The 57671-nt window shown below is 33.1% G+C and carries 66 protein-coding genes and 2 pseudogenes (1 of these 68 running past the window's edge); 35 read left to right on the top strand and 33 right to left on the bottom strand.

Annotation, left to right across the window (positions count from 1 at the left end; all coding sequences use genetic code 11):
* From msrP to flgK, 13 genes are all read left to right on the top strand, one after another.
* Positions 1-191 carry the end of a protein-methionine-sulfoxide reductase catalytic subunit MsrP gene (gene msrP / locus LS72_RS01680; protein WP_052087246.1) on the top strand. Its footprint begins 808 nt before the window's first position, so 191 of the gene's 999 nt are visible here — the last part of the coding sequence; its start codon lies off the left edge, out of view; it ends in the stop codon at positions 189-191.
* A gap of 8 nt (positions 192-199) precedes the next feature.
* A complete protein-coding gene (locus LS72_RS01675; RefSeq protein ID WP_034553290.1) occupies positions 200-739 on the top strand; it encodes a cytochrome b family protein in 540 nt (179 codons plus the stop codon).
* 62 nt (positions 740-801) lie between these two features.
* Complete coding sequence (gene secG / locus LS72_RS01670) at positions 802-1125, top strand: preprotein translocase subunit SecG (RefSeq protein ID WP_034553288.1); 324 nt, start codon at positions 802-804, stop codon at positions 1123-1125.
* A 19-nt stretch (positions 1126-1144) separates the two neighbouring features.
* On the top strand, positions 1145-1705 hold the full coding sequence (gene frr / locus LS72_RS01665; RefSeq protein ID WP_034553285.1) for a ribosome recycling factor: 561 nt from the start codon (positions 1145-1147) through the stop codon (positions 1703-1705).
* Between the two features lie 233 nt (positions 1706-1938).
* Positions 1939-2382 carry an FkbM family methyltransferase gene (locus tag LS72_RS01660; RefSeq protein ID WP_052087385.1) on the top strand — a complete coding sequence of 148 codons (444 nt, stop codon included), beginning with the start codon at positions 1939-1941 and terminating at the stop codon, positions 2380-2382.
* A gap of 302 nt (positions 2383-2684) precedes the next feature.
* The gene (pyrE, locus tag LS72_RS01655; RefSeq protein WP_034555306.1) at positions 2685-3296 is read left to right on the top strand and encodes an orotate phosphoribosyltransferase; all 612 of its coding nucleotides are present in this window, start codon (positions 2685-2687) and stop codon (positions 3294-3296) included.
* Positions 3297-3788 (top strand): RDD family protein, encoded by a 492-nt coding sequence (locus tag LS72_RS01650; RefSeq protein WP_034555305.1) that lies wholly within the window; start codon positions 3297-3299, stop codon positions 3786-3788. It abuts the gene before it with no gap.
* 58 nt (positions 3789-3846) lie between these two features.
* Positions 3847-4530, top strand: a complete 684-nt coding sequence (locus LS72_RS01645; protein WP_108911039.1) for a F0F1 ATP synthase subunit A — start codon at positions 3847-3849, stop codon at positions 4528-4530.
* Positions 4514-5080: a thiamine phosphate synthase gene (locus tag LS72_RS01640; protein WP_034553419.1), complete on the top strand. Its 567-nt coding sequence runs from the start codon at positions 4514-4516 to the stop codon at positions 5078-5080. The genes LS72_RS01645 and LS72_RS01640 overlap by 17 nt, the downstream gene beginning before the upstream one ends.
* Before the next feature lie 49 nt (positions 5081-5129).
* A complete protein-coding gene (locus LS72_RS01635; protein WP_034553418.1) occupies positions 5130-5324 on the top strand; it encodes a hypothetical protein in 195 nt (64 codons plus the stop codon).
* Positions 5325-5384: 60 nt separating this feature from the next.
* Positions 5385-5627, top strand: coding sequence for a flagellar biosynthesis anti-sigma factor FlgM (locus LS72_RS01630; protein WP_034553417.1), 243 nt, complete (start codon positions 5385-5387; stop codon positions 5625-5627).
* Between the two features lie 26 nt (positions 5628-5653).
* Complete coding sequence (locus LS72_RS01625) at positions 5654-6109, top strand: hypothetical protein (protein ID WP_194145525.1); 456 nt, start codon at positions 5654-5656, stop codon at positions 6107-6109.
* Between the two features lie 15 nt (positions 6110-6124).
* Positions 6125-7957, top strand: coding sequence for a flagellar hook-associated protein FlgK (flgK, locus tag LS72_RS01620; RefSeq protein WP_034553415.1), 1833 nt, complete (start codon positions 6125-6127; stop codon positions 7955-7957).
* Here the strand turns inward: flgK and LS72_RS01615 are convergent.
* The 4 genes from LS72_RS01615 to LS72_RS01600 all read right to left on the bottom strand — a co-directional run bounded on the left by LS72_RS01615 (position 7947) and on the right by LS72_RS01600 (position 11262).
* Positions 7947-8708, bottom strand: coding sequence for a TIGR02757 family protein (locus LS72_RS01615; protein ID WP_052087255.1), 762 nt, complete (start codon positions 8706-8708; stop codon positions 7947-7949). The two genes, flgK and LS72_RS01615, sit on opposite strands and share 11 nt — an antisense overlap.
* 2 nt (positions 8709-8710) lie before the next feature.
* Positions 8711-9388, bottom strand: coding sequence for a DUF1934 domain-containing protein (locus tag LS72_RS01610; RefSeq protein ID WP_034553414.1), 678 nt, complete (start codon positions 9386-9388; stop codon positions 8711-8713).
* A gap of 49 nt (positions 9389-9437) precedes the next feature.
* The gene (locus LS72_RS01605) at positions 9438-10631 is read right to left on the bottom strand and encodes a potassium/proton antiporter (protein ID WP_034553413.1); all 1194 of its coding nucleotides are present in this window, start codon (positions 10629-10631) and stop codon (positions 9438-9440) included.
* A 196-nt stretch (positions 10632-10827) separates the two neighbouring features.
* Positions 10828-11262 carry a DUF302 domain-containing protein gene (locus LS72_RS01600; protein WP_034553412.1) on the bottom strand — a complete coding sequence of 145 codons (435 nt, stop codon included), beginning with the start codon at positions 11260-11262 and terminating at the stop codon, positions 10828-10830.
* Between the two features lie 243 nt (positions 11263-11505).
* On the opposite strand from LS72_RS01600, the gene LS72_RS01595 reads away from it, so the two are divergent.
* Complete coding sequence (locus tag LS72_RS01595; RefSeq protein ID WP_034553411.1) at positions 11506-11847, top strand: ArsR/SmtB family transcription factor; 342 nt, start codon at positions 11506-11508, stop codon at positions 11845-11847.
* 24 nt (positions 11848-11871) lie between these two features.
* The gene (locus LS72_RS01590) at positions 11872-13806 is read left to right on the top strand and encodes a heavy metal translocating P-type ATPase (protein ID WP_052087254.1); all 1935 of its coding nucleotides are present in this window, start codon (positions 11872-11874) and stop codon (positions 13804-13806) included.
* 91 nt (positions 13807-13897) lie between these two features.
* Here LS72_RS01590 and LS72_RS01585 read toward each other — a convergent pair whose 3' ends face one another.
* Positions 13898-14089, bottom strand: coding sequence for a hypothetical protein (locus tag LS72_RS01585; protein WP_034553410.1), 192 nt, complete (start codon positions 14087-14089; stop codon positions 13898-13900).
* A gap of 62 nt (positions 14090-14151) precedes the next feature.
* On the opposite strand from LS72_RS01585, the gene LS72_RS10705 reads away from it, so the two are divergent.
* Complete coding sequence (locus LS72_RS10705; protein WP_194145524.1) at positions 14152-14310, top strand: hypothetical protein; 159 nt, start codon at positions 14152-14154, stop codon at positions 14308-14310.
* On the opposite strand, the gene LS72_RS11500 is transcribed toward LS72_RS10705, so the two are convergent.
* The 3 genes from LS72_RS11500 to LS72_RS01575 all read right to left on the bottom strand — a co-directional run bounded on the left by LS72_RS11500 (position 14297) and on the right by LS72_RS01575 (position 16268).
* Positions 14297-14425, bottom strand: a complete 129-nt coding sequence (locus LS72_RS11500) for a hypothetical protein (protein WP_269149266.1) — start codon at positions 14423-14425, stop codon at positions 14297-14299. The genes LS72_RS10705 and LS72_RS11500 overlap by 14 nt on opposite strands.
* 361 nt (positions 14426-14786) lie before the next feature.
* Positions 14787-15923 (bottom strand): hypothetical protein, encoded by a 1137-nt coding sequence (locus LS72_RS01580; protein ID WP_034553408.1) that lies wholly within the window; start codon positions 15921-15923, stop codon positions 14787-14789.
* A gap of 39 nt (positions 15924-15962) precedes the next feature.
* The gene (locus LS72_RS01575; RefSeq protein ID WP_052087253.1) at positions 15963-16268 is read right to left on the bottom strand and encodes a hypothetical protein; all 306 of its coding nucleotides are present in this window, start codon (positions 16266-16268) and stop codon (positions 15963-15965) included.
* 542 nt (positions 16269-16810) lie between these two features.
* Between LS72_RS01575 and LS72_RS01570 the strand changes: the two genes are divergently transcribed.
* Positions 16811-17329 (top strand): methylated-DNA--[protein]-cysteine S-methyltransferase, encoded by a 519-nt coding sequence (locus tag LS72_RS01570; protein ID WP_034553405.1) that lies wholly within the window; start codon positions 16811-16813, stop codon positions 17327-17329.
* A 329-nt stretch (positions 17330-17658) separates the two neighbouring features.
* Here the strand turns inward: LS72_RS01570 and LS72_RS11295 are convergent, their stop codons facing one another.
* The 3 genes from LS72_RS11295 to LS72_RS11285 all read right to left on the bottom strand — a co-directional run bounded on the left by LS72_RS11295 (position 17659) and on the right by LS72_RS11285 (position 18332).
* On the bottom strand, positions 17659-17859 hold the full coding sequence (locus LS72_RS11295; protein ID WP_238700666.1) for a DUF268 domain-containing protein: 201 nt from the start codon (positions 17857-17859) through the stop codon (positions 17659-17661).
* A 68-nt stretch (positions 17860-17927) separates the two neighbouring features.
* Complete coding sequence (locus LS72_RS11290) at positions 17928-18065, bottom strand: hypothetical protein (RefSeq protein WP_238700665.1); 138 nt, start codon at positions 18063-18065, stop codon at positions 17928-17930.
* Positions 18066-18098: 33 nt separating this feature from the next.
* On the bottom strand, positions 18099-18332 hold the full coding sequence (locus LS72_RS11285) for a hypothetical protein (protein WP_238700664.1): 234 nt from the start codon (positions 18330-18332) through the stop codon (positions 18099-18101).
* Between the two features lie 287 nt (positions 18333-18619).
* Between LS72_RS11285 and LS72_RS10700 the strand changes: the two genes are divergently transcribed.
* The gene (locus LS72_RS10700) at positions 18620-18796 is read left to right on the top strand and encodes a hypothetical protein (protein ID WP_194145523.1); all 177 of its coding nucleotides are present in this window, start codon (positions 18620-18622) and stop codon (positions 18794-18796) included.
* Between the two features lie 98 nt (positions 18797-18894).
* Here LS72_RS10700 and LS72_RS01560 read toward each other — a convergent pair whose 3' ends face one another.
* Together LS72_RS01560 and LS72_RS01555 are read right to left on the bottom strand one after the other, a co-directional pair.
* On the bottom strand, positions 18895-19923 hold the full coding sequence (locus LS72_RS01560; RefSeq protein WP_052087252.1) for an AAA family ATPase: 1029 nt from the start codon (positions 19921-19923) through the stop codon (positions 18895-18897).
* Positions 19923-20963, bottom strand: coding sequence for an aliphatic amidase (locus LS72_RS01555; protein ID WP_034553403.1), 1041 nt, complete (start codon positions 20961-20963; stop codon positions 19923-19925). Before LS72_RS01555 ends, LS72_RS01560 begins: the two co-directional genes overlap by 1 nt.
* A gap of 213 nt (positions 20964-21176) precedes the next feature.
* Between LS72_RS01555 and LS72_RS01550 the strand changes: the two genes are divergently transcribed.
* From LS72_RS01550 to LS72_RS01535, 4 genes are all read left to right on the top strand, one after another.
* Complete coding sequence (locus tag LS72_RS01550) at positions 21177-21404, top strand: DUF1524 domain-containing protein (protein WP_138154919.1); 228 nt, start codon at positions 21177-21179, stop codon at positions 21402-21404.
* Positions 21401-21562: a GmrSD restriction endonuclease domain-containing protein gene (locus tag LS72_RS11665; RefSeq protein WP_084590136.1), complete on the top strand. Its 162-nt coding sequence runs from the start codon at positions 21401-21403 to the stop codon at positions 21560-21562. Before LS72_RS01550 ends, LS72_RS11665 begins: the two co-directional genes overlap by 4 nt.
* Positions 21563-22021: 459 nt before the next feature.
* Positions 22022-23533 carry a peptide MFS transporter gene (locus tag LS72_RS01540; RefSeq protein WP_034553401.1) on the top strand — a complete coding sequence of 504 codons (1512 nt, stop codon included), beginning with the start codon at positions 22022-22024 and terminating at the stop codon, positions 23531-23533.
* A 213-nt stretch (positions 23534-23746) separates the two neighbouring features.
* Positions 23747-24220 (top strand): hypothetical protein, encoded by a 474-nt coding sequence (locus LS72_RS01535; RefSeq protein WP_238700663.1) that lies wholly within the window; start codon positions 23747-23749, stop codon positions 24218-24220.
* A gap of 566 nt (positions 24221-24786) precedes the next feature.
* Here the strand turns inward: LS72_RS01535 and LS72_RS11660 are convergent.
* From LS72_RS11660 to LS72_RS11270, 4 genes are all read right to left on the bottom strand, one after another.
* Positions 24787-25005 carry an alpha/beta hydrolase gene (locus LS72_RS11660; protein ID WP_238700662.1) on the bottom strand — a complete coding sequence of 73 codons (219 nt, stop codon included), beginning with the start codon at positions 25003-25005 and terminating at the stop codon, positions 24787-24789.
* A 101-nt stretch (positions 25006-25106) separates the two neighbouring features.
* A complete protein-coding gene (locus tag LS72_RS11655) occupies positions 25107-25502 on the bottom strand; it encodes an alpha/beta hydrolase (RefSeq protein ID WP_238700661.1) in 396 nt (131 codons plus the stop codon).
* Between the two features lie 429 nt (positions 25503-25931).
* The gene (locus LS72_RS01525) at positions 25932-26849 is read right to left on the bottom strand and encodes an MFS transporter (RefSeq protein ID WP_331250508.1); all 918 of its coding nucleotides are present in this window, start codon (positions 26847-26849) and stop codon (positions 25932-25934) included.
* Positions 26734-27087 carry an MFS transporter gene (locus LS72_RS11270; RefSeq protein ID WP_238700659.1) on the bottom strand — a complete coding sequence of 118 codons (354 nt, stop codon included), beginning with the start codon at positions 27085-27087 and terminating at the stop codon, positions 26734-26736. The genes LS72_RS01525 and LS72_RS11270 overlap by 116 nt, the downstream gene beginning before the upstream one ends.
* A 300-nt stretch (positions 27088-27387) precedes the next feature.
* Here LS72_RS11270 and LS72_RS01520 point away from each other — a divergent pair, with 300 nt between their 5' ends.
* The 4 genes from LS72_RS01520 to LS72_RS01505 are packed head-to-tail and all read left to right on the top strand — an operon-like array spanning position 27388 to position 33505.
* Entirely contained in the window at positions 27388-30240 is a 2853-nt protein-coding gene (locus LS72_RS01520; RefSeq protein WP_034552879.1) for a DEAD/DEAH box helicase, read from the top strand.
* 2 nt (positions 30241-30242) lie between these two features.
* The gene (locus LS72_RS01515) at positions 30243-32135 is read left to right on the top strand and encodes a DNA-methyltransferase (protein WP_034552875.1); all 1893 of its coding nucleotides are present in this window, start codon (positions 30243-30245) and stop codon (positions 32133-32135) included.
* 43 nt (positions 32136-32178) lie between these two features.
* Positions 32179-32700 (top strand): SLATT domain-containing protein, encoded by a 522-nt coding sequence (locus tag LS72_RS01510; RefSeq protein WP_034552872.1) that lies wholly within the window; start codon positions 32179-32181, stop codon positions 32698-32700.
* Positions 32687-33505: an SMODS domain-containing nucleotidyltransferase gene (locus LS72_RS01505; RefSeq protein WP_034552869.1), complete on the top strand. Its 819-nt coding sequence runs from the start codon at positions 32687-32689 to the stop codon at positions 33503-33505. The genes LS72_RS01510 and LS72_RS01505 overlap by 14 nt, the downstream gene beginning before the upstream one ends.
* 78 nt (positions 33506-33583) lie before the next feature.
* Here the strand turns inward: LS72_RS01505 and LS72_RS01500 are convergent, their stop codons facing one another.
* From LS72_RS01500 to LS72_RS01460, 9 genes and pseudogenes are all read right to left on the bottom strand, one after another.
* Positions 33584-33835: a hypothetical protein gene (locus tag LS72_RS01500; protein ID WP_034552866.1), complete on the bottom strand. Its 252-nt coding sequence runs from the start codon at positions 33833-33835 to the stop codon at positions 33584-33586.
* Positions 33807-34157, bottom strand: coding sequence for an MATE family efflux transporter (locus LS72_RS01495; RefSeq protein WP_034552863.1), 351 nt, complete (start codon positions 34155-34157; stop codon positions 33807-33809). Before LS72_RS01495 ends, LS72_RS01500 begins: the two co-directional genes overlap by 29 nt.
* Positions 34158-34531: 374 nt before the next feature.
* Positions 34532-34702 (bottom strand): annotated as a pseudogene (locus tag LS72_RS01490) (R.Pab1 family restriction endonuclease); the annotation flags it as partial.
* A gap of 40 nt (positions 34703-34742) precedes the next feature.
* Positions 34743-35333: an HNH endonuclease gene (locus LS72_RS01485; RefSeq protein WP_034552860.1), complete on the bottom strand. Its 591-nt coding sequence runs from the start codon at positions 35331-35333 to the stop codon at positions 34743-34745.
* 99 nt (positions 35334-35432) lie between these two features.
* Positions 35433-36536, bottom strand: a complete 1104-nt coding sequence (locus tag LS72_RS01480) for an HNH endonuclease signature motif containing protein (RefSeq protein ID WP_034552857.1) — start codon at positions 36534-36536, stop codon at positions 35433-35435.
* 42 nt (positions 36537-36578) lie between these two features.
* Entirely contained in the window at positions 36579-37391 is an 813-nt protein-coding gene (locus LS72_RS01475; protein WP_081947907.1) for a DNA-methyltransferase, read from the bottom strand.
* A 78-nt stretch (positions 37392-37469) separates the two neighbouring features.
* Positions 37470-37712, bottom strand: a complete 243-nt coding sequence (locus LS72_RS01470) for a hypothetical protein (protein WP_034552855.1) — start codon at positions 37710-37712, stop codon at positions 37470-37472.
* Between the two features lie 50 nt (positions 37713-37762).
* Entirely contained in the window at positions 37763-38920 is a 1158-nt protein-coding gene (locus LS72_RS01465) for an N-6 DNA methylase (protein ID WP_052087227.1), read from the bottom strand.
* 22 nt (positions 38921-38942) lie between these two features.
* Positions 38943-39131, bottom strand: a complete 189-nt coding sequence (locus LS72_RS01460; RefSeq protein ID WP_138154917.1) for a hypothetical protein — start codon at positions 39129-39131, stop codon at positions 38943-38945.
* Between the two features lie 168 nt (positions 39132-39299).
* Here LS72_RS01460 and LS72_RS01455 point away from each other — a divergent pair, with 168 nt between their 5' ends.
* From LS72_RS01455 to LS72_RS01445, 5 genes and pseudogenes are all read left to right on the top strand, one after another.
* Positions 39300-39731, top strand: coding sequence for a hypothetical protein (locus tag LS72_RS01455; RefSeq protein WP_034552853.1), 432 nt, complete (start codon positions 39300-39302; stop codon positions 39729-39731).
* 111 nt (positions 39732-39842) lie between these two features.
* A pseudogene (locus tag LS72_RS11495) lies at positions 39843-40010 on the top strand (methylated-DNA--[protein]-cysteine S-methyltransferase); the annotation flags it as partial.
* On the top strand, positions 39996-40172 hold the full coding sequence (locus tag LS72_RS11490) for an MGMT family protein (RefSeq protein ID WP_269149268.1): 177 nt from the start codon (positions 39996-39998) through the stop codon (positions 40170-40172). The pseudogene LS72_RS11495 and the gene LS72_RS11490, both read left to right, overlap by 15 nt.
* Before the next feature lie 486 nt (positions 40173-40658).
* Positions 40659-40829, top strand: a complete 171-nt coding sequence (locus tag LS72_RS10695; RefSeq protein WP_194145522.1) for a hypothetical protein — start codon at positions 40659-40661, stop codon at positions 40827-40829.
* The gene (locus tag LS72_RS01445) at positions 40801-41052 is read left to right on the top strand and encodes a hypothetical protein (RefSeq protein WP_052087224.1); all 252 of its coding nucleotides are present in this window, start codon (positions 40801-40803) and stop codon (positions 41050-41052) included. Before LS72_RS10695 ends, LS72_RS01445 begins: the two co-directional genes overlap by 29 nt.
* A gap of 53 nt (positions 41053-41105) precedes the next feature.
* Here LS72_RS01445 and LS72_RS01440 read toward each other — a convergent pair whose 3' ends face one another.
* From LS72_RS01440 to LS72_RS01425, 4 genes are all read right to left on the bottom strand, one after another.
* A complete protein-coding gene (locus LS72_RS01440; protein ID WP_034552850.1) occupies positions 41106-42215 on the bottom strand; it encodes a vWA domain-containing protein in 1110 nt (369 codons plus the stop codon).
* Positions 42216-42316: 101 nt separating this feature from the next.
* Complete coding sequence (locus LS72_RS01435) at positions 42317-42661, bottom strand: ArsR/SmtB family transcription factor (protein WP_238700657.1); 345 nt, start codon at positions 42659-42661, stop codon at positions 42317-42319.
* Positions 42662-42695: 34 nt separating this feature from the next.
* On the bottom strand, positions 42696-43688 hold the full coding sequence (locus LS72_RS01430; protein ID WP_034552848.1) for a permease: 993 nt from the start codon (positions 43686-43688) through the stop codon (positions 42696-42698).
* Positions 43689-44065: 377 nt separating this feature from the next.
* Positions 44066-44701, bottom strand: a complete 636-nt coding sequence (locus tag LS72_RS01425; protein ID WP_034552846.1) for an HAD family hydrolase — start codon at positions 44699-44701, stop codon at positions 44066-44068.
* A gap of 326 nt (positions 44702-45027) precedes the next feature.
* On the opposite strand from LS72_RS01425, the gene LS72_RS01420 reads away from it, so the two are divergent.
* Genes LS72_RS01420 through LS72_RS10690 form a run of 3 tightly spaced genes read left to right on the top strand, consistent with a single transcriptional unit; the run spans position 45028 to position 49428 of the window.
* Entirely contained in the window at positions 45028-48525 is a 3498-nt protein-coding gene (locus LS72_RS01420) for an N-6 DNA methylase (RefSeq protein ID WP_138154914.1), read from the top strand.
* Positions 48467-49240 (top strand): restriction endonuclease subunit S, encoded by a 774-nt coding sequence (locus tag LS72_RS01415; protein ID WP_238700656.1) that lies wholly within the window; start codon positions 48467-48469, stop codon positions 49238-49240. The genes LS72_RS01420 and LS72_RS01415 overlap by 59 nt, the downstream gene beginning before the upstream one ends.
* A 23-nt stretch (positions 49241-49263) precedes the next feature.
* A complete protein-coding gene (locus LS72_RS10690) occupies positions 49264-49428 on the top strand; it encodes a restriction endonuclease subunit S domain-containing protein (RefSeq protein WP_194145521.1) in 165 nt (54 codons plus the stop codon).
* A gap of 223 nt (positions 49429-49651) precedes the next feature.
* On the opposite strand, the gene LS72_RS01410 is transcribed toward LS72_RS10690, so the two are convergent.
* Positions 49652-50050: a GlcG/HbpS family heme-binding protein gene (locus LS72_RS01410; protein ID WP_034554891.1), complete on the bottom strand. Its 399-nt coding sequence runs from the start codon at positions 50048-50050 to the stop codon at positions 49652-49654.
* Between the two features lie 154 nt (positions 50051-50204).
* On the opposite strand from LS72_RS01410, the gene LS72_RS01405 reads away from it, so the two are divergent.
* Positions 50205-50786, top strand: coding sequence for an NAD(P)H-dependent oxidoreductase (locus LS72_RS01405; protein WP_034554892.1), 582 nt, complete (start codon positions 50205-50207; stop codon positions 50784-50786).
* Positions 50787-51131: 345 nt separating this feature from the next.
* Here LS72_RS01405 and LS72_RS01400 read toward each other — a convergent pair whose 3' ends face one another.
* On the bottom strand, positions 51132-51602 hold the full coding sequence (locus tag LS72_RS01400; RefSeq protein WP_034554893.1) for a class I SAM-dependent methyltransferase: 471 nt from the start codon (positions 51600-51602) through the stop codon (positions 51132-51134).
* 215 nt (positions 51603-51817) lie between these two features.
* The coding region (locus tag LS72_RS10685; RefSeq protein ID WP_194145520.1) for a putative barnase/colicin E5 family endoribonuclease at positions 51818-57671 on the bottom strand (5854 nt) is incomplete at its 5' end.

Here is a 57671-nt window from a genome sequence, read left to right as displayed (position 1 = left end):
GGGAGGCAGAAAATTCTAGAGAATATGGTTTTTATGGTAATGTTGATCCTGAAGTTTCACATCCTAGATGGTCTCAAAGTAGCGAACGTGTAATAGGACAAAGAGGAAGGGTTCCGACTTTATACTTAAATGGTTATGCAAAAGAAGTAGAGCATCTTTATGCAGGACTTGATAGAAAAAAACTTTATTAAGGATAAAGGTGAAAAAACATTATGGGATTTTTTTAGACACCCTTTTGATGTTTGGAGTTTTTCTGCTCTTATGGCAGATTGTATTAGGTGTTGAAAGCTATAAAATTGGTGATTTTGCTGACCCATTAGTGAGTTTATATTTTTTTAGCGGATGGGTGAGTATTGTTTTTTTGGTGGTTTCTTTGGTTATCTTTAAACCTATTAAAAAAAGTTTTGGATTGTTAGCCTTAGTTGCAGCTCTTCTCCATAGCGGAATCTTTTTTGCAATAGACTTTAATTGGGAATTTTCTTTGATTTTAGAAGAGCTAAAAAGCAAACATTATTTGTATTTTGGGTTTTTAAGTTTAATACTTCTTATAGTGTGTTTTATATTGGGGAATTATTTTCATCGTTTCAAACTCTATTACGCAGTTTATATTGCTGTTATTTTCGCTCTTATTCATTTTGTATTAATACAGAAAATTTTAACGATGAATTATTTTATAGTGATTTTCGTTATTTTATCAATTCTCATTTTCAAGTTTTTGCGGCTTTTTAAAAGGGGTTGATTTTATGCTTGTATTAGATAAATTTTAGTAGAATCTTAAGAATTTTATTTTTGAGGTAAATTATGAGTGGAATTTTATTGGTATTGCAATTTATTTTAGCAATTTTTGTTACGATTATTGTAATGTTACAAAAAAGCTCAAGTATAGGGCTTGGGGCTTATAGTGGAAGCAATGAAAGTCTTTTTGGTGCAAAGGGTCCTGCTGGGTTTTTAGCAAAATTAACTTTTGGATTAGGATTTTTATTTGTAATTAATACTATTGCTTTAGGATACCTTTATTTACAAGATTCTAAACGTTCTATTTTAGATAATGTAAGTATTTCTCCTGAAGTTGATAATCAAGTTCCTGTTGCACCAAGTGTTCCAGTGTTGCCACAAGAGAAGTAAAGATTTTGAAGGTAGAGAAATGAGTTTGCAAGATATTTATGCACATACACAAGAGATGATGAATAAAAGTATTGAATCTATGAAAAAAGAGTTTGGAACTTTAAGGAGTGGAAAGGTCTCTATTTCTATCGTTGAGCCTATTTGTGTAGATTATTATGGCTCCCCAACTCCTCTTAATCAAGTGGGTTCTGTGATTGTTCAAGATGCTAATACAATTTCTATAACTCCTTGGGAGAAAAGTCTTTTAAAAGAGATTGAAAGGGCGATACAAGAGGCAAATGTTGGAGTTAATCCTAATAATGATGGTGAATGTATCAAGCTCTTTTTCCCCCCAATGACAAGTGAGCAAAGAAAAGAGACTGCTAAAGAAGCTAAAAGTATTGGTGAGAAAGCTAAAGTGGCAATTAGGAATATTCGCAAAGATTCTAATGATAAGATTAAAAGATTAGAGAAAGATAAGTTTATTAGTGAAGATGAGTCTAAAAAAGCCTATGATGAGATTCAAAAATTTACAGATAATGCAGTAAAGAAAATTGATGAGTTAGTTAAACACAAGGAAGAAGAATTATTAAAAATTTAATTTAGTAATAGAGAATATTTAACATGTTACATAAAATATTTAAGAAAGATATTTTTCATAAAAAAGTTGAAAAAATAGAAGATGATGAAGCTATTCTAAAAAGTATTTTATTTAAACTTGGGATTGGTTGTGGAGATAATGTTTAAAGTAGCGGAGAGGAACTTGTATTTGAAATTTTAAAACAAAATTTTAAACACCCCTATTGTATATTTGATGTGGGTGCTAATAAGGGAATGTTTTTACAATCAAGCTTTCTAAATCTTCTTTTTATGAAAGGTAGCGGGGGGGGGGGGCAAATTCATTGTTTTGAGCCCTCTATTTATACTTTTGAGATTTTATCGCAGAATGGCTTTTCAAAAGCTAATAACATTATTTTAAATAATTTTGGTTTGGGAAAAGTCAATGAGGAGAGAATCTTATATTATAATAAAAAGGGTTCTGGGTTAGCCTCTTTAACCAAAAGAGATTTAGCGTTTCGTAATATTCCTTTTGAAGAGAGTGAGAAAGTCAAAATTTTCACTTTAGATTCCTATTGTCAGCAAAAATCTATAGAGCACATTTCTTTGTTAAAAATTGATGTAGAGGGCATGAGCTTGATGTTTTTGCTGGTGCTAAAGGAATGTTTGCTAAGAGGGCTATTGATATTATTACTTTTGAATTTGGAGGTTGCAATATAGATACAAGGACATTTTTCAAGGATTTTTGGCTTTTCTTTGAAAAAGAAATATGGTTCTTTATCGATTTTTGCCTAGTAAAAAATTATTAAAGCTTGATAATTATAAAGAATCTTATGAGCAATTTACAACCACTAATTATTTAGCCATTCAAAAAACTATAAACCTCAATACCTTTGTTTGAAGTTGGTGTATTTAAGCAGAATAAATGAGAAGTATTGGTATGATTAAATCTGTATAAATGCTTAAGATACACCATTATAGACTCCATAGGAATATGCCTTTAGTCTAAATAAGGAGAATTTATGGATATTATGCGGATTTATAAGGAGGCAAATGCCCTTTTAGAGGGGCATTTCTTATTAAGTAGCGGTAAGCATTCCTCCTTTTATCTCCAGTCTGCTAAGGTTTTAGAAAACCCAAAACTCGCTTATGAATTAGCACAATCTTTAGCAAAAGTTATTCAAGAATCTAAAATACAAGTGCAATGTGTTTGCTCTCCGGCATTAGGTGGTATTTTGGCGGGTTATGAGCTTGCACGATGTCTTGGTGTGAGATTTATCTTCACAGAACGCGTTAATGCAGAAATGACTTTAAGAAGAGGATTTGAAATTTATAAAGAGGAAAAAATTTTAATTTGTGAGGATATTATCACTACTGGGGGTTCTGCTATGGAATGTGCTAGGGTTGTAGAGTCTTTGGGCGCTAACATTGTAGGCTATGCAGCTTTAGCTAATCGTGGGATTTGCAAGAGGTTTAATGCTTTTAGGGCTGGTGATTACCTAGAATGTAAGTTGGATTCTTCTTTACCTTTATTTGCTTTAGAGGATTTTGTTTTTGATACTTATGAAGCTGCAAATTGCCCTTTATGTAAGCAAGGTAGTGTGGCTATTAAACCCGGTAGTCGTGGGAATTAAATGAGGCAAAATGCAAAACGTTGGAGAAAACTTAAGCGAAATTCTCAAGAACATTTAAATCAAGTGTCGCATAAGCATACTAGAGATTGTGCGATTCTTGCAGCAAGTTTTATCCAAAGGGTGAAGGCTCAAATTATTGATATTTTTATGATTTATATGCCTATTTTATATTTCCTTACTTATGTTGTTATAGGGAATGCAAAAGATTTTCGTGAATCTATTTGGGGTCCTTTAGTGGGGGTTTTGCTTTATGGCGTGATTATTTCTTTGTTTTTAACATTTAAGGCTCAAACTCCGGGTAAAAAAGCTTATGATTTATTACTTATTCGGGATGATGGCAAAAAAGTTACTTTCTTTTTAGCCTTTGTAAGGTTTATTTTGTTTCTTATTTCTGGCTCTATCATTATTGGTATATTGTCCCCTTTGTGGAGAAAAGATAGAAAAACGATGTATGATTTAATCCTTAAAACCTCCGTTGTTGCTAGAAGTTAATTTAATATTAAAATTTTTTTGGCATAATTAAGCAATTTTTATTTTTTGGGAGCTAAATATGGATGGGAGACTTTTTACATTTGCAGGATTAATTAGCCACAATCACGATTTTATTATTGCATTTCATACAATTTTAATCGCCATTATTGCCGTTGTTTTAGCAAAACTTGCAACTTCGAGAATGCAAATAGTTCCAGGTGCTATTCAAAATGTTTTTGAAGTTTTTTTAGGTGGTGTTATTTTTATGGCAAAAGATGTTATAGGGGAGGAAAAGGCTAGAAAATATTTACCCCTTACCGCAACCATTGCATTTTTTGTTTTTTTAGCCAATGCTATTGGTATTATCCCAGGTTTTGAAGCCCCTTCTTCAAGCCTTAGTTTTACGCTTACTTTAGCCTTGATTGTATTTGTTTATTATAACTTTGAAGGAATGAGGACTTTTGGGATAGTAAAATATTTTTCCCATTTTGCGGGTCCTGTGAGTTTATTAGCTCCTTTGATGTTTCCCATTGAAATTATTTCCCATTGTTCGCGTTTAGTTTCTTTGTCCTTTCGTCTCTTTGGGAATATTAAAGGTGATGATATGTTCTTACTTGTTATGTTGATGTTAGCACCTTGGGTAGCCCCTCTACCAGCATTTTTAATCCTCACTTTTATGGCATTTTTACAGGCATTTATCTTTATGATTCTAACCTATGTCTTTTTAGCAGGTGCTGTTTTAATGAGTGAGGAAGATCATTAAAGCTTACCTTATTACTTCTCCTACTCTTTATCCCACAACTCCTTTAGAATTTGATACTTTTTACAAGAAGATTCTTGATACCCATAAGATTGATTTTGCTTGTTATCGTGATAAGACATTGGCTTTTAATCCTAAGCTCTTAGAGGTATTTTTAAGACTTAATCAATCTTATAAAATTCCGAGCCTTATTAATTCAAATTTTGAATTAGGGATGTGCTTTGGTTTTGATGGATTGCATTGTAATGCTTCACAAATGGATTTAATTTTAGAGGCTAAAAGAAAATTTTCTCTAGTTTTTTTTAGCGCACATACAAAAGAAATACTGAAAAAAGCGGATTTATTAGGTGTAAATGGAATCACTATTAGCCCTATCTTTAAAACTCCTAATAAAGGAGAGCCTTTAGGGGTAGAGTTTTTAAATACCTTCAAATTAGAAGATTATAAGGCAGAAATTTTTGCTTTGGGGGGCATTATAAGCTCCCAAACTCTCTCTAAAATTGCCACAACTCCTATAAAGTCCTTTGCTTCAATTCGATATTTTCTTAATTAATAAAATATTTTGTAAAAACTTGTTATATTATTTAAGACAAAGGAATGAAATGAAAGATTGGTTTATACCCTCTATTGGTTTTGGACTATTTATTTATTTTATGTTATTTGTGATACTTTATACTATTAAGATTGGTGGAGCAAATGTGCCTTTATTTGATTCACAGCACCAAATTGCTCCTCCTCAAACTGATGCAGAAAAGTTTTTGCAAGATGTTTCAAAAAGTATAAAAAATTCATTTTAGTTTTTTTGAAAAAAGCCGATTTAGTTATAGTAATGAAATAAATTATTAAAAGGAGGCAGAATGATTAACCATTTGATGAATAATTCTAATTTTTCCAATGCCATTAATCAGGCGAATAATAAAAATACTTCGTCGGTAAATACCCCTAGAAATGAATCTATGGATGAGAAACACAAAACACAAAACACAAAAGTTTCTAGCTCACGTGCAGAAACCATTAAGCAAGCAATCTTAGATGGTAGTTATAAAATTGATTTGAGGAGTAGTGTAGAAAAAATGGCACAAGAATTGCTTGGACAATAGATAAGTCTATATTTAGGAGTTATCTTATGTCCTTGCAATTTTTAAAAGATGCTTTAGAAGATGTGAAAGCTTTAATAGCTATTACAGAGCAAGATATTACTGATATTAAAGTTGCCAACAATGATACGATTTTTGCTAGAGTTTCACAAAAAGAAGAATTGATAGCTTCATTTATCAAAAAAAAAGAAGCTTATGCTCAAGGTATAGAAGCTAAACTTAGGGAATACTATCCCAATGCCGCAATTACTGATTTGACTTATGAGGATAAACAAAAATTATTAGGTGAGGGTGCTAATGAAGTTACTGCAGAACTTCATGATAATCTTGAAAAGCTTAAAAGGCTTAACTCTCATTTTGGAAAGATGTCTTTGGCGGTTTGCGAGTTTTATAATTCGCTTCTTAAAAATATTGTTCCAGTAGAAGATGGAGGATATAAGAAAAGCACTTTAGGTAATTCTACATTTTTAAAAGCTGAAATATAAGAGAGGAGGATTCTTATGGGCGGAATACTTTCATCTCTTAATACTCCTTATACAGGACTAATGGGTCATCAAGTAATGGTGGATACCGTTGGTAATAATATTGCTAATGCTAATAATGAATTTTATTCAAGACAAGTTGTTCGGACAGCAGCTGAAATTCCACTTTGGAAGCAAAATTATGCTTTAGGGCAAGGACTTTCTGTCTTAAGTATTGAGAGAATTCATGATGAGTATACTTTTTCTCGTTATAAAAGAGCAACTTCTGAAAAAACTTTTTATGATACTAGTTTTAGAGGACTTAAAGAGGCTTCCTCTTATTATCCAGAAGTGGATAAAGTTGGGATTTATAATGATTTACAAAAGTATTTTAACGCTTGGAAAGATTTATCCATTAAAGCTGGGGATTCTGCTCAAAAAGTTTCTTTAGCAGAGCAATCCCAGACACTTATTAATAATATCACAACAACAAGAGAACGTTTGGTTAATCTTCAAAAAAGTCTTAATCAAGAATTAAAAACTGCGGTTGAAGAAGTGAATCGTTTAGGGGAACAGATTGCTATTTTAAATAAGCAAATAGCAGAATATGAGAGTAAGGATTTAAACAAAAAAGCTAATGATTTAAGGGATTTGAGGGATCAATATGAATTTGAAATTAATAATCTCATTGGTGCAGATGTTTTTAAAAATGGTTTGCAAGGAAGTGCGCCTGTCAATAAAAATATTGCTGATTTTGAAGAGAGATATACACTTAATGTTGGTGGGAGAGTTATTGTTGATGGTGCTTCTTTTCAACCTTTAACTTTAGATAACTTTGATAATCCTGATGGACTTTATACGATTAAATATCTAAGAACGGATCATAAAGAATATAATCTTTCTAATTCTTTAAATCAAGGGAAAGTAGGGGCTATTTTAGATTTAATCCGCACAGAAGATATGCTAGAAGATGGAACTGCGGGGGGTATAGGAAAACTCCAGGTTTATATTAATGATTTAGATAGTTTTGCCAATGGGATTATAGAAACGACTAATAATTTATATGCACAAAGTGCTAGGTTGAGTGCTTCTAGTGATATTTTAAGGATTAATTACCAAGATGCTTTTACGACAAGCGGATATAATATTAATGAGGGAAGTTTTGATGTGGTAATGTATGACAAACAGGGCAATACATTGGGCAAAAGAACCGTGGTTATTGATAATCTTACGAATATGCAAAGTATATTAGACCAGCTTAATGCCAATGTAGATGATAATAGCAATAATAATGCTAGTGATGATTTTGATGATAGGTTTGTAGCAACTTTTACTAATGATAATAGAACTTTTGCTATAACTTCTAAAAATCCTTCTGAAGAGATTTATATTTCTATACAAGATAAGGGGACAAATTTTGCAGGAGCCTTTGGGGTAAATAGATTTTTTGAAGGCAGTAATGCAAAGGATATGAGATTAGCCCTTGAATATAGGGAAGATCCTACTTTAATTCGTGCTTATCGTGAGCCAGTATCGGGGAATTTTGAAGTAGCTAATATGATGCAACAACTCCAATATGATAAAGTTATTTTTACAGATTATGAGGGGAATAAGCATTCTGAAACTATAAGTGGATATTTTCGCCTTATTGCTGGCAAAGTCTCTTCTCAAACAGAAGCAACGAAAACCACTCAAGAAACTAAAGAAGCTGTTTATGTAGCTATTAAACAAGAATATAAACGCTCTTCAGAAGTTTCTGTGGATGATGAGTTAGTGAATCTTATACGATTTCAAAGTGGTTATAGTGCTAATGCAAAAGTAATTTCAACTATTGATGAAATGATAAACACGCTTTTAGGGATTAAGAACTAATTAGCTTTAATTGCCCGATTCTATAAAGTGCAAAATCATATTTAATAGGGTCGTATTTATCAAGGGTTTTTAAGAAATTGCTTACTTCCAGTGCGGCTTGTAGATCATAAGTTTTTCGCTTTAAAATCCCAAGCCTTTGAGAGACTCTAAAAGTATGCGTATCTAATGGAAGGATTAAATCACTTTTTTTAATACCTTTCCATAAACCTAAATCTAAACAATCTTCCCTTACCATCCAACGCAAAAACATATTCCAACGTTTCATTGGAGAATTACAATAGGGTTTGCCTATTAAGAATCTTAAGCCTTTTGTGTTGAGTGATAACTTCTCATAAAGGAGATGTTGTAGGGCATAGATACCTTCAATGAGGGAGCCATTTTTATAGTTTTTATAGAAAGTATGATAGAGGTTATTGCAGTTTATGAGGGATTGAAAAAAGTCTTGTATTTCTTCGTTGTTTTGAAAGCGGTAAGATTTGCTAGTGCATTTTGAGATTTGATGATTTTTTAGGGAGTGGAGATTGCAAGATTGTAAAAAATTCATAATTGCCCTTACATTGCCATAAGAAAATAATGCACAAAAGAGGGCTATTTTATCATCTCTAAAATCTCTTGCTATACCTAAGGGATCAGGTAATGCTTGTGAAATGCTACAAGAGGTATTAAAGAGATGGTAATGTTCTTCTAAAAGATTAGAAATAAATTTTTTAGAAGGTTTTTTAGGGATTTTAAGGGAGGGTGTAAGAGTCATTTTTAAAAAAGAAAATTATAACCTAAGAATAATCCTGTGCTTGAAGTCTCACTTAAATCAAGCGTAGTGGAAGTGGGGACATCATTAATAGGGATGCTGCTATTTGCTTTGCCAAAATTTAGTCGTCTTGCTTGAATCCCTAATTCTAACTCTCCATAGGTGGTTTGATAAATAGTTCCTGCTTTTACTCCATAAGTAAATCCTGTATATTTAAGTTTTCCCATAGCACTATTATTGACAACAAAGCTACCTTCATTAAAATTGGCTAATGCTATTCCCCCATTTGCACTTAATAATAAACGCCACTTTATAGTATTTGGGATTTGTGGAGTGAAAGCATAGTTTAAGGTAAAGGTTTGGTAAGAGAAACCATTTTTCTTAAAAAAGTTTTCCAAATTCAATAAGATTCTATGATTTTGGTTGAGTAAATACCCAACAACAAGTCCAATTCCAGAGAGTTTTTCACTAAGGCTATGGTTTTGAGGATTATTCCCTGTAATGCTTAAGGTTGCATCAGAATTTGTTTTATTGCTAACTCCATAAATACCTAGTAAGCGATTGCGTCTTTGTTCATATAAAGGATGGTAGGAAACTTGCGGAGAAATTGTATTAGGGGGTTGATAGCTTTGATAGCCCAGTGTAAAGCTTGATAGAAAAATAAATAAAACTAAGAGTCTCATCAGGAACCTTTATTAGGAATTAGAGAGTTTTAAGCAAAAAAGATTCCATTTATTCTCTAATATCTAGCTTTTTTGCCATAAAACTTATAGTTATTCCTTGCAAAAGCACAGAAATAATTACCATAAAAAAGACAATATTAAAAATTGTCGAAGAAGATTCAAATTTATAAACATAAGGATAGGTTGCAAGGATGATGGGAACAGCTCCTCTTAGCCCTACCCACGAAATATAGATTTTTTCTTTTTTATTATATTTGCTTTTATAAAGTGAGATAAATACACTAAGAGGACGAGCTAAGAAAATTAAGACAAAGGCTAAAATCAATGCTTGAATCGCAACGCCCGGTAATTGGGAGGGAAATACAAGCAATCCTAAGACTAAGAAAACAACGATTTGCATCATCCACGCAATGGCATCGTGGAAAGCAATGATATTAGATTTGTTCGGAAAGGCATATTTATTAGTAATGATACCAGCTAGATAAATACTTAAATAACCATTTCCATTTAAAAAGGATGAAACCCCAAAAATCATAAAAAGCCAAGCTACGCTAATAAGAGGGTATAAACCTGCTTGTGAGATATTAATGTGTTGGCAGATTTTAGGAAAAAGATAGCCGCATAACATACCTAAAATTCCCCCAACGGCAAATTGGGCAACAAATTGTAAAATCCACTCACCTACTGAATGAGTTTGTGGCATAAAAATAAGTTGTAAGATTGTAATGGTTAAGAAAATAGCCATAGGGTCATTACTGCCTGATTCAAGCTCTAAAAGCGGTCCTATATTGTTTTTAAGCTTTATTTTTTGGGAACGTAATATCATAAATACTGCTGCAGCATCGGTAGAAGAGATGATTGAGCCTAAAAGCATAGATTCTAAAAAGGTAAAATCCAACACAAAATAAATAAAACAAGCCATAATCACAGCAGTTAAGAGAACACCAAGGGTTGCAAGGAGTATTCCATTTATCATTACAGGTTTGATTTCTTCCCAAAAAGTATCAAGTCCCCCACTATAAAGAATAAAAATAAGGGCTATCATACCAATTATTTGAGCTAAGAACACATTATCAAATTCAATCCCTACAATCCCTTCACTTCCAAGCAACATACCAATCCCTAAGAACACTAGCAACAAAGGGATTCCTATCTTTTCTGAAAGCTTACTTGCATAAACGCTTATAAAAAGAATAATTCCTACTACAATAATGGTGAAATTTATATTACCAATGATTTCCATAACTCAAATTTATGCCCTCTATAGTAATTTTTTGCCTAAGATACCATATTTTACTTTAAATACCAAGAATAGAATAGAAAATGAATATTAGTTTAAGTGCGATAAAAAGCTTTTTATCGCACTTTTTCTAACTCTTATTTTGAATTTAAATATCTTTAAGAGATGGTGTGGAGTAGTTCCACACTTTTAAAAGATTTTATTTTGTGGAGATTTTTACAATTTCTTGTAAGAGTTTATCAATATTTGTAACGACTTGCTTATTTTTAATATTATATTTTTTAGCAAGCTCTTTAATGTTTGTATAGGTTATATAAGTATTATGTTTAGTGTCTTCATAAATAGAAATTTTAAGTGGTAATTCCATAGAAATTTGTGGATTTTCTTGCATTAAAAATGTTCCGACTTTTGGGTTGCCAAAGACTATGACTTTGGTGGCATTTAATTCTAAACCAACTTCTTTAGCATTTTTACTATGATCAAACTCAGCAAAAATAGGTATATTATTTTGTGTTAGAAAATTTTTAGCATTTTCATAAGTGGTATTAAAATCATATTTGCTTTTGATAGGTTCCATTGCATTCACTAAACTAGCAAACATAAAAAAAGAAAGTAATGTTTTTGTAATTTTCATCTTATGTCGTCTCCTTAAATTTTCAAAATCTATTTTGCTAGTATAGCTTTTTAAATTAGATTTACGCTTAAAATACTAAGGGATTAGATATTAAGTAAAAGCCCATCAGTATTTATGGAAAGCTAAAGATTATTGATTATAAAAAGGTAAGAGTTTTTAAGAATATTTTTATAAAAATAGTTCTACACTTCCACATTAAATTTATATATGAATATATAATCATATATTAAAAGGATAAAAGTTATGCCAGAGATTAGTGTAGATAGGCAAAAGATTTTACAGCAGATAGTTGATGTTTTACCCCAAGAAGAATTGCTCTATGAACTTGCAGAACTTTTTAAGATATTTGGGGATTCTTCACGCATTCGTATTCTCTCACTTTTACAACAAGAGAAACTTTGTGTTAATGAGATTTCTTTTGCTCTTAATCTTTCACAATCTGCTGTATCTCATCAGTTAAGAATCCTAAGGCACGCTAGACTTGTTCGTTATCAAAAGCAAGGAAAAGAAGTTTTTTATGAGCTTGATGATGATCATATTCAAAAGATATTTGAACAAGGCTTAGAGCATATTAGTGAAATGTAAATTAATGTAAATTAAGGATAAGAGATGGAAAATACACTTCGTTGTAATTGTAATTTTGATATTAAAGGCATATATGGGTTAAAGAAAAATTTTGCAAAAATACTATTAATCTTTAGCGGCTTACTTTATCTTATTGGATTAGTCTTTGAGTTTAAAATACTTCCTTACTCTATAGATAAAACTTTTTTATCTTTTGTTTTTATCTTTTGTTATTTTGCTTTGGGTTGTGGGGTTTTACAAAATGCCTTAAAAGGGCTTTTAAAAAGGGAGTTTTTTAACGAAAATACTCTTATGACTTTTGCTTCTATTGGAGCTTGGGTTATAGGGGATGGGGCTGAGGCTGTAGCGATTTTGTTATTTTATAGAGTAGGAGAATTTTTAGAAAGTCTTGTAGTAGAAAAGTCTAAAAAATCTATCCAAATGCTTGCTTCCCTCAAGGTAGAAAATGCGAAAATTTTACAAAATGATAAAGTTGTCAATATCGACCCAAAAAAAATTCAAAAAGGTGATATTTTAGTGCTTTTAGCAGGAGATAGAATCCCTGTTGATGGGACTATTATTCAAGGTGAGAGTAGCATTGATAATTCTAGTTTAAGTGGAGAATCTATTCCACAAAATGTAAGTGTTGGCGATAATCTTCTCTCTGGTGGGATTAATCTTAGTGGTGTTTTGCATATGCAAGTTACACAAAATTATGAAAATTCTGCTTTTAGTAAGATTATTAAACTCTTAGAAGAGGGGAATGCACAAAAAAGTAGGAGTGAGGAGTTTATCACTAAATTTGCTAGATTTTATACTCCTATTGTTGTTTTTCTTGCCATAGGTATTAGTGTATTGCCTCCTATTTACTTTGGGATTATTGCTCCAAATGGTTTTATAGAGGGTTTTAGTGAAGTTTTCTATACCTGGTTGTATCGCGGGATTGTTTTTTTAGTTGTTTCTTGCCCTTGTGCGTTGGTTATCTCTATACCTCTTACCTTTTTTGCTTCACTTGGTAGAGCCTCTAAAGAAGGAATTTTAATCAAGGGTTCAAGTTATCTTGAGACACTTTTTGATACTAAGACTATTATTTTTGATAAAACCGGCACACTTACAAAGGGCACATTAATTGTTAAGGCAATACGAAATTATTCCACCTATGATGAGCAATGGATTATGGCTTTAGCAAAAACTTTAGAATCCCATTCTAATCATCCTATTGCTAAGGCTATTGCAAAACTTGATGCGCAAGTTTTAGAGGTTGAAAACCTACAAGAGAGTGCTGGAGGAGGAATTAGTGCTATATGGGAAGGTAAAAAAGTTGCATTAGGTAACGCACGATTTATAGGAAATCTTACGCAGCAATCTATTGGAGATGATTTAATAGGCAAATGTCAAGTTTTTCTTGCGTTAGAAAATGAAATTGTTGGAAGTATTATTTTAGAGGATACTATTAAAGATGAGGCACAAGAGGCTATCACTTTGTTAAAAAGCCAAGGTTATAAACTTCATATTTTAAGTGGAGATAAAGAATCTGTTGTCAAAGAAGTCGCTAAGCAAGTTGGGATTGATGCTTTTGTTGCTAATTTACTCCCTACTGGGAAAGTAGAGTGTTTAAGGAATATTTTACAAAAAAAGGGCAAGAATAAAGTCGCTTTTGTCGGAGATGGGATTAATGATGCTCCTTCCTTAATGCTCTGTGATGTTGGTATTGCTATGGGGAAAACAGGCAGTGATTTAGCCCTAGAGGGGGCGGATGTTGTAATACTTAATGATGATTTAAGAAAGATACCACAGAGTTTAAGTATTGCTCAAAAAACGCGTAAAATTCTATGGCAAAATATTGCCCTTTCTTTAGGGGTAAAAGTTGCTATTATGATTCTTGGTGCTTTTGGATTTGCGAATTTATGGATGGCATTATTTGGCGATGCAGGTGTCGCGTTGCTTGCATTATTGAATGCCACAAGAACAATTCGCTAGAAAATTTACCTATTTACCCTCTTGTAATAAAGTTTGCATTAAAGAATCACTAGAGCTTATAAAAGAATCTTTAGAGAGTTTTTCTTTGTATTCAAACATTTCTAAAAAGGGTTTGGTGATTGTTCTCTTTATAGCTTAAGATTAGAGACTCTACTGTATCAAAGGGGAGTGTAACACTTAAAGTGTTTATTCCTTTTTCTACACTACTTTCAATAATAAGACCATTTTTAGTTTTAATGATTCCTTGTTCATTAGTAAAGTTTTCTTTTATATAACTTTTCATTATCCCCAAAGAATCTTTAATCTTTTTGGAGATTTTCTGCAGGCATTTTGCTATCTGCAAGTGTGAAAAATCGTAACATACTAGGGAAAGCAATCATAGAAGCAACACTTATTGTTGTTAAGTTATACTCTAATTCCTCTTTTGCTTTTGCTATGATTGCTTTATTTTCTGTCTCTAATGAGGAGGCAAATTCTCTAGTGTTTGATTCTAATCCTCATTAAATACCTTATCGGCTCTATCTATTAAAGATATATTATGTCCTCCTGATAGAATCAACATTCCTAGCAAATCTGATTTTTCCTCTTCTTCATAAACAGCAAGAGCAATTTCTTCCATTTGTTGATAAATATAAGCTTTAGCACTTTGGTATCTTTCTTCACTTACATTAGTAAATCTTTGGGAATGTTCCTCTATAACGTCATAGTTAATCTTAGCAGTAGCTTCTCGTGTCCTTATTATCTCTATCTGTAATTCTCCTTTTAAGATTACAATTTATAACTTTATTCCTTAAAGGTATCAAAGCAAAATATTCCCTTGCTTTATGCAAAAAGTTATCTTAAATCTATGTTTTCTTAAGTAATTGGGGGCGATATTGAAGTAGAAGTGGGATTAGAGAATCTAAAGGTTAGAAAGATTAAATCTCTCTATAATAACCTTAAAGGAATAGAAATACTAGTTAAGCTTAAGCCTTAAATCTTTATGCCTTTATATCTAATGCCCTCTCTAAAGTATTAGAAGCATACTTCCTATCTACATTTTGTGCTATTCCTTGCACAATAGCAATAATATCTTCTTCAAAATCGGGATTATTTTCTAGATTATTTTTAAGGGTTTGTTTATCAAGCTTGGTAAGTTTTTGGATTTGTGTAAAAATGGGGTCTTCATTTTCTGTGGCTTGCGTTTGGATTTTTTCTAAAGGCTCTTTAGTGCTTTGCGGGGATTCCACAATTTTATCCATAACTTCTTCTAAGGAAGCGTCCGCTTCAATAGATTTGTGTTCCATCCCAGATTTTTTTAACTGCTTTTTTAAGGATTCTTTGGTTTTCTTTAAAAGCTCCTTTAATAGATATTCCTTTAGATCTTCCTCAGTGGCACTACTATCAATCTCCTGCTTTTGAGCGTGGATAATCTCATCAAGATATTGTGCGTATTCTTGCTTGCTTCCTAATTGGTTTAATTGGATAGAGCCATTAGCTTTTTGGTCTATGGTAATCATTTTATTAAGTTCTTCTTCAATCGAATGAGAGGTATATTTCTCCATTAAGGAAGTAGAAAGGTTAGAATTCCCTGGCATCATTTGGGAGTGTTTAATATAGGTTGAGACATTCCCTAGATTCACATCTTTATTCTTTGTGCCACCATAAAACTGCCTTTGCATTGTATTAAAAGAATGAGTACTCATCCTCTCTGCCCTATCTAAGAACCCATCTTGATTGACATCTTCTCTCAGATAACCTCTCTTATAAGTAATATCTGCATACCAACTACTCACAAACTCTTCTGCCCTACCTTTAAGCAAGATATTCTTTCCATCAGTCTTTAGAGCATTTTCTCCAAAGACTTCTTGTAATCTATCTAAATTTTCATAGCTTAAGCCCACATTGACATAAGCACCATTAAGAGGGTCTCTAAAATAGACATTATTTTGGTATGGGGATTCTGCTTCTTTTCTTACTTTGATATTGCTAACTAAAATATCACTAGCTTCTATCATCTCCTGCATTTTTCTCATATCCTCTTCTTCTTCAAAAGACACATGGGCAGATTTATAGGCTGTTGTAGATAATTTCATGTCTAAATTCATATAATTATATTTACTTATGCTGGGAAACATATTATTTATCTCCTCTTTTTTCTATCAATATTTCTTAAATTAGCATCTTTTACTAACATAGCATCTCATAAAGACATTAACCATATGTTGATTGCTTTGAGGACGAGAATTGGCATTATAGCTATTAGTAAAAGGCATAGTATTTATGTAGTAATTCCAACCTAATGTATAAGGTCTATAACCTCCTACAACTTCTTGTTCTTCTTTAATGTTTAAAACCTTAACTCCTGCAGAATTATCACTCACTTTACCTTTAGTAACAAGTGCTAATACATCTACTTCCTCCGCATTAGTTATACCCATAAGCCCTAAAGTCAATACTGCAGTTAAAAACACCTTTTTCATCAAATCTCCTTTTATATAAATTGTATAGAATTTAATCCTAACAAAATGTTGATTAAAAAAGCAAAATTTTTCTTAAGTACTTAAGAAAAATTTTTGGGTTGTTTATTATGGTTACAATAAAATAAATGAGGAATTTTATGCAAAAGGTATCAAAAATTTTCATTATTTTATGTTTTTCGCTTATTTTACAAGCTGAGTTTGTAGTGAAGTCTTACTTTTAATCCATATTTTGATAGTGCGAATTTGTTGCCACAAGCAACTTATACAAAAATAGTGTATCACAATCTAAATTCTTTTAAATCAGTGTATTCTGGGATTTTATACCAGTATATAAAAGATTCTAGAGTTAAAGCAATTATCTTTAAATTCTATTTTTTAAGTTTTGAGAATATACAAAAGATTTTTTCAATGAACAAAGTTGGTTTTTTGCAATGCTTTGGGCTATCTATGCACTAAGTCAATATAGAATGGATAGGAAAATTCTGGAGGTTTTAAAGAACAAGTGGTAAAATTCTATAAATACTAACAAGCAAAGGCAGCCTATGCAATACATTAGTTATTATCAATCTCCTCTTGGGAGTATCCTTTTAAGCGCAAACAATAATGGCTTAAGCGGACTATGGTTTGAAGGGCAAAAATACTTTGCATTTACTTTAGACAAGGAGCATCAAGAAAAAGAAATGCCCTTATTCAAACAAGTTAAAAATTGGCTAGATAATTACTTTTTAGGGAATAAACCAAATTCCTCTTTACCCTTATACCTAATAGGAACAAACTTCCAAAAACAAGTATGGCAAATCCTCTATTCTATCCCCTATGGAGAGACTAGGACTTATGGAGAAATCGCAAAAGAACTCGCCATAAAAAAAGGATTGTCCCGTATGTCCGCACAAGCAGTGGGTAGTGCAGTTGGGCATAATCCAATTTCAATTATCATTCCTTGCCATCGCGTTATGGGTGCAAATGGTGATTTGAGAGGATATGCTGGGGGCATTGAGAAAAAGGTTAAGCTCTTAGAATTAGAAAAGGTTAATACACAACCCCTCACCCTAAAAAGATGAAATTCAATAAGTATATCTCTCTAAATCATAATAAGCCGAAACCTAATATTTAATACTTAGCTTTAAATTTATTAGTTTCCTTTGCAAAGCCTAAATCAATGCTTTTTAAAACAATACAATTTGTAGAAATATAAAGTTGATTGTAGATGCAGTTAGCCTTTAAAAGTCTTTTTTTATAAATTCAATAAACCTGTTACTCCTGAATTAATAATTATTTGGGATAGAATCTAGATTTTCTTGTTGGATTATAAGATGCCCACTTTTATAATTCATATATTCTATTACATCAAAGCCTTTGATATAACCCATTTCTACAATTTGCATTTGCTTTAGAGTATCAATAATAGTTTGGGGTCTATAAACCCTATGCACATAAAGTAAACTTTATCTTGCTGTCCAATAGGAACACTAAAGTAAAGTTTTCCTTGAGGCTTCAACACTCTTTGAAAAGATTGAAGGGCTTTTTCCCACGCATCAGGTTCAATAGAGTTTCCATATCTGCCTAAGCCAAAATGCTCTACACTACACAAGGCTGAAAGTGAGAGAATAGAATTATCCGTAATATCTTCAAGCAGTGTTGCATTAGCTTGAATATAAGTTACCCCCCCCCGCTATTTAAAAAATGTCTATTAAATTGATTATTCATTGGATGAATATCTAGCAAAACAATTTTTTGCTTTTGTGCTAACAAATGTCCGATAAATCCTGCCACAGAAGAACCTACATCATAATCCAAGGATGGGCTATTTTCTAAGATTTTGCGTGCTCCCTAAATATCTTGGATAAAATAACTAGAATCTAACACTCCATTAGGTGCATATTTATCTTTTTTGCAGATAAAATCATAAGCACGATTCATCATAAAACGTTTATCTTGGTTTAAGCGGATATAAGTCTCCCTATCCTTTTCTATTTCTTCAACACTCATACTAAAACTGATAGATTCTTTCTTTTTAAAGGAACACAACACCCAGTTTTTAAGCTTCTTTAGTAATCTTTCCATAATACAAATTATAGCAAAACATCTTTTAATCATTATTAACCGCTTACAACTTGTTTTTTGTAAAATACGCATTCAAAACAAAAGAATAAAATAATCCCCAATAAAACAACTATCAAAGAATTTTTTGAGGGAGAAAAGCAATATAATATCCCTCTTCATCAAAGAGTGTATTCTTGGAAAAGTTTTTTAAAATACATAAAGGAGTTTTTGGTTTCACCGCTCTCAAACCCAAACTTCAAGTAGTAGAATATGATAGCGATAAATAATATATTAAGCTTTATATGGATGTGGATAGAATAAATATCATTGTAACCTTAACAACAGCAAAGAACACTAGAAGTGTAACAAGTCTTGGTAACTCTAAAGACATAGGAAGATTTAGCGATGAGGGAACCATAACAAACTTTAGTAATGCTAGAAAGATAAATAGCTTAACCAATAGTAGTATTAGGAAACCTTACTAATGATAATGGTAGAAGCCCTAGCCACTCTTGCTAACACTAGAACTGCTAGAAGTATTAGCAATAAAAGGAAAGTTTTAAAAATCTTTCTTGTATTTAGCCTATCTTATCACAAATTTACAATCTTGTAGGTCGATTATAGATACTTGCTCATTATTTAGAATTCTATCGGCTATCAATGGCAGTATATCATTATAAAACATTCTTTTTATATCCCTCACTCCATAGACAAAATTATAGGAATTTATTAGTTCTTTCATGACTTTTTGTGAAATTATAATATCACCTAATCCCCTAGATTTTAGGGTTCGTAGTTCTAAATTTATGATTTGCTCTAGTTGCGTCTTATCTATACTTTGATAATATAAAATATGATCAATTCTATTTATGAATTCAGGCAGAAAGTTTTCCTCAACCTTCTTTTTTACAATCTTTTTTTCTTTTCTATAATTCAGATTCCCATGTTTTTTACGATAGCTAAAAACTTCCCTAGCACCAATATTACTAGTCATTATTATAATTGCATTTCTAAAGCTTATTTTTTTAACTCCTGAAGTTAAAGTAAGCTCACCACTATCAAGCACTTCAAGCAAGGAAAGCAAAACATTTTGATTTGCTTTTTCGATTTCATCAAAAAGCACTACAGAAGGTACGCTATAAGTGCCTGCTATATTTTGTGCAGAGAATAAAGTATTTCCTTCCTTGCTTCCTACATAGCCTGGGGGTGCCCCAATCAAAGAAGCAGTATAATGCTCTTGTGCTAGAGTATTCATATCTATACGACAAAAATTATCCTCATTTTTACTTAAAGCTTGAGCTAAAAGTTTAGCGGTAGAAGTTTTACCTACTCCTGTAGGACCTAGCAGTAGGGCTACTGCTAGAGGTCTTTGAGAATCATTGAGTTCTGCTTTTACTACTTTGAGTATTTTCTCTATACTTCTTAGAGCTTCATCTTGCCCTATGATATTAGCTTTTAGAAAAGTCATTACCTCTTGCAACTGATAGGAAAAGCGACTAACAAAACTCTTTTGTGGGAGTTCATTTACTAATTGTTCTTTGTTTGTCTCCTTTAAAGAAATGTCTTCTTGTTGCTTTTGTAACGATTCTAATCTATCTGTAATAAAAGGCATTATCTTTCCTTTTCTTTGCCCTCATGTGGAAGATTAGCTACGGGACAATCTGCTACACCTATGTGTTCTCTTGTAAATTGTTCGACATTTTCTTGAGCTTTTTTTGCATCAAGCACCCATTGTTTATAAAATTCAAAGGGACAATCAGCAATGCCCTTATCCCCATCCCCACTTTCAAACACCCCGCTATATCCTCTATGAAGTAGTTTAAAAAGATGGTTTTGGCTTTGGTCATATTTTCTTGCATTTCTAATCTCGTGTATGGATAATTGAGCGTATTGGATACCATTTTCTTCTGTGCCGCATTCCCCAAGTGTCCTACCATCAAAACCAACGATATTAGAATGCCCAAAATAGGTATAAACTCCATCAAAGCCAGCCGCATTTGCGACAGCCACATAGCAATTATTCACCCAAGCCATAGTTTTAACAAGGTCTATTTGCTGCTGCTTACTAGGATACATATACCCTTGACAACGAATTATAAGTTCAGCCCCTTTCATGGCACAATCACGCCAAATCTCTGGATAATTCCCATCATCACAGATTATAAGTGAGATTTTCATACCCTTAGGTCCATCAACAACATAGGTTCTATCTCCGGGATACCAGCCCTCTATCGGACACCAAGGCATAATTTTGCGGTATTTTTGCACAATTTGTCCTTCATCATTAATAAGGATTAGGGTATTATAGGGAGGCTTTTTAGGATGTTCTTCGTGTCTTTCTCCTGTTAATGAAAAGACCCCCCAAATTTTTAGCTTTTTACACATTGATGAGAAAATCTCTGTTTCTTCGCCTGGAATGCTTGCAGCTGTATCATACATTTCTTGTTTATCATACATAATCCCCATAGTAGAATATTCAGGAAAAACGATTAGATCAAGACCGGGTAACCCCTGCTTAATACCTTGCATCATTTCAACAATGTTATGGCAATTCTGTAATACTTCTTGCTTTGTATGCAATCTTGGCATTTTATAATTCACTACTGCTATCCCTAGTGTATCAGGGTTACTTGATATATCTCCATGTCTCATAATAATTCCTTATTGAAAGTTGTTTTTAGTCTATCACACCACATTATAAAGTATAATAATTTTTAGTTATTTTTTTCTTTAGTTTTTACATAAGGTAACATATCTTTTATGGGGCAGTAATAGGCAAAAACATACGAAATCATCAGCATAAAGTAAACACTCGTTTAGGTGCTTATCTAAAGAGATTAAGCAGTAAGTCAAGCATTAGATAATATCTATGAGGAAAACAATACAAACACCATAGCCTACTTACTAATGCGCTATGAAAATTATCTAAGAGGGCAAGATAGCAAAACAAAATGCTATTCTTTTACACTAGACCATATTAAAAACACTCAAATAGAGCATATTGTCCCGCAAACTGAAAGTGGAGAAAAGTTAGCAAGTGGTATTGTAAATACGATAAAAATTTTTATGATGATTGCTATTTACATTGCATAGGCAATCTTGTATTAATTGGTGCCTCACATAATGCAGCCATTGGCAATAAGCCCTTTAAAGACAAGCTTGCAAGCTATGAAAATGCCCCCATAATACAGCAAAGGCAAATTAAAGAATTTGCAATAGGCGAAAAATTGCGAGAAAGACTCCATAAATGAAAGACACAATAAAGTTAGAAAGTTTTATACTTGAAACTTAGAGCTTTGAATAAATTATCTGAAATTTATCTATACCCATACATAAGGGAGGATTCCTCCCCATTCTACAAATCACATCACTTTTAAAACAAATAGAATCTTTGCTAAATTTTATACCTTGCTCCATTACCTAGAGGGTATTTAGCTAATAAGGTGATAAATCCTCCCAACTTAAGCAAGCTTCAAAACCCTTAAATCTCCTTGTAAGTATCCACTAGCATTTCTTAAAATCAAGTAAGCATACCCCTTAGTCTCTATTTTGATTTTTATTCCTATACAAAAATACCCATATTATTGATAAATGCCAATAAAACCTATAATTTTAAGATAAATCTATGCTATACTCAAGAATAATTCCTAATTAATAGAGTTATAGATTAAATCAAAAACTTTTGATTATTTCCATATCAAGGAGAACTTATGCATAAAACTCATTTAGATACCTCATTTATAGGGCATCCCAAACCCTTATTTGGTCTTACTTTTACAGAGTTATGGGAGAGATTCTCTTTTTATGGTATCCGCTCCTTGCTTGTATTATTTATGATAGCCACCCTTAATGAGGGTGGTTTAGAGCTTGATAGGCAAAGTGCTAGTGCTATTGTTGGAATCTTCGCTGGAACTTTATATCTCGCCACATTACCGGGGGGTTATTTAGCCGATAATTGGCTAGGGCAAAAAAACGCTACATTAATTGGTGCATTGCTTATCGCATTAGGACACTTGAGTATAGCTTTATCGGTGTTTTCGCCATTTATGTTTTTTCTAGGACTAATTTTTATCGTTTTAGGCACAGGTTTATTTAAAACCTGTTCTTCTGTAATGGTTGGTTTGCTCTATAAACAAAAGGACAAAAGAAAAGATTCTGGCTTTACCATCTTTTATATGGGGATTAATATAGGTGCATTTATAGCACCTCTTATTTGTGGGCTTGTAGCTAAAGAATATGGTTGGCATTTAGGTTTTGGTGTTGGTGGGATTGGTATGTTAATATCCTTAATGATTTTTTATTTTAAAACTATTCCAGATTTTAAAGAATTTGAAGCAAAAGTAGGCATTGACTCCACTTGGGCTAAACACGCTCAATCCAAGAATATAGCCTTATATACTTTTATTGCCTTAGCTTTATTGTCGGTATTTATCCTATTATGTGGAATTGGCATAATAGAACTTAATGCAGTGAATATCTCAAAGAATATGATAGTCATCATTAGTGGAGCCGCTTTACTTTATTTTGGGTATTTATTCTTTTTTGCTGGACTTACCCCTAATGAGAGAAAAAACCTCATAGTCTTTCTTGTTTTATTTATCACCGCAACCTTTTTTTGGTCTACTTTTGAACAACAACCCACCTCTTTTAATCTATTCGCACAAGATTATACAGATAGAATAATTTTTGGCTGGGAGATTCCTACTGCTTGGTTTCAATCCATTAATTCTTTATTCATCATTACATTAGCACCTATTATGAGTGCAATATGGATAGGATTATCTAAGAAAAATAGGGAAGTTAGCAGTATCGCAAAATTTAATTTAGGGATTATTTTTGCCGCTATATCTTTTGCTATTATGATGCTTGCTTCTTATTTCGTCTTAAACAATGGAAGTATGCAAGTCTCTCCTTTATGGCTTATTGCAAGTTATTTTTTTTTAACTATTGGTGAGCTTGCCTTAAGTCCTATTAGTTTATCCCTAATGACTAGTATCGCACCAAAAATGATTAGGGGGCAAGTTATGGGACTTTGGTTTATTTCATTATCACTTGGGAATGTAGTAGCAGGGCTTGTTGGTGGTGAGGTTGAAGCGGATAAATTAGAATCCCTGCCAAATCTTTTTGGGAATGCTGTTTATGTGTTATTAATCATGGCCATTATCCTTTTTTTCTTAAAAAATCCCCTCAAGAGAATGTTAAACACAGAATTAGAAAAATAATTTAGCTATTTAGGGTACCTTTTAAAAATAAAGGGTTTAAAAAGTAAATCTCTAACCTGAATGATATTTTAAATACCTTTGACCTTTTAATCTAAACCTTACCTCATTCATTCTCTCATTATTATTCAATCTTTTTTTTAAAGTAGTCTATAAGCGTAAGCTAAAAGATGATTATCCATATAAAAAACAACAATTAAATAATAAGGAGCTAAAATGGCTAAAATCAAAGCAGGACAACAAGAAAGTCAAGAAAATATGATTGAAACAAATAATCAACCCATAAGACCTACACAAAATAATAATCCACCATCAAGACGAAGTATTATTGAAGTAAATCAAAAACGCAAAATGGCAATCATTGAAAAGAATATTAATGCAGAAGTCTTTATCCTTAAGTCTTTAAATGCTATAAAAATCTTTAAAGAATTAAGGGCAACAGATGCACTAGATTCTACATTAAGGAATCTTTGGGGTGATAAAATTAGTGCAAAAGATATGGAAAAATGGATTAAACTTGTTGATGAAATTTATACAAAAATTACAGAAGCAAATATGTATGGTAAAGAATTATTAGTCAATAATGGCAAAAGTCGTGGTATTACAAACTTCTTTTTAAGGCAAGAGATTAGAAAATCTATTGAGACAAAAGAAACTAAAACACAAGAGAGCAAGAAACAAGAAGCATAATAGTATAAGAGAGAATGAGGAATTACTAAGACAGCCCAAGCGGAGGGACACTCTTTTTTAGAGTGAAGATATAGTCCGTTGTCTATGGTAACATAGAGCAGCTCTTAAATCGTAAAAAGCAATTCATAAAGGCAAAAGCCTTGCATTTTACGATTTAAAGCGTGTATAGTGTTGCGAACTATACAGAACATAAAGATAAATTAAAAATTATCACTAACGCCTAGTTAGTTAATTTAATAATACCTGAAAACTTTAAAAGTTTTTCTGCCTAAAGGAGTTTTACACTTCATAGGAATTTCTTTTTTAGATTTTAAGTTTGTTAAGGTGCTTATGTTTTTAAAAGCATTTCTATCATAGAGGAATGAATGAAGATTTCCTAGTGTAGATTTTCTTTTTGAATATTAAGTCTGTAACTTTTAAGAAGCACTCTAAGGTGGTCTTTATAAGCAAATTCCACCTTTAGTGTTTGTTTGTAAAGACAACTTTAGTTTGTCTAAATTTTGCGTTAGCAGCGCAAACAACAAACAAAGAAAAGTGTATTTACGCATATTGATCCTCCGCATTTCTTACTTCAAATTTGCATTCAAAAATGCTTCTATTTTGTCAAATGGAATCTTTTTGTCACACAAGTCTGTGTGATTGGCGTCTTTGATAAGCAATAATTCTTTATTTTTGCTCTTAAGCTTTTTGTGGGCATCTTGACTAAAGTATTTGCTATGTGCCTTATCTCTGTGAATGATTAAAACTGCATTCTCTATTTCATCGCTGTATGTAAGAATGGGCATATTAAGAAAGCTTAGAGAGGAAGCGAGATTCCAATTTCCGTTGGAGTTAATTGAGCGTGCGTGGAATCCATGAGGCGTTTTGTAATAATCAAAATAATCTTTTATAAATTGTGGTTCATCGCCTGTGAGCTTTTGGGGTAACCAATCGGATTTAGCGAAAGTGCCATTTTTAAATCTTTTGTGCGTTGATTATTAAGACTCTCTTTAAGCTTGTAACGCACCTTTGCGTCCATAGAATGAAAATAGCCATTTGCATTCACGCGGCTCATATCATACATTGTAGAAGTTACCACTGCCTTAGTGCGTGTATCCATTGCTGTGGCATTGAGCGCAAATCCGCCAAATCCGCAAATGCCTAAAATACCGATCTTATTAGAATCCACATTTGTATAATTGCTTAAAAAATCCACTGCCGCACTAAAATCTTCTGTGTTTATATCGGGTGAGACGACATTATGCGGGTTACCCCCAACTCTCTCCTGTATAAGAAGAGTCAAAGGCTAAAGTGATAAATCCCTTTTGCACCAAAGTTTGCGTGTAGAATCCACTTGCTTGTTCTTTGACTGCACAAAAAGGACCGCTGATTGCGATTGAGGGGAGCTTTTGGTTTTGCCTAGATTCTTAGGTAGATACAAATCCCCCGTCAATGTGATTCCGTAACGATTGGTGAATTTTACCTTTTGGACTTTGACTTCATTGCTTTTTGCAAATACCTTATCCTATTTCTCTTGAGCCATTGCTCCATCTCCTAGAAAAAATATCAGCATTATAAAAATGCGTGTGAAAGTTTGTGTAAATGCTGTATGTGTCATTTTTTCTCCTTTAAGATTGAAATACATTTGGCATTATAAAACCTGATAACTAGTATTTGTCAAGAGGGATTGTTAGAATTTATTATTTAAATTTTTCTTAATCGCATTTTGCTTCTATCTGTCCTTTAGAATCTGCCCTCTAAGCATTAAAAATATAATACTTAAAATCACCAAGCACACTGCCGCTAAAACTACAAAACGTGAGCCATTAAGCGAGATAAACAACCCGCACAGCGAAGTGCCAAGTGTGATTCCGATATTTGCAGTACTGATGAAAAGCCCATTTGCAAGTTCCTTTGCCTCTGGGATAGGTGAGGTTACAACAAATTGCGCCATATTGTTGCCAACTCCCGCAAAGATTCCAAGAATGATGAGAATCACACTCGCGCCCCAAGCATTGCCCCCGCCAAAAAAGAGCGCGACATATAATGCAATGAGGCTTAAAGGCACGATTCTTAAAGTCGCATTGGGCGCACTCACAAGGCTTTTGCCCGCGATGAAATTGCCGATGATATTGCTTAGCCCATAGATAAGCAAAAGTGCGCTGATGAGGTTAAAAGAAACCTGTGTGAAATTGAGCAAAAACTCACTCATATAGCTATAAAAGCCAAACATTGCGCCATTAAGAAGCATTACAACAATGACAGAAACCCACACTATGGGCTTTGCCAACACCTTAAATTGCTCTTTTTGCGCGGCTTTTTGCTCTTGCTTTTGACTTGGAATAAATGCAAGTGTGGCAAGGAGGCTTAGGGCATTAAGCGCACCAAAAAAGATAAAAGACATTTCAAGGCTTGTATTGCTTGCGATAAAGCTAGTAAGCGGCACCCCAAGCGTCATACCCGCAGAGACAGCGATAAAAACCTTTGCGATTGCCTTTGGGGACTCGTTGTGTGGGACAGAATCCGCTGCCATACTAAAGGCAAAGGCGCAAAAGATAGGGTGAAAAAACGCTGGAATTGCGCGCAAGATTAAGCAACACAATAAAATTTGTGCAAAAGGCTGCCAAAAACGAACTAACGCTAAAGACAAGCAAACAAGTAAGAAGGACTTTCTTTGCGTCATACTTCGTCAAAAGCGGGGGTAAAATCGGTGCGACAAGCACAACAATGAGTGCAAAAATACTCACAACCCACCCCGCGTCTGCGACACTCACATTATAGACTTCCGCCACGATAGGCAGTACGCCCATCATTCCAAGCTCCATACTCAAAAGCACAAATACACCAAGCATTAGCGTAGGAAGTAAAAGAGGATTTGTTTTTGTCATCTGGAATCCTTTGATTTTGAGATAAAAAATTGGCATTATAAAGCCTGATACCTAGTATTTGTCAAAGGGGGTTGATAAAAAGAGCCTTGTAATTTCAAAGACTAGAATGTGAATCGTTAAATTTAATAAAGCATAAGCGCAATATGGATAGAATACTGCTAAATAAAGATATAGTGGGGTGCGTATGAACTATCAAAAAGCATTTTATTCTAAACTAGAGGATTGCTACTTAGATGTGAAAATCAACAATTTTCATAAGCAAACATTCCCAAGATAATAATTTATTAAGCAAAGATTGAAATGTTTTACCCAATAATTACAAAAACTAGAGATACTTGGTTTAGCGCAAAAGATTGCCCCATTAAGGAACTTATTTCTTATATGCAAAAGAAAAACGCTTTGCGTGATGCACAAATTGAAGCTATTAAAACCTATTTATACCTTAAAATTGAGTGCCAAAACAAGCCTTTATGGCAGCTTTTCTATGAAAGAAAGATTTCCACACTAGAGATTGAGGGCTTACAAGACAAAGTTAGCCACGCACTTTTTGAACATTTATCGCAAAACAAAGCAGCTTTAAATTTCTATGGTATAGCCCTTGCACTTGGCAAAAAGCCTTTGTTGAATTTTATAAACAAAAACTTCAAAAGCTTAGATTATGAAAGTATTTTTAAGAGCTTTTTTTACAATGTTTCCTATACAGATTATCTCTTTTCTTTGCCTATGGGTGCGGGTAAAACTTATCTTATGGCAGCCTTTATGTATTTAGATTTGTATTTTGCGCTTAATGAGCCAGATAATAAAGCTTTTGTGCACAATTTCTTAATCCTAGCTCCTTCAGGGCTTAAAAGCTCTATTATTCCAAGCCTTAGGAATATTAAGGATTTTGATGTGAGTTGGATTTTGCCCGAACCGAGTGCAAGTAAGCTTAAAAAACTTATTAAATTTGAGATTTTAAATCAAAGCAAAACAAATAAGAAAAGTAATAAAATCCAAAATCCCAATGTTGCTAAAGTTGCTTCTCATCAGCCGTATGAAACTATGTTTGGCGTGATTTTGCTTACCAATGCTGAAAAAGTCATTTTAGAAAAGCTTGATGATAAAGAGGTTTTACACAAAGATTTAAGCAAGGAGCAAAAGCAAGAATGGAGCAGTGCAAATGAGCTAAGAGATACTATCACAAAGATTCCACATTTAGGCATTTTTATTGATGAAGTGCATCACGCAGCAAATGAAGAAATCAAGCTAAGACGTGTTGTGAGTGAGTGGAACGATAAAGGTTCTGTGAATATGGTCGCTGGATTTTCAGGCACTCCTTATCTAAAAAGCACAGAAAAAATATCTATAAGTGAAGAGGTGAAAATTGAGCATAAAGAAATTTCAAATATCGTATATTATTATCCACTCATTAAAGGTATAGGAAATTTTCTTAAAACTCCTGTGCTTAAAACTGCTTATACTTCTAATCGTCTTGAAATCGTAGAACAAGCCTTGAGAGAGTTTTTAACAGATTCTAAAACTTATGAAAATGCTTTAAATAGTAAAATTGCAATTTATTGCGGGAGTATAGAAAATTTAGAGGAGCAGATTTATCCTAAAGTGTGCGAAATTCTAGCAGAATCTAAACTAGATTCCACTCATATTTTGAAATTTCATAAGGGAAACAAGTCCTACCCCGAGCCCAAAAATGCTTTAGCAGAGTTTGAAAATCTTGATTCACCTTTATCCAAAATCAAAGTCATTTTGCTTGTCCAAATTGGCAAAGAGGGCTGGGATTGTAAATCTTTAAGCGGGGTTGTTTTATCCCAAGAGGGCGATTGTCCTAAAAATATGGTCTTGCAAACTGCTTGTAGGTGTTTAAGGCAAGTGCAAAAACATAAAGATGAAAAAGCCCTGATTTATCTTAATGAATTTAACGTCAAAAAACTTGAAGAACAATTAAAACAAGAGCAAAAAATGAGCTTAGAGGAGTTCCAAAAAGGTGAGAGAGAAAAGCTAATAGAAGTGCAAAGATTTGATAGGACAAAAAGGCTTCATTTAAGTCCTATTGATTTTTATCAGCTCAAACTTGTTTTTGAAAACTTTATTACAAAAAGTGCAAATCCAGTTAAAAGTTTAAAATCCATCAAGCCTACAAAGGATAGCTTTATCATCAAAGAGCAAGATTTAGAAAATCAAGTGCTAAATACAGAGGTAAAAAAAAGACAAATTAAAGAAGAAGCGCATTTTAAGCTTTGGCTTTATGCAATAATAAAAGAGAGTTTTCACACGCTTACAATGCACGATTTAACGCCTTTTGAAAAGCCACTTAAAAAGCTTTTTGATACAATTACCTTAAAAGAAAACGATAAGCTTTATTTTAATCTAGATTTTGATAGAAAGGCTTTAGAATCTAGCATTAGAAAAGCCTTTTGCGATAAAAGAAAGTTTCACATACAAAAAGAGCTAATTCCTCAAAGTGCGAGTTTGCTTATCGCTTCAAATTTAAAATCACCCATTTTTGTAGAGGATAGTAAGTCCTTTATCCCACAGCAAAATATAGTGCAACAAATCATAGATGAGGATAGTGGCAAAATAGGCACAACTTTAAGTGAAGAAGACAAAGCAAATCTTATTAAGATTCTAGGTGAAGCTGGAGCGCAAAAAGCTATTAATGAAAAAGAAATTACCATATTAAAATCACAAGGGTTTGATAAGGACAAAACCTACCACTATTTACCTTATCAAACTGATAGTGCGTATGAAAGAGAAGTTTTTGATGAGATTTTAAAATTACAGAAATTTAAAGAGCTTGATTTAGAGCTTTATTATAATGGTGATAATGCCCTAAGTGAATTCAAAATAGAATCTTCTTATAAAAATACCAATTTAGGTAACTACACGCCTGATTTTTTGATTTTGCAAAGAAAACAAGAGCAAATTCATAGAATCTTAATTGTAGAGACAAAAGGACAGACTTTTGCAGAGAATTTCAAGCCTAAAAAGGCATTTATGGACGAATTTATTAAGTTGAATAATAAAGAATTTGGCTATAAGAAATTTAGCTTTTTATATTTGCAAGATGCTGACGACAAAGGCAATGTGCTAGATAAAGGCAATAGGCTTATTGGTAAAATCAATGAAGCGTTAAGTTTTTTTGAAACAAAGGAGTAAAAATGCCATTAAAATATATCCCCTATTTTAAAGACCCCATTAAAGGACAAGCCCTTTTAGATAACTTCACCCGCACTTTAAAATATAGTGGCAATGACAAGGTGGGCTATAAAATTAAACGTGGAATGCCCCTTTATGAAACAAAGCTTATAGAATCCGTGCGAGGAAATAGCACGAGTGAGGCTTGTCATACTAAGCAAAGCGAAGTATCTTGCAATGATAAAAAGCCTCAAAATCTCCTTTTGCGTGGTGAATGCTTAAGTGCTTGTGCTTACTTAAAAGAGCAAGGCATAGAAGTAGATTTAGTCTATATAGACCCGCCTTTTGCAAGTGGAGCAGACTATGCCAAAAAGGTATATCTAAGGAGAAATCCTAAAATCGCCGAGATGCTAGAGGGTGAAAGCGAAATTGAAATGAGTGAGGACTTTAAGGGCTTTGAAGAAAAGATGTATGGGGATATTTGGAATAAAGAGGATTATTTAAATTGGATGTATGAGAACTTAAACGCGATAAAATCTGTAATGAGCGAGAATGCAAGTATTTATGTGCATTTAGATTGGCATATCGGGCATTATGTGAAGATTCTAATGGATGAGATTTTTGGGGAGGAGAATTTTGTAAATGAGATAATATGGTGCTATACAGGACCAGCTAATCAAAAAAATAATTTTCCAAAAAAACACGATACCTTATTTTGGTATGCAAAATCTGAAAATAAAATTGCAAATATGGAAGATATTAAAATTCCATATAAAAAACTTTCTACAGGGACAAACCAAAAAGGGACAATATTTAAAGATAATTTCCATCTTAATAGAGAAGGTAAAATTGTAGAGGATTGGTGGATTGATATTTCACCAATAGATAGAATGTTACAAGAACAGCAGGATTATACCACTCAAAAACCAGAAAAGCTTTTAGAGCGAATCATCAAGGCAAGCTCTAATGAAAATATGATAGTCGCAGATTTCTTTGGAGGAAGCGGGGTAACTGCCGCAGTAGCTAAAAAGCTAAAGCGCCATTTTATTCATTGTGATGTAGGGATAAATTCCATTCAAATAACAAGAGATAGACTTAAAGAACTCAACGCAGAATTTGATATTTTAGAAATAAAAGATGGCATAAGTTTATTTAGAAATCCAGCTCAAACGATGGATAAGCTTAAAACTCTCATTGTGGGCTTAAGTGAGAATGAAAATTTAGATAAGGACTTTTGGTTTGGAAGCATTATGGATTCTAAACTTGGAATGGTGCCTGTCTCTGTGCCAAATCTGCTAGATAGTGGTAGCAAAATGCTTGATATTGTGGCGATGAATGAACTGATTAATAAAGGGCTAAATGCTCTTGATGAAGAGCTTGATGTAAAAAAAGTCATTGTGTATTATATAGATATTGAGGATTTAGAGGAAATGCAAAAATTTATCAAAGAGCAAAATACGCATACACTCATAGAGGTAGAACTAAGACCTCTAAGCGAGTTGCTTGATGAAGTGATAGATGAGGATTATATAGAATATGAATTAAAGCAAAATAACAATATTTATGAGCTTACAATTGCAAAATTTTTAAGTGATAGAGTGCTAAGTAAAATCAAAGCCTATAATGAGAAAAAAGCGGCACAGAGCATTAAGAATGGCAAAACTTTTACGCCTATTAGCATAAGTGAAAATGGCTTAGAATGTATAGAATATATAAGTATTGATTGTGAAAATGCCGATAAAAATGCGACTTGGGAAAGTAGCAGTGAGATAAAAATCACCAAAAATTCCTTTGTGATTAAAAATGGCGTGAAAACAAAAGAGTTTTGGAATGGCAAAATCACTTCTAGCAAAAAGCCTCTAAGACTTAAGGTGCGTAATATCTGCGGCGATGAGAGCGTAGTGGAAGTGAAATAATGCAAAGGCTAAGCGGGTAAGAGATGATAGTTTAGGGTAGAAAATGGAAGAAAAAGAAATTGTAGAAAATATCAAAAAAGAAATTGAGAGAATAAGAGAAGATTCTATATATTCAGCCAAAGGGCATTTTGAGAGTGCTAAATATTGGAGATATGGGAACTATATTCTAATGGTAGCCTCTATCATTTCTGTTTGTGCAAGTTTAGTTTTTGTATATGATGATTCGGATAAATTTTGGAGTGGTTTTGTTGCTATTGTGTCAGGATTTATTACAATGTTGCTTGTTTTTTTGAATCCTCAAAAGAAATACTCATCTCATCAAAATAGCGGAAATAAATATCTTGCTCTTAGAAACAAGGCAAGAATATTTTTAGAAATAGAATCTAAGAATATGGATATAGAGCAACAAGTAGAATCTTTGAAAAAGTTAGATTCTAAAAGAAATAAAATAAATAAGTATTCTTTGCCTATTGCTTCAATGGGATATAAAGGTGCAAAGAGGCAGATTGAAATAGATAAAAATATACAATACCAAGTAGATAAGGAGCAGAATGAGTGTAAATAGCTATTTGAATAATTTGGCAGAAAAGGCGATTGTAAGGGATAATGAGAAGAATAAAATTCAAGTTTCTATTGATACGATATTCCAAAGATTGCAGCAATTTGACGAAAATGATGAGTTTTCAATTACTCCAAGAAACCAAATTGAAAAATATTTTATTTTTGGTTCTTATAAAAGAAAAACAATTATATCAAGGCAATTTGATGAAAATTCCGATATTGATATAATAGTTATTTTTGGAAAAAAATTTGAAGGTTTTTTATCATTTGAACCTAGAAATAATTATCCCAAGAATCCACAGACCTACTTGCAAAAATTAAGGGATTTTATAGAGTTAAGATACCCAAACTCTCTTTGTAAGCAAAGTTTTCCAGCCGTAGTTTTAGAACTCAATCATATTAAGTTTGACTTAGTTCCTGCTATTATTGATGATTTTGGAGATTACAAAATTCCAAATAAACAAAATTGGTATCAAACGAAAGTTTTGGATTGGATTACAACCAATCCAAATGATTTAGATGATGCATTAGTAAATAATCAAACGCTAAGGCGATTAGTAAGGGTAGCTAAAATATGGAATGCAAAGCAAGGATATATTTATGAATCCTATGAGTTAGAAAAGTGGATTGTAGGGCAATATTTTTATGGAGATTTGGAAAACCATTTTTATAGATTTTGTGAATTGTTGCCTATTAATTATAATTTATCTCAAGAAAAGAAAAATCAAATTCAAAGATTAAAAGACTTAGTAAGAAAAGTCCAATATAGTAGTGATGATGAAAATTGTATCAAATGCTTATTTGAATGAGCTTAGAATCCTTATCTCCCACAAGCATTAATAAAGGCTGATTTATAAGCTCTATTTTGTCGAGCACATCAAAGCACATTAAATTAAGCAACGAGCTTGTCGTATAGGCAAAAGTAGAGTTTGGGTGTGTGTATCGCCATAATACATTGCTCCCTCTCTATACAAATCTGTGGGGATTTTTGCTAGCTCCTCCTCACTTAGCTTTTTAGGCGCACTGCCTGTGTAGCTTATTTTGCCCTCTACAATCTCTTGTGTCCTTGCCTCACTTGCGCTTTTTAATCTCTCTTGAATGTTAGATTTTTCACTGCCTAAAAAGCCCTCTCTGTGCACACATTGCCATAAAACAAGAGAAAACAAAGGTAACAACTAAAGAAGTGCTAAACAGAATGGAAGCCTCTTTTGACTTCCCTTTGCCCAAAGAAAGGCTAATGAGCACAGAGGAGCCAATGGCAATCATATCTGTAAGCGCAAAGCTAATGATGACAAAGGGCATAATAAGCCCCATAACTGCTAAATCTTCGCTGCCTAAAAACTTGCCTACAAAGATACCATCAATAATGTAACATAAAGAAAGAAACACGCCACTTATGCAATGAGGCAATGCACAACGCACGAGCAAATACAAAGGGTGTTTTGTAAAAATATTGGACATAGGATTCCTTTTTGAGATTTCTAAAATTTAAATAAGAAAAATCAAAAAGCTAATGGGGACTTTGAGAAGCAAAAAGATAGGAAGAAAATTTACAAAGATACAAAGAAAAGAATAATGCAAAAAATAAAGACAAAAATAGCATAACTCAACCTTCATAACTAATGTAAAATTCAAGGGAGCCATTCTAACAAAATAATCTTAATCTCACTTAAAGAATCTTTTTAGGGCAAATAATGCAAAATCGCACTTGCATTCTTTATAAAAAGCTATAAATTCCAAGCTATTTAAACTTATGGCTTGCCTTAAGCCCAATGGTTGAAGCGATGATGAGTGTGGTAAAGATGAATTTTAGCATTAATTTTAAGCCCTTTTAATTACAATGCCCTTGATAAATTCAAAGGGTTTTTGCCCACCCTTTTTATCAAATGAAGAATCTGCAACACATCGTAATGATGATTCTTGCTTAAGATACCAAAAATCTTAAAACACTCAAGCACAAATGTCTTATGTCTAGCATCTAATGACAAAATCCCACATTCTTTAGTATTTGTAACTTTGACTCAAGTGGAACCATCATAAAATCTATCACTTCTTCCAAACAATATGCCCATTAATATTATGTTTCTCATAAACCTCTAGCACATCTTCTAAGAAATCTATTAATTCTTTCTCATTGGCATTTTTGGCAGTTTCCAACATCCTTAAAAACATCTTTTTGCCTGTCTCGGTTTGTTTTAGATTTTTCTTTAAGAAGTTATGCTTACTACAAAGCGTTTGTCCATTCTCTAATGTGGCTTTACCGCCCAAATCTTTTGGCTTAATATGGTCAATATGTAATTCCGCGCCCTCTTTTTTGCCTATTCCGCAGATAACGCATTGATAATTATCTCGCTCTAAAATTTGCTTTTTAAGTGCAGGGGCAAAATCCTCCAAATCCTCTCGTAAAGCAACAAAATCAGAGTCATAACGATAGACTCCTTTTGCAATTTTTTGCAAATAGCCCCTTTGGTGCAAACTCCTAATCCCTCTATCTGGGTCTCTAAAAACTTTACCCGTGCGTTTTTGCCACTCTTTTACAACCCAATCTACAACTTCTGGGTGAGGAATATCCCTTTTTGGATTTGCTTTAAAAAATTCCATTATTAAATCAAGTTGGCTACCCTGTTTTCCGCTCATTCAAACAAACTCCTATCTTTTCTATCTGCATCTTTTTTAATCATCTCTAAAAGCGATTTTCTGCTACAAGCGCGCGTCATTTGTTTTCCTGCTAATTCTCTAACAATAATCATCAAAGACTTCACCACCTTTCCATTCTAGCCCTTGAGCAAGAGTAAAATATTTATATCCGGCATTTTCGTCAAAGTATGTCTCTAAAGCTGTATGAATAAAACAATCATTTTCATATGTAACTTTTGCTAAAGAATATCTTTTTATATTTGGTGGTTCAAATCTACAAAGCACAAGCAGAGCATTTTCATTTATTCTAAAATCTTGTATGTGCAAATCTTTAGCATTTTGCCCATTTTGTGGTAGTTTTTTCTGTGTTGCATTGTCTTGTAAAAGCACATATTTTATAATCACAGATGTGCCATATTGATTACTTGAAAATACTTTGTCCTGTTGCATATTTTTCGCATAGGCTTCAAGCGGATTCTGCTCTTTGGTTTTTGGACAAAGCGGAAACTCACTCGGTGTTCTCCAATTTCTTTGCTTCGCATTTGCTGGAAAAATGGCTTGCGTATCATAAAAAGTATCTTGTATAGATTTGGTAAATTTTGTATCTGTGGAATAAAGCGGCTTATAAATCCACTCGCCTATACCATTATTTTGATAAAAAGATTCCTTTTTTATTTGTTCTCTTTGCAAAAATAAATACTCTAAATTTTTAAGACAATTTTGTGCCTCTTCTACGCTAACCTGTCGCATCCATTGGAAATTTTGAGATTCATTTGCCGAAACTTTCTCTCTTAGAATCTTAGGATTTTTTAAAAATGCCTCAATACTCCCACAATGATAAATAATCTTTTGACGCGTGAGCGGATTAAGCAAAGCGTTTTCTAGTCGTGTAAGATAGCGAAGATTTTCTGGGCGATTATTTTGGCGATTGGTATCAATATGGTCTATAATATGTTCTTTTGTTGGTGGTTTTCCCAGAAAAGCCATAGCCACAATTCTATGCACTCTCGCCGAGCCAAGATAGAGGTAGCCATTTTTATGATTTAATGTGCCAAAGCTCCAACAATTATCATTTTTATATCTCTTACTTTTTGCGTGGCGAAACACTGCACCATTATCCCTCACAGAATAAGTATGCTCTTTATAAACACATTCTTTTGTTTGTGTAAAATTATCAATAGGATTCATCTTATGTCTTAACATCTGTTTTGAGACTGATTAAATATCTAAAGTGTGCTTGGAAATTCATTCAAATAATCCTTCCTCTTTTTTAATTGTTTCCAAAAAACGATTTTTTGAGAGTTCGCAATAAGTGGAATCTAATTCAATGCCTACAAACTGACGTTGATTAAGATAAGATTCTATCATCGTTGTGCCACTCCCACTAAAAGGGTCGCATACAACATCGCCCACAAAGGAAAAGAGCTTGATACAGCGGCGTGGTAACTCTCTAGGGAAGGGTGCAGGGTGTCCAATGCGCTTTTTAGATTCTCCATTGAAAGTCCATAGCCCATTAGTCCAATCCATAAATTCCTGCCTTTGTATATCACTTTGTCCTTTGTATCGTTTTTTCCACTCGCCCTTATATAGCACAAGGATTAGCTCCACAGGGGCAATCACATAAGGAGCAGAAGCAGAGAGCCAACTCCCCCACGCAGTGCGCCTTGAGATATTACCCTCATTCCATATTATTGTGCTATGATATTTCCAGCCCACTTTTTTAGCGATTTGTGTTAAATCAGCCCCTACGCTTTGTTGCCCACCTTTATTTTTATCAAGTGGGATATTAAGACAGAATCTTGCTCCATTTTTTGCCCAAAAATAGCAGTTTTTTAACCAAATCTTACAAAATTCTAAATATTCTTTATAGTCATTAGAATCTGCATTGGAGTTGTATTCTATCCCTACATTGTAGGGCGGTGAAGTAATGATTAAATCAAGAGTTTCTTTTTGTAAGAGTTTTTTATTTAAGATAGAATCTTGAAATAATGCAATGTCTTTATAATGAAATATAGTATTATCTACATTATTGAGCATATTGTGGGTACTTATGGTCATTTATGCTCCTTAATGCAATATGCTTTTACAATTTTTACAAGAAAAAGATTTAATTTGCGTTTGTGGCATTCTCACTTCTTAGTTGTTTTCTTTTTCATCTATGCAAGATAGAATAGATTGAAGTCTGTTTTCAAAACCACCCTCATCATATTTATTATATCTTCTCATTTTTTTCAAATCATCATCATTGTAATTTAAGATTTGCGAATCCTTATCATATTGTCCTTGCAATTTTCGTAGCAACTCTTGATAACCGCCATTCCCATTTACAGATTTAGATAGATTATCTATTGCTTCTTGATTAAGTTTAACACTACACACAATAACACTCCTTTCGTTGAATTTCATTCATTATTCTAACATTATTAATTTTAATTTGGATAAATTCCCTTTTCTAGCCTTTCAATCCTCATATAATGCGCCCCTAGCAAATCTTTAAAATACTGCATTATATCCTCGCTTAGATTCTTACTCTCACTTGCTTTGATAAATGCAGATTCTAAGGCTTGAAATTTCTTAAAATCTATCAAAATATCACAATTTCCTAGATAATAAGGAATGTGCTTGATGATTTGCTTAAATACATCAACATAACAATACAGACTATATTTATCTTGTGTAATATAAATGGTATTGCTATTTTCTTTTGTCATAAAGGTTTTTGAACGTTTTAAGGCATTAATATCGCGCAGAGTATAAAACATTGCCACTTTGTGCTTTGAATCCACACGCTTTTTATTTGGATATTTATCAATATATTGTGCGATAAAATCAAAATCATTGAGCCTAAAAGATTTGTCCTCACGAGTTTTAAAAGAAAAATTACAAATAAAATCAAAATCCATTCCTTGATTGTCTCTTTCATACAAGGCAATAACAATAGGAAAAAATCCCAAAGATTTAGGGCAAAAGATTTGTGAGCTAATAATTGTAGAATCTAATAAATGATAGTGTTTGATAAAGTTTTTTAGGGATTTAAAGTTTGATTCCTTAATCAAATAAGAAAGCGGGTGAAGCACACAGATATAATCAGCTTTTAATATATCAAATGAGCGTAAAAAGCTAATGCCTATATCTCGTGCTTTAAGATGAGAATCCACAGGGTTAGAATCTGTGCTTTTAAGGTGATTTTGCACGATAGAGGTTTTATCATTATAAGGTGGATTACCTACGATGATGAGTTTAGAAGATTCTAAAATATTAAACTTTTCTCTTGAGACATTTTGCAAGGAGTTTGTATGGAGGAATAAAGGTGCAATGGCATAATCTTTAAAAATTTTTTGAGCCTTTTGCAAGGCTTGTTTATCAATATCTGCACCAATAATTTGAGTAAATTGTCTATTTAGGAAACTTTGTGGAATCTCTAAAAAACTCCCATAACCACAAGAGCTATCAAGCAAAACATAATCTTTTATATCAATTTTAGCATTTAAAAGCATTTGATACACAAGGCGCGTGATAGAATCCGGCGTGTAAAAACTCCCTTGATTAATTGTTTGGATTCTGTCTAAATATGCTTGGGCTGTCATTTATTCTGTTCTCGCTTTACTCTCAATGGTTGAATATCGGCTCTTCCTCATCATCAAAATTTGGGTCATAAAAAAACCGCTGCACGTCATAATATTGTAAAAATTGTTTCAATTTGCTCAAATCATTTGCTTTGATAATCTCCCATAGCTCATTTTGCAAATCATCTTTATCTTTATGGCTAAGACTTTTTATCTCTTCTAATGGCATCATCTCTTAATCTCCGAGTCAAAAGTAACCTCACATTATAGCAAAAAAAGAGTCTATAAATGTTATTGTAGAGTGGATTCCCTAATTTTATACAAAGTGCAATCCTAGCCTTAAAACACAAGCTATTAAATATATTTTGGTAAAATTTTCTTAAGTTTAAGGAGAAGCACAATGAAGAGGTTAATGATATTATGTTTTGTTAGCTTTGGCTTTATAGATGCTGCACAGAGGCTTGATATACAATGTGAAGTAGGATATAGAGAGAAAATATGTGGTGATGATTATTCTTGCCAAGCTTCAAAGTGTTGGATAAACGACACAGATATTCTCACTGCGTTTAGAAATGATTTAAGGTTTTGGATAGAAAGCGCACAAAGAAGAGAAAGGGCTAATGAGGCACAAACGCAACTTTATCAAAAAGCTTTGTTGCAAGATTTACCAAATATCCAAACTACAAAAAGAGTAGAAATAAAAAACAAGTATGGTCAAACTTGTTTTATGGATATAAAGCGTCCAAATCAAAATACTTTGGAAATAAGGTATAATGACTGCTCTGATGAATCAGATTTTAAGAATACATATCAACAAAATGGACAAAAGTAGAAATTATAGAAGACGGGGATAACGGAGCTTAGGAGCAAAATTGTTTCATCATTACCTTTGATTATATGTGGAGTTTTAATGATTTATACGCAGTAATTCCACTCACCGCTTGGCACAATCGCACTTGCAAGTGATGAAAGCGCACTACTTGGCTTATGGTTTGAGGGGCAAAAGTATTTTACATTGCCAAAAGATTGTGTGCGGGAGCAAACGCCGATTTTAGCCCAAATGCAACAATGGCTAGAGATTTACTTCAGCGGAGAGATTCCACATTTCACTCCGCCTCTAGCTCCACTTCACACGCAAAGCACACCCTTTAGAGAATCTGTATGGACAATCTTACGCACAATCCCCTATGGACGCACGATAACTTACAAGGAGATTGCGCAAACTCTCGCTTGCCAAAGAGGCATAGCCAAAATGTCCGCTCAAGCTTGCTAGACTTGCCATTGCGCCAAGTCTAGTAGAGGTTTTTAAAAACTCTCTGCGCTTAAAGGACTTCGTGGATTCTAAAGACAAAATGTAATTATAAATCATTACACTTAGTGTTTGTCAAGAGAGATTAAGCAAGTTTTATTTTGCCTTTTTAATCGCTTTCCTATATTTATTTTATGCAAAGGCACGAGAATGTGGCTTTAAAGCTAGAGATTATGCAAGGGCTTCAAGACATAAATGCGCATAGCGTGATATTGCTTCGCACCTGTGTGAATGGCTGAAATGGTTTCTCAACTCTCGCGCTCTTCTTGTCAATATCCTCTATGACTACCAGCTTATGCGCCTTGTGGGGCAGGAGGGCGTGGCTGCTTTTGGTGTTGTGATGTATCTTAATATCATCTTTTGTGTGCTCTTTTGCGAGTATAGTATTGCAAGTTCTCAAACCATTAGCTTTCAATATGGCTCACAAAACAAAATGAGCTTTCAAGTTTGTTGGAAAAAAGCCTCTCTATTATGGCGGTGTGTGGCGTGGGGATTTTTCTCTTTCTTCAAGCGTTTGCAAAGCCTTTAAGCCGGATTTTTGTAAGCTATGATGAAGTTTTGCTAAACCTTACCATAGAGGCTTGTAGAATCTATGGAATTGCCTATATTTTTGGGGCTTAACATTTGGGCGAGTGCGTTTTTCACTGCACTTAATAATGGCGTGATTTCAGCCTTCATCGCCTTTTTATGCACCTTTGTTTTTCAAGTGCTTTATATGCTTGTTTTGCCTCTAATTTTGGGCGTTTATGGAATCTTTGGTGCGGTGATTGTGGCGGAGATTCTAAGTTTTTTGGCCGTGCTTTATTTTTTAGCAGCACAACGCACAAGATATGGGTATGCGTAGTGAAACCTAATGTTGGGGTATGAGAGCTTATATCTGCATACCTTTGTAAGATTCTACCTTTTAGGTGGATTGTCTGGGTTATCAGGGTCATAGATTTTATGTGTTTTACTTGGAACAATCACATTTATTTCTCTAGGTTCTACATCTTTACCATTATTACTTAGCCTTAAAAGCAGTTTTTTAAACTCATAGGCACTACTTGGCTCATAGAAATTTCCCTCTGTGGCAAGTGTGATTTCTTTTAAGGCATCAAGATTTTTATTCAAAGCAAGGGTATGGATTGTAACCCAATTTTCCTTAGAGCCGCCGCTATTTTTCACGATATTGCGGTTAAGATTCTTTGTGAGATAGAGCATTTTTTCTACATTTCTCATGTCATTTGGGTCTCCATCAGTGATAAGAAAAATTTCTTTCTTCAACCCATTGTCTTTTGTAAAATGGCTCATTGCTTGAATAAGGGCATAATTTACTAGTTTTGTTTGAGAATTGACAACTTTTAATTTTTTGGTATCTTCTACAAACTCACTAGAGATAAACACATCATCATAATCTTTCACATCATAATTGCTAAAACTCACAAGTGTAATTTTAGAGTAGCTATCTTTGTCATATTCTAGGATATGTTTAGCTATAAAAGGTGCGATTTCTTTAAACGCAAAGACATATTCTTTCATAGAATTTGCGACATTTATCACAATGGCAATTTCTTTACCTCCTTTTTGCCGAAGTTTGAGGTTGTAAGGCTCTTTTTCTTTATCATAATTTTTTAACACAAGCTGTTGTTTATCACAAATGCTTTTAACTTCTAAATTTGTGCCGCTAAGTGTGTAGATAAATGTTTTATCTGCACTTGTATAAGTGCTATTTCCACTTGCAATACCCCCTGATAGAATCCTTCCTGCAAATCGGAGATAGCGGATTTTAGCTGGGATTTTTTGGATATTTATTTTATCCTTATCATATACCCAAAGCACGCTTGGGTCAAAATGTGAAATCATCGCCATTTCATCACATTTCGCCCCATAAATAAGGCGAGAGAGCATGGTATCAATGAGCTTTTCATCAACTTCTGGAATTTCTGTGGTACTTGTACCAAATAAATGAGAAATAAAAATAAAACAAAACAGAGATTTAGTTAAGAGTGATTTTATAAAATGTTGCATTTGGAATCCTTTTATGTTTATTCGCATTTTTATTTTTCAAAGATTCTATCAATTTTTGTTTTTAAAAGCTATTTTGTTGATTGAATGCGGATTATAAGCTTTTATTTAGGGCATTTATTCTCTAAAGAAATGCGTTTGAGTTCGGGCAAAGGGAGATTTAAACGTTCAATATGTTTTAAAGATTCCTTACAAAAATTGCTTAAATCCTTTTTGATTCCATAATATGCCCATACCCCTTGCCTTTGAAGTTCCAAAAACCCTGCATCTTTAAGGATTTTCAAATGCCTTGAAAGTCTTGATTGAATCATCTCTAAAGATTCTTGTAAATCACACACGCAAAGCATACCCTGCTTTTTAGAATGCAATGCCAAAAATGCAAGAATTTTCACGCGACTTTCATCATTAATAGCCCCTGTAATCCTTAAAAAATCATCTATATTTTGCATTTAATAGCCTTAAAATTTAAAGATATTATACAATTTATAAGCCTAGTAACACAACCAAAAATCCAATCCCAACGGCAATTACTAATACCATTGCGACAAATATAAAAAGTAGGCGTAATTTAAACATTGACTTTAGCAAAATTAATTCCGGCAAAGAGCAGCCCCCACCGGCGATTAAAAAACTCATTATCGCACCTAGTGGCACTCCAGCATTGATAAGCCCAAGCCCAATAGGAATAATGGCTTCTACGCGGATATAGAGTAAGATTCCAACAAGGGCAACAAGGATTATGCCAAAATAATCAAAATTTTGCAGTAGAGATTCTAAGCTTCCCTGCGGGATGAAATTGTGAATCAAAACTCCAATAAACATACCTACCACAAGATAGGGTAGAAGTTTTTTGTATTGCTTAAGACTTGCATTGAGCGTGGATTTAAAAGATATTTTCAAATCTTGACTTTGCGTAGAAAAGCTTTTAATGTGGATTTTAGGACTTTGCGTATAACAATTTTGAGTTTTTAAAATCTTAATAGGACTTGGTGCATTGGTGCTTTTTGCCCAGCAACAAGACATTGCACTTTCTTTTTGGAAAAATTCACTCTTAAGCAAAAGTGTGGAATTGCAATTTTTCAAAGCAAGCGAGAGTAAAAAAACTGCCACCACTACAAAGATTGTATATGCCATTGTAAGGGCGATTCCAAAGCTAATTAGGAGCATTGCAAGGATAATGGGATTAAGAAGTGGAGAACTTAAAAGATACGCGAAGCTCACACTCAAATGCACTCCATTGCGTAGGAGGGCTTGAAAAAATGGAATGGTAGAACAAGAGCAAAATGGCGTGATAGCTCCCAAAACAATGGCTTTTAGGTAGCTTGAAGAATTTAGGTTTAAATGCTTTTTGATAGTGTTTGCATAACGTGCATTAAGGAAACCCACAAGCATATCTATGCTGATAAATAAAAGCGAGAGTTCTGCAAAGAATATTACAAAGTTTTGTAAGGCATTAAGAATTTGGTGTGAAATCATAGAATATCCTTTGTATTTAGAATGAATATAATGAAGTATAATATAAAATAATTAATATATCAATATATCAATATATTTAGATATATTAAATTAAAATGATTATCTTTGCTTAAAAATTTAATATTTTTGTCAAAGGGAATGTGTAAAGATCTAACTAAGAATCTAATTTAAGAATCTAATTTAAGAATCTAATTTAAGAATCTAATTTAAGAATCGCGTGGGCAGGAATAGAGTAGGAATCGCTGTAAATGCGTTTTTATACTTCACAATAACATTGCTTATCTAATAAATGCTTTCAAATTCGTATTAAAGATGTAGTGATTTTTTCAAAAGGAAACTTTTGCGCTCTAAAATTGGATTTTGGAATGATTAAAACCTTATTCATACCTTTCAAGCATAGCTAAAAGTTCATCTTTTGAGGAAAATTCGTTTTTTTGAAGAATCTGATTTTTAGTATTAACTTCTTTCCATTTGGCTTGGAGATAGGGGATTTTTGCATTTTTTGCTGCCTCCTCATCTTTAAGACAATTCCCCACAAAAACACTTTGTTTGAAAGGAGCATTTTGTAAGATAAAATAAATCATCATAGGGTTAGGTTTAGATTCTATATTAGGATTTGTGCCAATGATAATATCAAAATATTCTGCGATATTATGCCTTTGCAAAATTGGTTTTAGTTTCTCTTGGGGAGCGTTAGAAGCAAGAGCTAAAAAATAATTTTTTGTCTTGCAAGTTTGGAGCATTTCACGCACACCTTCAAATAGTGTTGCACTTTGCTCATAATGCTTTTTAAAGTATGATTCAAAGCCAACTTTGTAGCTCCTATGGGGAAAATTGTCAATATCATAAAAAACTTTTGCACAATCAACGCCGGGTGTGTGTATAGCGTGTTGTATGGTGGATTTTGGAATCTTTGGTAGTTGTTTGTCTTGGCGAATTTCAGCAACTGCAGCACAAATGCAATCTTCACTATTAAGTAATGTTCCATCCATATCAAAAATTACATTTATCATTTACTCTCCTTATGTGGTAAAAATTATAAGTTAGATTAGGTAAGAATAGGCTTAGTTGGGATATTTTGGATTTAGAGGATTTGTTTGAATAAAAAGATTAGTATTGGAATTTAAAATATGAGTAAGTGGAAATATTTTGGTTCGTTAAGTAAATTTGACAAAGTGAATTTGAAGTCGCCTTTGGATAGAATGGTAAAAACAATTACCTTAAAATAGAGGATAAAGAGGCGATGAAACTTCAAAATATTTTATTGGATTCAGCAACTTTTGGATAAACGATTTAGTATAATCTTATATTTATATCAAAAAATTTAGTTGGAAGCTTAATGATAGCAAAAGAAAATTTGCAAGAAATCTTAATCTATTTAGGATTTACCGCAAATAATAAAAATACAATATTCAAAAAAACCTATCAGAATAATGCAAATATTTTTATAGAAGTGGATTTTAACAAGGGGGAAATTACTTACGCTCCGCTAGATTCTCGTTTCAAAGAGGGCGAGTATCCAAGCATTGAAAAGCAAAGCACAGGTTTTGTTATCCACAAAAACACCACAACAAATTTTAGCTCCAATGAAAATTTTGTTTGCCTTATTGCTATTGACAAGCTTCTAAGCAAAGGCTATGGACCAAAGCACATTATCCTAGAACCCACCTTTAAAGTCGGGCATAATCAGCAAGTTTATGGTGATATTTTGGTGCTAAATCAGCAGTTTGAGAATCTCATTTTGATAGAAAATAAAACCTATGGTGCGGAATTTAGCAAAGAATGGAATCTTATGCTAAAAAATGGCGGACAGCTTTTTAGCTACTATGCAGTGAATAAGACAGATTTCTTATGCCTACTTGCTTTTGATTATGAGCCAAGCCTAAAAAGCCTTATTTATACTAGCCATATCATCACTACAAAGGACAACCAAAAGCATTTAGAGATTATTAACGCAGACTTAAAAGAAGAGGATAAAAAGTTAGGTTTTGAGGATTCTAAAAACGCAAATGCAAAGGATTATTACAAAGTATGGAATGAAAGCTATTCTTTAGCATATACGAGCAAGGGCTTATTTGAAGAGGATATTTTACCCTACAAAATAGGCAAAGAAAAATACACGCTTAAAGACTTATCGGTCGTGCCTTATAGTGAAATTAGCGGTATTTATCACAGCTTTGCGACTATTTTACGCAATAATGCCATAGGAAATTATGAAAACACCTTTTATATCCTTGTAGATTTGTTTTTATGCAAAATCATTGATGAGATACAAAACTCCCAAGATTTGCAGTTTTACTACAAAGGAATCTTTTATGATAATCCCTTTAGCTACTGCGATAGACTTTTAAATCTCTATGAAAAGGGAATCGAAACACTTTTTAAAAAGAAAGTTGTCAATGTCCAAAAAAGTGAAATTGACCATCTTTTTGAATCTGCTAAAAGACACAAAGGCAAGTTTAAAGAAAGCATTGAAAAAATCTTTGACAAGCAAAAATACTTCAATATCAAAAAATTTAATTTCATTGAAGTAGAAAACGAAGAAGAATTTTTTATTAATTTTAAGGTTTTGGTGCAAATTACAAACTTAATCCAAGATTTCTACATTAGCAAAAGCGAAAATAACCAATTCTTAGGCGATTTGTTTGAGGGATTTTTAAATCGTGCTGTGCATCAAACAGAGGGGAGATTTTTCACTCCTACGCCAATTACAAATTTTATCATTAATTCCTTGCCAACCTTAAGTAATAATGCCAAGATTTTAGATTTTGCTTGTGGGGCGGGACACTTTTTAACCGAATTTATCGCACATAATCAAAACGCCAAGCTTTATGGCATAGAAAAGAATAAAGATTTAAGCAAAGTCGCAAAAACCGCTTGTATCTTTCACAATCCCGAAAGTAAATCACAAATCATTTTCCAAGATGCCCTAGATTTCATCAAAGAAAATTATAAAGATGAGTTTGAAAATGAAAGCTTTGATTTAATACTCTCAAATCCGCCCTATTCTGTAAAAGGCTTTTTAAGCAACTTAGATAAAGCCTTAAATGCCTTTAGCTTAAGCCAAAGCATAGACTCTAAAAGCTATGACAAAAACAACGCCATAGAATGCTTTTTTGTAGAGAGAGCAAAGCAATTCTTAAAAGAGGGCGGATATTTTGCCCTTATCTTACCTGTGTCTATCTTGCAAAAAGGTGGAATTTATGAAAAAACAAGAGAGCTTTTATTGGCACATTTTAAGCTTTTATGCCTTGTAGAGCTAAACTCACGCACTTTTGGTAGCACAGGCACGCAAACGATTATTTTATTTGCAAAAAGAGTGAAAAAATACGATGAAGATTTGATTTCTAGGCTTAAAGATTCTAATTTTAGCGACGAAGCTTTAAGCGATGATTTTAACGATGAAAACTTTTTGAAAAATTACTGCGAGTTTATGGGCTATGATTATGAAAGTTTTAAAAAGTTTATGCGTGAGTCAATTTTAGAGGATAACCTTAAAAATTCAAGTATTTTTAAAGAATATTTAGCAGATTATGAATCTTCAAAGCCTAAAGTATTTAAAAAGCAAAAGCTTAGTGAAAACGACAAAAAAGCTCTTTTTGAAAAGTCTAGCTTTTTTAAAGATTTAGATTCCAAAACACATAAAAAGCAATATGGCGAATTTTTAAAAAGCGATGCATACAATAAAGCAGAGGAAAACTTACGCTTTCAAAATTTCTTAAATCAAGTCAAAGACCTAGAATGCGAGAAAATGCTTTATTTTGCTTATATCAAAGATGAAAAAGTGCTAATCCTAAAAAGCCCAAGCGATAAAAATAAAGAGGGCAAAAGCAACAAGGCAAATATTGTTAAGTTTCTAGGCTATGATTGGAGTAATCGCAAGGGCGATGAGGGGATAAAATACATTACAAACAAACCTATAGATTCTGAGCTAAAAGAAAGTGATGAGGATAGCGATGAGGAGAAAAAGCAAAAAGAAGTCTTAAGAAATATTAATTCTGTGAAATTTATCCAAACCCCGCTTTATAATCCTAGCGATAAAGAGGACAGCACCAAACTAGCCTACGCACTCAAAAGCTTTATGGAGCAGGATTCTAACAACACCTTAAGTCTTGATAATCTTTTGGAATCTTTACAAAGCAATGAGCAAGATAGTTACACACTTTTTAGCACACAATGTAAGGATTTGCTGGATTTTTCTAGGGTGGAGTTTAGCAAGGCAATTAGTTTGAATCCTAAAAATCTAACAATCTTTAGCAATCCTTTTGAAAATTCTCAATTTGAGCTGGTGAAGTTAGGGGCATTGCCTAACCTCACCATCGCAAAAGGAAAATCTATCACACAAAAACAGGTAAGATTAGGCAATATAAAAGTTGTCGCTGGAGGGATTGATTATGCTTATTTACACGACACTTCAAATCGCCCAAAAGACACAATTACAATTAGTGCTTCTGGAGCAAATGCTGGATTTGTTAATTATTGGAATGAGGAAATTTTCGCTTCAGATTGCACTACTATTAATTCAGACTCAAAACTTGATATAAAATTCATTTATTATGTTTTGCGATTTATTCAAAAAGATATTTATAGATTGGCTAGAGGAGCTGCACAACCACACGTTTATCCAAAAGATATTGAACAAATTGAAATCCCACTCCCACCCCTAGAAATCCAAAAACAAATCGTGAATGAATGTGAAAAAGTAGAAGAGCAATACAACACCATAAGAATGAGTATAGAAGAATACCAAAAGCTTATTAAAGCGATTTTAGTAAAATGTGGAATCTGTGAAGCAGATACTGCGCAATCCACTAATAGTGTGGGGGGGGGGGGGTAATAATCTCTCTTTTAGCAGCCTAGATTCTATTGATATTTTTATTGCGCAGATTTTAGCGCATATTGCAGAGCTAGAATCCAAACTTGATTTTGAATTTTTACAAAGTTTAAACGCGGAAGTCACAAATAAAGAATCTCTAACCCTTGATAGCAAAGAATTTCAAAATATTTTAAATGCACTTCCGATTCCACCAAAAGAGGGTTGGGAGAGAAAAAGACTAAGCGATAAAACAAAATTTAGTTTAAGTATTGGTAAAAGAGTGCTTGATAGCGAACTTAATCCAAAGGGTAACATTCCTGTTTATAGTGCAAATGTCAAAAAACCCTTTGGATTTATAGACAAAGAGATTTTAAAGGATTACACAAACGAAAGTGTGCTTTGGGGGATTGATGGCGATTGGCTGGTAAGTTTTATGCCAAAAAATACTCCTTTTTATCCAACTGACCACTGTGGTGTATTGCGCGTGAATGGAGGAGAGGCAAAACTTATTGCTTATATTTTGGGAGATGAGGGGGAAAGGGCTGGATTTTCTAGGACTTTACGAGCCTCCATTGAAAGAATTGCTGCCTTAAAAATTATATTTCCACCTCTAAAATCCCAACAACAAATCGTGAATGTGATAGAAAATATAGAATCCCATATCACGCATTTAGATTCTATAACCCCACTTTTAGAATCTAAAAAACAAGAGATTCTTTTGGAATCTTTAATGTAAATACAAAATAAAATTATAGTAGAATGCAAAGCAAGATGATTAATGCGGTTTTAATCCCCTTACTAGAGCTTTCTATTCAAGAAAAAATAGAATCTAAAATCACACAAAGCTTTGCTTTAAGGGCAAAAAGCAAAGAGTTATTAGAGGAGGCTAAAGTAAAGGTGGAGGAAAAAATAAGCTTGCTTTAACCCACCCATTCGCATTGTATTTATGTCTTTAAGATTCTAAAAGGGGCAATCTATAGTATAAATCAAAAATCGTCTCAAAAAACAGCATAAGACGCATTGAAACTTTGACTATATAGAGCAAAAGCAGTATGAGTGTTTTTGTAAATAAATAGGGGTGATAAAAGCTCAATAGCTTTATGTAGTTAGAAGCCAAGCTTAGTGCTAGGCTAGAGATGATATTGGGTTAATGTGAAGCTATAAAATTAGCAAAAGCCCCTAAAATAGCCTCTGCGATTTGTTTATCCTCTGCCTCACTTCCTCCACCTACTCCGATTCCGCCGATAAGCTTATTGCCAATAAAAAGCGGATATCCTCCAGATACAAGGCAGATTCTAGAATCTGTAGTATGTATGCCCATTAGAGATTCGCCTTCTTTGCTATATTTAGCGACATCTTCAGTTTTTGAACGCGTGATAACAGAAGTATAAGCCTTTTTTGGCACGAGATGAATGCTTAATAAAAGTGCTTCTTTAAACCTCCTAAAAAACTTCAAATTTCCACCTTCATCAACAATAGCAAAGCTTATATCAACGCCTAATTTCTGTGCCTCTTCTTGTGCTTTTTTGCTTAAAAACTCACAAATTTCATCATTTTAACTGCATCTTATTCCTTTTGAATATAAATCAAAGGGAAGTAAGCATTTTTTTGTAAATGTTATGGCATATTCCCTATCCTTTCTTTTGATAAAGTATTGAGATATAATTACCCCAATTTATTTTAATTTTAAGGAAGTGTAGATGGAAACAATCTTGCTTTTAAATGGCGGTAAGGCTTTTGGAAGTTCGGGTGGGAGGCTTAGTCAAACCTTGCACGATACCGCAAAGCAGACTTTGCAATTACTAGGCTTTGAAGTTTTGCAAACACATATTGATAAGGGTTATAATGTGCAAGAAGAGGTGCAAAAATGGCTAGATAGTAAAGCAATTATTTATCAAATGCCCGGTTGGTGGATGGGAGAGCCTTGGATTGTCAAAAAATACATTGATGAAGTCGGCGTTGCTGGAGCTGGGAAGTTTTTTACAAGTGATGGACGCCATAAGCATAATCCAGCGGTAGGCTATGGCACAGGAGGACTTTTAAAGGATAAGAAATATATGTTTTCGCTTACTTGGAATGCACCTATAGAAGCTTTTATAGAGCCTAATGACTTTTTTGAGGGTGTGGGGGTAGATGGTGTGTATTTGCATTTACACAAAGCACACGAGTTTATGGGAATGAGTGCGTTACCAACTTTTATCTGTAATGATGTGATGAAAAACCCACAAATAGAACGATATATCAAAGATTATGAGGCACATTTAAAGAAAGTGTTTGCATAACCTATAATCTATGGATTCTACACTGCTCCCAATACACGTTTTAAACGCAAAGTAGGTAGGATTTAGTAGTATCGATACAAAATTATAAAACCCCCTAGCTTCTTTTGTAGAGCGGATTATAAAGGTAATTATGAAGGAGATTTTGCTATAATGCCATTTTAAAATTATAATTTGAGATAAATCACTCTTAGATGTTGCGATGATAACAAAAGAAAGCTTCAAAGAGTTTTTATATATTTTGGGATTCTTTTTCTATTGTCCTTAATATTGCCTGTATTACACTACCATCTTTTAAGGTTTTTAAAAACTCTAAAGCCTCTTGGTGTTTAATCAGATATTGCAATGCTACCCCTTATAAAACACACAAAAGTGGGAAGTCCTACTTGTCTTTTGCATAAGCAAAGGCTCTTTATCAAAGCAACTTAGAATCTCACTTAAACTAATTTGTGCTTCACTCCACTTAAAAATCAAAGTGCCATTACTTTTTAGCACTCGCATACACTCCTTAAAGCCCTTAGCTAAATCCTCTTTGTAGTTTTTATCAAGTTTGCCATACTTTTGCACCATAAAAGATTTTTCACTGCCATACTTAATATGTGGAGGGTCAAAAATCACTAGAGAAAAACTCTCATTTTCGAAAGGTAGATTCTTAAAATCTGCTATCATATCAGGCTTAACGCTAAAGTGTTCATCTTTTTGCTTACTCTTTTTAAAGATTGTTTCAAATTTACGTTTATCACAAAATAGCACATTAGGATTATTCTTATCTGCATAAAACATCTTGCCACCACAGCATACATCAAGGATAGGTTTCATTTTTTTTTAATTCATCGTCATCTCTCATTATTCTCCCTTTAAATTTGGAGAATATTAAAAAAATTAAGTTTTGAATTAAAGGGTTAAAAACTGAACTTTAAAAGGATAAAGATCATCATCGGTTGCTTTATTTGCATTATTTTGAATGTAGTCAAGGATTTTGTCTTTTAAGTTCAATGTCTAGTCCAATTTAAAATCTGTGTTTTTACGCTTTTTTAAAGTAAAAAGTTCCTGCCATAAAGCACAGCATTGCTAATGGAATAAAATTTTGTTTTATTATAATGGCTGCTAGTGTGATGATAACCTGCCTCTCCAAAATCTAATAGAAAATCTTTAAACTCCTTTAATGTTAGTTCTGTCCCAAAGATGGCATTAAATTCTTTCACATCTTGTGAATTCCACTTGCTTATGGGCTTTTCTCCATTTGCATAAGAGGAAATGGCATTATTGCTCATAGAATACCCACTATAACCTCGTCCATACCCTACACTCTGATATCTTTCTAGTATAATAGAAGCAGTTTCATTCTTGTTAAAAGCAGCTTCTTTTATTATGTTTATTTCCTCTTGCGTATAACCATTTTCTAAAAATTCTTGTATATTGTCAGCAATCTTTGCTTCAAAGTATTCTCTTTCGTCTTTAGTCATTCTAGGGAGTGAATGAATAAGTCTATTTTTATCGATTTCATTCAAGGTCGGATGATTTTTAATCGCTACAACCCATTTTTCTACTGCTTCATCATTCCAATTCTTTAGGTTAAAGGGCTGATAATCAAGCAATGATTTTATTTTTTTGGCTTTTTTTTCATATTCTGGCAAGAGCTTTTTATATTCTAAATAATCTTGATCTTGCTCTAAAAGGATTTTTTGATAATCGACTATAGAAACATTTTGTATATTATTTTCTTTCATTCTTCGTCTGGTTTCATTTTTGCTGATTTTTTGAAAATTAGATTTTAAACTATTCACCCTCGATTCTAAGTCAAACAATTCTCGTTGTTTTATCACAAAATCATCTAATCCTTTAATGGATTTTAAAATATCTGTTTGCTTCAATGCTTTTATGTCCTTTAAAGCTTGTGTATATTTGATTTTTTGAGCTAATCTTTGAATAGATCCTCTAATATGAAATACATTCGCTCTTTCAACAAGGTCTATCCATTGTTCTGCTAAATCCTCATTAAAATTTTCAAGAGTGAAAGGGTTTTTTTCTTGAGGCGTGAAGTTATTTATTTCCTGTTGCAATTCCTCTCGTCTTTGAAGTAAAGTATCATATCCATATTGATTTCTTAGCTGTTTTTTATATTGTGCAACAGTGAGATTTTGTATGCCTTTTTTATTGATTTCTTGTCTTAATTCTCTGTTATTCCCGAAATTCATTGATTCAATGTTTGCTATTTTTTCTTTAACCTCAATATATTCTTTTAGTTTTTGTGTGGCTTTTTGTGGTAAAATGCTTTTTGGATTTTCTAAGGGCGTATTAGGGTGCATAGGCTCTAGTTTCCTAGACTTAGAAAGTTGCTCCCCTATAGCTTGGCTATGCACTTGCTTAGTAGGGGCTTCTAATTCCTCTAATTCCAAAGTATAGATTTTATTCCCGTGTTTAGTAGTTTCTTTTAATGTGATGAGGGCATTTGCGTTTTCAAATTGTGCATTATAGCGATGAATTTTCAAATAAATCTCCCCGTGTTTGTCTGCCGTTGTCTCCTTAAAAATTGCATTTTTATAAAGGGTTTCTATATCATTCACTGCGTTAAAGTGTTCCATTGCGGTAAAACCATTTGCTACACTTTTTGCAATCGCCTTGTCACTTACCATTTTGCCGATATTCCTTTTGCTTACTTGTGCTATGCGTCCATCGTGAATATTTATAATATTTTCACCAACAATGCTACTAAGTGTTTGCTTTGCAGATTCTCTTAAGCTATAAATCTGCTCTTTCTCCACCTCCCTTAATATCCCTTGTGCTTGAATCTCTCTACCTTTTTCATTTTTTATAATATATCTAGGCTCTAGGGATTCTAAAATAGGATATTGTTTAATTGCACTCTCCCAACCTCTACTTAGAGTATTGGCTAATTCTTGTTGTAATTTCTCTTTAAATGCTGGATTATCTTTTAAGGCTTTAAATCCTTGTGCTACTGCCTTACTTCCTATTGCACCCCCTGCAAGTCCTAAAAGGAAGTTTTGTGGATTAAAGCTTAGGTTTCCCTGTTCGTCTGTCTCAAACCCTGCAACACTCCCCCCTACTAATCCACTACCTAAGTGAGGGTTAGAATGATAAATATTAGGGGATTGTTCGTTGAAGTATTGAAAACCCTGTTTTGTTGTATCTTTTGTAGTAGCGGTTTTAAAATCCCCTTTGCTCTTAGGGATGCTTCCCTTATTCTCCACTGCTTTAATTTGGTTAGGGTTAAAGACTAAAATATTAGTATCAGGTTTGCTGCTGCCATCTAAGATATTTTTAATCACTACTGCATCGTGTTTGTCTTTTTTATAGTCTCGCTTAAATTCTTGCAAAATTGCAGGTAAAGCCTCTTTATATTTTTTGCCTTTAGCGTTATAAATTAAAGGATTTTTTATTTTTAAATAGACTTCATATACTGCACCATCAAAGCGTCCATAAGAATGTGCTACTTCTTTATTTGGACTTAACCATATAGCTTTTTCAAAACCATCACTACTATTTGGTATAAATATTTCTATATCGTTTGAATTGCTCCCGTGATAAAAAATCTTAGGCTTTTTTCCATTTCTTACGATAGGGTGTAGCTCGTGAATATCTCCTAACCATTTCTTAAGCCCCTCTTGATAAAGTTTGTTTTTGTGGTTTAGATTCTCGGCAATATCATTATCTATTGCTTCTTTATAGACTCGGATTTTTTCTTGGTAAGCATTAAAGAATATTTTAATTTTAGATACCTTGTTGTTTAATAAACTATTTCGCAAATTATCATAAGCTTCTTTTAATTCCGCTCTTTGTTTTAATGGCTTAGTGTATTTTGAATATTCATCATCCAAAGTAAAAGATAATTGATTTTCACTAGAAAAACTTTTTTTAAACTTTTCTTGAATTTGTGGTATAGTTAATTTTTTGTTTATGTCTTTTTCATAAGCCTCTTGCACTTTAGGATTTTTGAAATTTATGCCTTTTTGTGAAAATCTATCAGAAAAGTATGTTATGATTTCATCATCAGCGGAGGGCGGGGTGGATTTGTGCCCCAACCCGCTGTTTTTATCACTTACTACTAATCTAAACTTGGTTCCTTTATCATTAAACCATTCATAAATATTTGCATCTTTTTCCATAAAAGGTTCTTGATATTTTTCTAAATAAGCTCTTAAATCTTTACCTAAATTTAAATATTCCTCTTGTGAAACAAACCCTTCACTAAAAGGCTTGAAGTGTTCTTTGATATGCTTTGCACCTTTACCTTTATTTTTTGTGTTATGGTGGTAACCCTTAAAAAGCATTATATGATTTTCTACCGCTTCTAAATCTTTAAAAACCCTTGCAGCATTCTTTCCATTGTAAGCAACATTATAAAGTCCTTTAACCTCTTTATTTTCTAATTCTTTTAACTCAAGGGATTGCATTTGCCTCTCTTGCAATTTTGCTTTTTTCTTTTCTAAAAGTTTGGTTTCATTCATTAAGTCTTCTAGTCCATCAGCACTTAGTAGATTGCTTGTGGCTTCTTTGTCTATTTGCTCTAATTTAGCGTTTAGCTCTTGGATTTGCTTGGCTCTTTGGTTGTGCCTTTTGTATTCTATGCGTTTTGTGATGTCGGGCTCTTTTGCGATAAAATCCGCATCTACCATTTCATCGGGTGTAAAGATTGGATTAGATTGTGGTATAATGGTGTTAGAGTTTGGTAAGGGGTGCTTATCAGTAAAAAGGGTATCGCCGAAAGTCTTATCCTTTCCTCTATCCACTTCATACGCAGTTATTACCCAATGATTCTCACCATCACCTTTAAATCCTTTAGAAATTCCTAGCTTGTAGTATTCTCCATTCTCTCCTTTATGCCATAGAGTTAATGCACTTTTATCATCAATAACTTCCCCCCTCTCTACAATCTCTGGAATAAGATTTATATCAAAGTCTGGATGCTTATCTATTATATGTGCTAAGCCATATCCTTTATGGGTTTGTGGGTTTGTAACTTCTCCCCAAACTAAATCAATCTCCCCATTCCCGCTAAGCTCTTTTAAGTCCTCTCTAAAAAATGCTCCTTTTGCCTGCCCCATTTTTGCATCACTTAAAACTTTAAGTGCTAATTTGCCTTTATCTTTAGATTCTGCAAGTTTAAAGTTTATCCCAAAAGGCTCACCATTTGCTTTTAAAAACTCATTTTGGTTTTTTGCGTATTTTTCAAACAGATTTAAAAAATGATTATTTTCATCAAACCCTAAGGATTTAATCTTGTATTGTAAAATTGCATTTGCTTTTTCATCATTGAGTTTTATATAAGGGGGATAACTCTTTCCAATTCGTCCATCATAATCTGCATAATTGGTTTTTATTTCTACCTCTTTGAAACTATCTTTTAATAACTCTATTTCTTTTGGTGTAAGCTCACTTTGTGCTTCATCAATAAAAGCTTTTGCTTCTTTTGTGCTATTAAAATCAAATCCTAAAGTGCTATAAATCCCTCTTTGTGGATTATAAATATTTTCTCCCTTGTATTCTCTATCTCTTGGATTATCACCTATTGCTTTAAGCTCTAAAAAACTTTTAAAATCATCATCAGGAAGTAAATTGTGGTTTTGCTCTAGGGTTTCTTGCAGGGGTTGTGTTTGTATTTCTAGCTTGGCACTTTTTGCATTTTGCTTATAGTTTAAGAGTTTGTTTTTTTCACCATTGTTTAGCTCTATACTTATGCCATTTTCAAAAAGGGTTGCGTCTTTTTGTGAGGTTTTATAATAATGCCTTATCCATTCAAGCTTTTTTTCTACTTCACCGCTACCTTTAGCGATTTTAAAGATGACTTTTTGGTGAAAATTAAGCCCACTATTATTACTAGGAGATATTTTTTGAACTTCTAACTCAAAATGCTTTCCATTTTGTAAAGTGCCTGTATAAATTTGTGAATAATCTTTATTCAAACCTAGATTATGAATACTTGCAATATCAAAATCAGAAAAAAACTTATCCACTCCTAAAAGCCTGTATTTTTCATAACTGGCTTTTGAAATGTTTGTATTTTCAAAAAATGCACTTAGTCCTTGCACTAATTGGTTTTTAAAACCTGCTATTAATTCAAGAGATTGTGAAGAGGTTGTGGATTGTGGTATAATCTGTGTATCAGTTTTTGCAATAGGCGTGGTAAGGGTTTCCCCCTGCATATCTGCCACCTTTGTGAGCATTAACTGCCCTTGTTCCTCTTTGTTGGTATGCCTTTGAGTGTTAGACGAGGGACTTAATTCTTCTAATTCTAAAGAATAAATCTTTTTCCCATTTTCTATACTTTCTTTTAATGTAATAAGGGCATTAGCTTCTTTATTGTTAATCAATAATGGGCTATCAAACCGGTATATTGCTCTTAAATGTGGGCTTTGATTTTTATCTGCTTTTGTGCTTTTTAAAGTAGCATTTTCAAAAAGCTTATTTATATTTTCTCCTGCTTTAAAATGCTCATCTCTACTAAAGCCATTATTTATACTCTTATCCACTGCCTTTTTACTAGCAATCTTATTGATACCTGTAGATGAGATTTGGGCTTTTATATTTGTAGCAATATTTACAATATCTTTATTGACATAGGGGCTTAAAGCCTCTTTTAAACTTGTCCTTAACTCTGCAATACTTTTACTTTGCTCTGTATGGTAGGTAAGGGGTGTTTCCTCTAAAATCTGCCCCTCCAAACTACCCTTAAACCCCTCTTGTTTTTCTTTAAGTTTAGGGAGTAGCTCTAAGAGTTCAGAAGTTTCTTTGCTGGGTATCCCACTTTTAATACTAATACTTAAAAAATCATAAATATCTGCACTACTTATTGCTCTACCATTACTAAAGAGTGTGGGTTCTAATTCTTGCCTGAATGTTGGCTCTAAATTCTCTAAAAATTCAAAG

Source organism: Helicobacter apodemus (genome assembly GCF_000765745.2).
In the GTDB taxonomy this organism is placed as follows: Bacteria; Campylobacterota; Campylobacteria; order Campylobacterales; family Helicobacteraceae; genus Helicobacter_D; species Helicobacter_D apodemus.
This window is presented reverse-complemented; position numbering and strand designations above follow the sequence as displayed.

Excerpts from the sequence above, each read along its gene's own strand:
- secG (WP_034553288.1), top strand. The coding sequence starts at position 802 with ATGAGTGGAATTTTATTGGTATTGCAATTTATTTTAGCAATTTTTGTT.
- frr (WP_034553285.1), top strand. The coding sequence starts at position 1,145 with ATGAGTTTGCAAGATATTTATGCACATACACAAGAGATGATGAATAAA.
- LS72_RS01660 (WP_052087385.1), top strand. The coding sequence starts at position 1,939 with ATGTTTTTACAATCAAGCTTTCTAAATCTTCTTTTTATGAAAGGTAGC.
- pyrE (WP_034555306.1), top strand. The coding sequence starts at position 2,685 with ATGGATATTATGCGGATTTATAAGGAGGCAAATGCCCTTTTAGAGGGG.
- LS72_RS01650 (WP_034555305.1), top strand. The coding sequence starts at position 3,297 with ATGAGGCAAAATGCAAAACGTTGGAGAAAACTTAAGCGAAATTCTCAA.
- LS72_RS01645 (WP_108911039.1), top strand. The coding sequence starts at position 3,847 with ATGGATGGGAGACTTTTTACATTTGCAGGATTAATTAGCCACAATCAC.
- LS72_RS01635 (WP_034553418.1), top strand. The coding sequence starts at position 5,130 with ATGAAAGATTGGTTTATACCCTCTATTGGTTTTGGACTATTTATTTAT.
- LS72_RS01630 (WP_034553417.1), top strand. The coding sequence starts at position 5,385 with ATGATTAACCATTTGATGAATAATTCTAATTTTTCCAATGCCATTAAT.
- LS72_RS01625 (WP_194145525.1), top strand. The coding sequence starts at position 5,654 with ATGTCCTTGCAATTTTTAAAAGATGCTTTAGAAGATGTGAAAGCTTTA.
- flgK (WP_034553415.1), top strand. The coding sequence starts at position 6,125 with ATGGGCGGAATACTTTCATCTCTTAATACTCCTTATACAGGACTAATG.
- LS72_RS01615 (WP_052087255.1), bottom strand. The coding sequence starts at position 8,708 with ATGACTCTTACACCCTCCCTTAAAATCCCTAAAAAACCTTCTAAAAAA.
- LS72_RS01610 (WP_034553414.1), bottom strand. The coding sequence starts at position 9,388 with ATGAGACTCTTAGTTTTATTTATTTTTCTATCAAGCTTTACACTGGGC.
- LS72_RS01605 (WP_034553413.1), bottom strand. The coding sequence starts at position 10,631 with ATGGAAATCATTGGTAATATAAATTTCACCATTATTGTAGTAGGAATT.
- LS72_RS01600 (WP_034553412.1), bottom strand. The coding sequence starts at position 11,262 with ATGAAAATTACAAAAACATTACTTTCTTTTTTTATGTTTGCTAGTTTA.
- LS72_RS01595 (WP_034553411.1), top strand. The coding sequence starts at position 11,506 with ATGCCAGAGATTAGTGTAGATAGGCAAAAGATTTTACAGCAGATAGTT.
- LS72_RS01590 (WP_052087254.1), top strand. The coding sequence starts at position 11,872 with ATGGAAAATACACTTCGTTGTAATTGTAATTTTGATATTAAAGGCATA.
- LS72_RS01585 (WP_034553410.1), bottom strand. The coding sequence starts at position 14,089 with ATGAAAAGTTATATAAAAGAAAACTTTACTAATGAACAAGGAATCATT.
- LS72_RS11500 (WP_269149266.1), bottom strand. The coding sequence starts at position 14,425 with ATGGAAGAAATTGCTCTTGCTGTTTATGAAGAAGAGGAAAAATCAGAT.
- LS72_RS01580 (WP_034553408.1), bottom strand. The coding sequence starts at position 15,923 with ATGTTTCCCAGCATAAGTAAATATAATTATATGAATTTAGACATGAAA.
- LS72_RS01575 (WP_052087253.1), bottom strand. The coding sequence starts at position 16,268 with ATGAAAAAGGTGTTTTTAACTGCAGTATTGACTTTAGGGCTTATGGGT.
- LS72_RS01570 (WP_034553405.1), top strand. The coding sequence starts at position 16,811 with ATGCAATACATTAGTTATTATCAATCTCCTCTTGGGAGTATCCTTTTA.
- LS72_RS11285 (WP_238700664.1), bottom strand. The coding sequence starts at position 18,332 with ATGGAAAGATTACTAAAGAAGCTTAAAAACTGGGTGTTGTGTTCCTTT.
- LS72_RS01560 (WP_052087252.1), bottom strand. The coding sequence starts at position 19,923 with ATGCCTTTTATTACAGATAGATTAGAATCGTTACAAAAGCAACAAGAA.
- LS72_RS01555 (WP_034553403.1), bottom strand. The coding sequence starts at position 20,963 with ATGAGACATGGAGATATATCAAGTAACCCTGATACACTAGGGATAGCA.
- LS72_RS01540 (WP_034553401.1), top strand. The coding sequence starts at position 22,022 with ATGCATAAAACTCATTTAGATACCTCATTTATAGGGCATCCCAAACCC.
- LS72_RS01535 (WP_238700663.1), top strand. The coding sequence starts at position 23,747 with ATGGCTAAAATCAAAGCAGGACAACAAGAAAGTCAAGAAAATATGATT.
- LS72_RS11660 (WP_238700662.1), bottom strand. The coding sequence starts at position 25,005 with ATGCCCATTCTTACATACAGCGATGAAATAGAGAATGCAGTTTTAATC.
- LS72_RS11270 (WP_238700659.1), bottom strand. The coding sequence starts at position 27,087 with ATGACAAAAACAAATCCTCTTTTACTTCCTACGCTAATGCTTGGTGTA.
- LS72_RS01520 (WP_034552879.1), top strand. The coding sequence starts at position 27,388 with ATGTTTTACCCAATAATTACAAAAACTAGAGATACTTGGTTTAGCGCA.
- LS72_RS01515 (WP_034552875.1), top strand. The coding sequence starts at position 30,243 with ATGCCATTAAAATATATCCCCTATTTTAAAGACCCCATTAAAGGACAA.
- LS72_RS01510 (WP_034552872.1), top strand. The coding sequence starts at position 32,179 with ATGGAAGAAAAAGAAATTGTAGAAAATATCAAAAAAGAAATTGAGAGA.
- LS72_RS01505 (WP_034552869.1), top strand. The coding sequence starts at position 32,687 with ATGAGTGTAAATAGCTATTTGAATAATTTGGCAGAAAAGGCGATTGTA.
- LS72_RS01495 (WP_034552863.1), bottom strand. The coding sequence starts at position 34,157 with ATGTCCAATATTTTTACAAAACACCCTTTGTATTTGCTCGTGCGTTGT.
- LS72_RS01485 (WP_034552860.1), bottom strand. The coding sequence starts at position 35,333 with ATGAGCGGAAAACAGGGTAGCCAACTTGATTTAATAATGGAATTTTTT.
- LS72_RS01480 (WP_034552857.1), bottom strand. The coding sequence starts at position 36,536 with ATGTTAAGACATAAGATGAATCCTATTGATAATTTTACACAAACAAAA.
- LS72_RS01475 (WP_081947907.1), bottom strand. The coding sequence starts at position 37,391 with ATGACCATAAGTACCCACAATATGCTCAATAATGTAGATAATACTATA.
- LS72_RS01465 (WP_052087227.1), bottom strand. The coding sequence starts at position 38,920 with ATGACAGCCCAAGCATATTTAGACAGAATCCAAACAATTAATCAAGGG.
- LS72_RS01460 (WP_138154917.1), bottom strand. The coding sequence starts at position 39,131 with ATGATGCCATTAGAAGAGATAAAAAGTCTTAGCCATAAAGATAAAGAT.
- LS72_RS01455 (WP_034552853.1), top strand. The coding sequence starts at position 39,300 with ATGAAGAGGTTAATGATATTATGTTTTGTTAGCTTTGGCTTTATAGAT.
- LS72_RS01445 (WP_052087224.1), top strand. The coding sequence starts at position 40,801 with ATGGAATTGCCTATATTTTTGGGGCTTAACATTTGGGCGAGTGCGTTT.
- LS72_RS01440 (WP_034552850.1), bottom strand. The coding sequence starts at position 42,215 with ATGCAACATTTTATAAAATCACTCTTAACTAAATCTCTGTTTTGTTTT.
- LS72_RS01435 (WP_238700657.1), bottom strand. The coding sequence starts at position 42,661 with ATGCAAAATATAGATGATTTTTTAAGGATTACAGGGGCTATTAATGAT.
- LS72_RS01430 (WP_034552848.1), bottom strand. The coding sequence starts at position 43,688 with ATGATTTCACACCAAATTCTTAATGCCTTACAAAACTTTGTAATATTC.
- LS72_RS01425 (WP_034552846.1), bottom strand. The coding sequence starts at position 44,701 with ATGATAAATGTAATTTTTGATATGGATGGAACATTACTTAATAGTGAA.
- LS72_RS01420 (WP_138154914.1), top strand. The coding sequence starts at position 45,028 with ATGATAGCAAAAGAAAATTTGCAAGAAATCTTAATCTATTTAGGATTT.
- LS72_RS10690 (WP_194145521.1), top strand. The coding sequence starts at position 49,264 with ATGCAAAGCAAGATGATTAATGCGGTTTTAATCCCCTTACTAGAGCTT.
- LS72_RS01405 (WP_034554892.1), top strand. The coding sequence starts at position 50,205 with ATGGAAACAATCTTGCTTTTAAATGGCGGTAAGGCTTTTGGAAGTTCG.
- LS72_RS01400 (WP_034554893.1), bottom strand. The coding sequence starts at position 51,602 with ATGAAACCTATCCTTGATGTATGCTGTGGTGGCAAGATGTTTTATGCA.